46 protein-coding genes (1 of these 46 running past the window's edge) are annotated in these 57,671 nt (G+C 71.5%); 12 read left to right on the forward strand and 34 right to left on the reverse strand.

Going from position 1 to position 57,671, the window contains the following annotated elements:
• Window positions 1–551: 551 nt before the first annotated feature.
• From AB0N80_RS00005 to AB0N80_RS00015, 3 genes are read right to left on the reverse strand one after another with little or no spacing between them, the layout of a single operon-like run.
• Window positions 552–1,886: a glycosyltransferase gene (locus AB0N80_RS00005; protein WP_363576779.1), complete on the reverse strand. Its 1,335-nt coding sequence runs from the start codon at window positions 1,884–1,886 to the stop codon at window positions 552–554.
• Window positions 1,883–2,872: a hypothetical protein gene (locus tag AB0N80_RS00010; RefSeq protein WP_363576781.1), complete on the reverse strand. Its 990-nt coding sequence runs from the start codon at window positions 2,870–2,872 to the stop codon at window positions 1,883–1,885. The genes AB0N80_RS00005 and AB0N80_RS00010 overlap by 4 nt, the downstream gene beginning before the upstream one ends.
• A complete protein-coding gene (locus tag AB0N80_RS00015) occupies window positions 2,869–3,798 on the reverse strand; it encodes a WcbI family polysaccharide biosynthesis putative acetyltransferase (protein ID WP_363576783.1) in 930 nt (309 codons plus the stop codon). The genes AB0N80_RS00010 and AB0N80_RS00015 overlap by 4 nt, the downstream gene beginning before the upstream one ends.
• A gap of 79 nt (window positions 3,799–3,877) precedes the next feature.
• Here AB0N80_RS00015 and AB0N80_RS00020 point away from each other — a divergent pair, with 79 nt between their 5' ends.
• The 4 genes from AB0N80_RS00020 to AB0N80_RS00035 are packed head-to-tail and all read left to right on the forward strand — an operon-like array spanning window position 3,878 to window position 7,963.
• Complete coding sequence (locus AB0N80_RS00020; protein ID WP_363576785.1) at window positions 3,878–5,017, forward strand: glycosyltransferase; 1,140 nt, start codon at window positions 3,878–3,880, stop codon at window positions 5,015–5,017.
• Window positions 5,017–6,150: a glycosyltransferase gene (locus AB0N80_RS00025; protein ID WP_363389437.1), complete on the forward strand. Its 1,134-nt coding sequence runs from the start codon at window positions 5,017–5,019 to the stop codon at window positions 6,148–6,150. Before AB0N80_RS00020 ends, AB0N80_RS00025 begins: the two co-directional genes overlap by 1 nt.
• Window positions 6,147–7,151, forward strand: a complete 1,005-nt coding sequence (locus AB0N80_RS00030) for a hypothetical protein (protein WP_363576787.1) — start codon at window positions 6,147–6,149, stop codon at window positions 7,149–7,151. Before AB0N80_RS00025 ends, AB0N80_RS00030 begins: the two co-directional genes overlap by 4 nt.
• Window positions 7,148–7,963 (forward strand): galactosyltransferase-related protein, encoded by an 816-nt coding sequence (locus AB0N80_RS00035; RefSeq protein ID WP_363576789.1) that lies wholly within the window; start codon window positions 7,148–7,150, stop codon window positions 7,961–7,963. The genes AB0N80_RS00030 and AB0N80_RS00035 overlap by 4 nt, the downstream gene beginning before the upstream one ends.
• Before the next feature lie 67 nt (window positions 7,964–8,030).
• Here AB0N80_RS00035 and AB0N80_RS00040 read toward each other — a convergent pair whose 3' ends face one another.
• The 5 genes from AB0N80_RS00040 to AB0N80_RS00060 are packed head-to-tail and all read right to left on the reverse strand — an operon-like array spanning window position 8,031 to window position 13,318.
• Window positions 8,031–9,188 carry a serine hydrolase domain-containing protein gene (locus AB0N80_RS00040; RefSeq protein WP_363576791.1) on the reverse strand — a complete coding sequence of 386 codons (1,158 nt, stop codon included), beginning with the start codon at window positions 9,186–9,188 and terminating at the stop codon, window positions 8,031–8,033.
• Window positions 9,185–10,144, reverse strand: a complete 960-nt coding sequence (locus tag AB0N80_RS00045; RefSeq protein ID WP_363576793.1) for a glycosyl hydrolase family 32 — start codon at window positions 10,142–10,144, stop codon at window positions 9,185–9,187. Before AB0N80_RS00045 ends, AB0N80_RS00040 begins: the two co-directional genes overlap by 4 nt.
• A 29-nt stretch (window positions 10,145–10,173) precedes the next feature.
• Complete coding sequence (locus AB0N80_RS00050) at window positions 10,174–10,998, reverse strand: carbohydrate ABC transporter permease (RefSeq protein WP_315994559.1); 825 nt, start codon at window positions 10,996–10,998, stop codon at window positions 10,174–10,176.
• Complete coding sequence (locus tag AB0N80_RS00055; protein ID WP_315994558.1) at window positions 10,995–11,966, reverse strand: sugar ABC transporter permease; 972 nt, start codon at window positions 11,964–11,966, stop codon at window positions 10,995–10,997. The genes AB0N80_RS00050 and AB0N80_RS00055 overlap by 4 nt, the downstream gene beginning before the upstream one ends.
• The gene (locus tag AB0N80_RS00060; protein WP_363576796.1) at window positions 11,966–13,318 is read right to left on the reverse strand and encodes an ABC transporter substrate-binding protein; all 1,353 of its coding nucleotides are present in this window, start codon (window positions 13,316–13,318) and stop codon (window positions 11,966–11,968) included. Before AB0N80_RS00060 ends, AB0N80_RS00055 begins: the two co-directional genes overlap by 1 nt.
• Before the next feature lie 178 nt (window positions 13,319–13,496).
• Between AB0N80_RS00060 and AB0N80_RS00065 the strand changes: the two genes are divergently transcribed.
• Window positions 13,497–14,519, forward strand: a complete 1,023-nt coding sequence (locus AB0N80_RS00065; protein ID WP_315994556.1) for a LacI family DNA-binding transcriptional regulator — start codon at window positions 13,497–13,499, stop codon at window positions 14,517–14,519.
• Window positions 14,520–14,668: 149 nt separating this feature from the next.
• On the opposite strand, the gene AB0N80_RS00070 is transcribed toward AB0N80_RS00065, so the two are convergent.
• From AB0N80_RS00070 to AB0N80_RS00085, 4 genes are read right to left on the reverse strand one after another with little or no spacing between them, the layout of a single operon-like run.
• Window positions 14,669–16,351 carry a glycoside hydrolase family 13 protein gene (locus tag AB0N80_RS00070; protein WP_363576798.1) on the reverse strand — a complete coding sequence of 561 codons (1,683 nt, stop codon included), beginning with the start codon at window positions 16,349–16,351 and terminating at the stop codon, window positions 14,669–14,671.
• Window positions 16,352–16,382: 31 nt separating this feature from the next.
• A complete protein-coding gene (locus AB0N80_RS00075; protein ID WP_363576800.1) occupies window positions 16,383–17,318 on the reverse strand; it encodes a carbohydrate ABC transporter permease in 936 nt (311 codons plus the stop codon).
• The gene (locus AB0N80_RS00080) at window positions 17,315–18,232 is read right to left on the reverse strand and encodes a sugar ABC transporter permease (RefSeq protein WP_363576802.1); all 918 of its coding nucleotides are present in this window, start codon (window positions 18,230–18,232) and stop codon (window positions 17,315–17,317) included. The genes AB0N80_RS00075 and AB0N80_RS00080 overlap by 4 nt, the downstream gene beginning before the upstream one ends.
• Entirely contained in the window at window positions 18,229–19,548 is a 1,320-nt protein-coding gene (locus tag AB0N80_RS00085; RefSeq protein ID WP_315994552.1) for an extracellular solute-binding protein, read from the reverse strand. The genes AB0N80_RS00080 and AB0N80_RS00085 overlap by 4 nt, the downstream gene beginning before the upstream one ends.
• A 105-nt stretch (window positions 19,549–19,653) precedes the next feature.
• On the opposite strand from AB0N80_RS00085, the gene AB0N80_RS00090 reads away from it, so the two are divergent.
• Together AB0N80_RS00090 and AB0N80_RS00095 are read left to right on the forward strand one after the other, a co-directional pair.
• Window positions 19,654–20,883: an ROK family protein gene (locus AB0N80_RS00090; protein WP_315994551.1), complete on the forward strand. Its 1,230-nt coding sequence runs from the start codon at window positions 19,654–19,656 to the stop codon at window positions 20,881–20,883.
• Window positions 20,884–20,949: 66 nt separating this feature from the next.
• Window positions 20,950–22,233, forward strand: a complete 1,284-nt coding sequence (locus tag AB0N80_RS00095; RefSeq protein ID WP_363576805.1) for an alpha-amylase family glycosyl hydrolase — start codon at window positions 20,950–20,952, stop codon at window positions 22,231–22,233.
• 114 nt (window positions 22,234–22,347) lie between these two features.
• On the opposite strand, the gene AB0N80_RS00100 is transcribed toward AB0N80_RS00095, so the two are convergent.
• Both AB0N80_RS00100 and AB0N80_RS00105 read right to left on the reverse strand, forming a co-directional pair.
• Window positions 22,348–22,998: a response regulator gene (locus AB0N80_RS00100; RefSeq protein WP_315994549.1), complete on the reverse strand. Its 651-nt coding sequence runs from the start codon at window positions 22,996–22,998 to the stop codon at window positions 22,348–22,350.
• Window positions 22,995–24,689, reverse strand: a complete 1,695-nt coding sequence (locus AB0N80_RS00105) for a sensor histidine kinase (protein WP_363576807.1) — start codon at window positions 24,687–24,689, stop codon at window positions 22,995–22,997. Before AB0N80_RS00105 ends, AB0N80_RS00100 begins: the two co-directional genes overlap by 4 nt.
• 115 nt (window positions 24,690–24,804) lie before the next feature.
• Here AB0N80_RS00105 and AB0N80_RS00110 point away from each other — a divergent pair, with 115 nt between their 5' ends.
• The gene (locus AB0N80_RS00110; RefSeq protein WP_363576809.1) at window positions 24,805–26,331 is read left to right on the forward strand and encodes a CitMHS family transporter; all 1,527 of its coding nucleotides are present in this window, start codon (window positions 24,805–24,807) and stop codon (window positions 26,329–26,331) included.
• 354 nt (window positions 26,332–26,685) lie between these two features.
• Here AB0N80_RS00110 and AB0N80_RS00115 read toward each other — a convergent pair whose 3' ends face one another.
• From AB0N80_RS00115 to AB0N80_RS00145, 7 genes are all read right to left on the reverse strand, one after another.
• On the reverse strand, window positions 26,686–29,976 hold the full coding sequence (locus AB0N80_RS00115; protein ID WP_363576811.1) for a LamG-like jellyroll fold domain-containing protein: 3,291 nt from the start codon (window positions 29,974–29,976) through the stop codon (window positions 26,686–26,688).
• Between the two features lie 140 nt (window positions 29,977–30,116).
• A complete protein-coding gene (locus AB0N80_RS00120) occupies window positions 30,117–31,130 on the reverse strand; it encodes a LacI family DNA-binding transcriptional regulator (protein ID WP_363576813.1) in 1,014 nt (337 codons plus the stop codon).
• Complete coding sequence (locus tag AB0N80_RS00125) at window positions 31,123–32,655, reverse strand: sugar ABC transporter ATP-binding protein (protein WP_315994544.1); 1,533 nt, start codon at window positions 32,653–32,655, stop codon at window positions 31,123–31,125. The genes AB0N80_RS00120 and AB0N80_RS00125 overlap by 8 nt, the downstream gene beginning before the upstream one ends.
• Before the next feature lie 52 nt (window positions 32,656–32,707).
• The gene (locus AB0N80_RS00130) at window positions 32,708–33,727 is read right to left on the reverse strand and encodes a sugar ABC transporter permease YjfF (protein ID WP_315994543.1); all 1,020 of its coding nucleotides are present in this window, start codon (window positions 33,725–33,727) and stop codon (window positions 32,708–32,710) included.
• A complete protein-coding gene (locus AB0N80_RS00135; protein ID WP_363576816.1) occupies window positions 33,727–34,770 on the reverse strand; it encodes an ABC transporter permease in 1,044 nt (347 codons plus the stop codon). The genes AB0N80_RS00130 and AB0N80_RS00135 overlap by 1 nt, the downstream gene beginning before the upstream one ends.
• A complete protein-coding gene (locus AB0N80_RS00140; RefSeq protein ID WP_315994541.1) occupies window positions 34,767–36,341 on the reverse strand; it encodes a sugar ABC transporter ATP-binding protein in 1,575 nt (524 codons plus the stop codon). The genes AB0N80_RS00135 and AB0N80_RS00140 overlap by 4 nt, the downstream gene beginning before the upstream one ends.
• A 121-nt stretch (window positions 36,342–36,462) precedes the next feature.
• Window positions 36,463–37,440 carry an ABC transporter substrate-binding protein gene (locus AB0N80_RS00145; RefSeq protein ID WP_363576818.1) on the reverse strand — a complete coding sequence of 326 codons (978 nt, stop codon included), beginning with the start codon at window positions 37,438–37,440 and terminating at the stop codon, window positions 36,463–36,465.
• A 248-nt stretch (window positions 37,441–37,688) separates the two neighbouring features.
• On the opposite strand from AB0N80_RS00145, the gene AB0N80_RS00150 reads away from it, so the two are divergent.
• Window positions 37,689–38,249, forward strand: a complete 561-nt coding sequence (locus AB0N80_RS00150; RefSeq protein WP_315994539.1) for a flavin reductase family protein — start codon at window positions 37,689–37,691, stop codon at window positions 38,247–38,249.
• 145 nt (window positions 38,250–38,394) lie between these two features.
• Here AB0N80_RS00150 and AB0N80_RS00155 read toward each other — a convergent pair whose 3' ends face one another.
• The 12 genes from AB0N80_RS00155 to AB0N80_RS00210 all read right to left on the reverse strand — a co-directional run bounded on the left by AB0N80_RS00155 (window position 38,395) and on the right by AB0N80_RS00210 (window position 53,724).
• The gene (locus tag AB0N80_RS00155; protein WP_363576820.1) at window positions 38,395–39,201 is read right to left on the reverse strand and encodes a MaoC family dehydratase N-terminal domain-containing protein; all 807 of its coding nucleotides are present in this window, start codon (window positions 39,199–39,201) and stop codon (window positions 38,395–38,397) included.
• The gene (locus tag AB0N80_RS00160) at window positions 39,198–40,427 is read right to left on the reverse strand and encodes a CoA transferase (protein WP_363576822.1); all 1,230 of its coding nucleotides are present in this window, start codon (window positions 40,425–40,427) and stop codon (window positions 39,198–39,200) included. The genes AB0N80_RS00155 and AB0N80_RS00160 overlap by 4 nt, the downstream gene beginning before the upstream one ends.
• The gene (locus AB0N80_RS00165; RefSeq protein WP_363576824.1) at window positions 40,424–41,392 is read right to left on the reverse strand and encodes a hydroxymethylglutaryl-CoA lyase; all 969 of its coding nucleotides are present in this window, start codon (window positions 41,390–41,392) and stop codon (window positions 40,424–40,426) included. Before AB0N80_RS00165 ends, AB0N80_RS00160 begins: the two co-directional genes overlap by 4 nt.
• Window positions 41,389–42,663 (reverse strand): hydroxymethylglutaryl-CoA reductase, degradative, encoded by a 1,275-nt coding sequence (locus AB0N80_RS00170; RefSeq protein WP_363576826.1) that lies wholly within the window; start codon window positions 42,661–42,663, stop codon window positions 41,389–41,391. The genes AB0N80_RS00165 and AB0N80_RS00170 overlap by 4 nt, the downstream gene beginning before the upstream one ends.
• 121 nt (window positions 42,664–42,784) lie before the next feature.
• The gene (locus AB0N80_RS00175; RefSeq protein WP_363576829.1) at window positions 42,785–44,587 is read right to left on the reverse strand and encodes a GAF domain-containing protein; all 1,803 of its coding nucleotides are present in this window, start codon (window positions 44,585–44,587) and stop codon (window positions 42,785–42,787) included.
• 7 nt (window positions 44,588–44,594) lie between these two features.
• Window positions 44,595–45,782, reverse strand: coding sequence for a M20 family metallopeptidase (locus AB0N80_RS00180; protein WP_363576831.1), 1,188 nt, complete (start codon window positions 45,780–45,782; stop codon window positions 44,595–44,597).
• Window positions 45,779–46,549, reverse strand: coding sequence for an ABC transporter ATP-binding protein (locus AB0N80_RS00185; protein WP_315994532.1), 771 nt, complete (start codon window positions 46,547–46,549; stop codon window positions 45,779–45,781). The genes AB0N80_RS00180 and AB0N80_RS00185 overlap by 4 nt, the downstream gene beginning before the upstream one ends.
• A complete protein-coding gene (locus AB0N80_RS00190; RefSeq protein ID WP_363576833.1) occupies window positions 46,546–48,315 on the reverse strand; it encodes a dipeptide/oligopeptide/nickel ABC transporter permease/ATP-binding protein in 1,770 nt (589 codons plus the stop codon). Before AB0N80_RS00190 ends, AB0N80_RS00185 begins: the two co-directional genes overlap by 4 nt.
• Window positions 48,316–48,318: 3 nt before the next feature.
• Window positions 48,319–49,362 carry an ABC transporter permease gene (locus tag AB0N80_RS00195; protein ID WP_315994530.1) on the reverse strand — a complete coding sequence of 348 codons (1,044 nt, stop codon included), beginning with the start codon at window positions 49,360–49,362 and terminating at the stop codon, window positions 48,319–48,321.
• Window position 49,363: 1 nt separating this feature from the next.
• On the reverse strand, window positions 49,364–50,950 hold the full coding sequence (locus AB0N80_RS00200; protein ID WP_363576835.1) for an ABC transporter substrate-binding protein: 1,587 nt from the start codon (window positions 50,948–50,950) through the stop codon (window positions 49,364–49,366).
• A gap of 84 nt (window positions 50,951–51,034) precedes the next feature.
• On the reverse strand, window positions 51,035–52,615 hold the full coding sequence (locus AB0N80_RS00205) for a hydantoinase/oxoprolinase family protein (RefSeq protein WP_363576837.1): 1,581 nt from the start codon (window positions 52,613–52,615) through the stop codon (window positions 51,035–51,037).
• Window positions 52,612–53,724 carry a DUF917 domain-containing protein gene (locus AB0N80_RS00210; protein WP_315994527.1) on the reverse strand — a complete coding sequence of 371 codons (1,113 nt, stop codon included), beginning with the start codon at window positions 53,722–53,724 and terminating at the stop codon, window positions 52,612–52,614. Before AB0N80_RS00210 ends, AB0N80_RS00205 begins: the two co-directional genes overlap by 4 nt.
• A 73-nt stretch (window positions 53,725–53,797) precedes the next feature.
• On the opposite strand from AB0N80_RS00210, the gene AB0N80_RS00215 reads away from it, so the two are divergent.
• The 3 genes from AB0N80_RS00215 (at window position 53,798) to AB0N80_RS00225 (ending at window position 56,958) form a co-directional block, all read left to right on the forward strand.
• Entirely contained in the window at window positions 53,798–55,282 is a 1,485-nt protein-coding gene (locus AB0N80_RS00215) for a helix-turn-helix domain-containing protein (RefSeq protein WP_363576839.1), read from the forward strand.
• 100 nt (window positions 55,283–55,382) lie between these two features.
• Window positions 55,383–56,009, forward strand: coding sequence for an MSMEG_1061 family FMN-dependent PPOX-type flavoprotein (locus tag AB0N80_RS00220; RefSeq protein ID WP_363576841.1), 627 nt, complete (start codon window positions 55,383–55,385; stop codon window positions 56,007–56,009).
• Between the two features lie 22 nt (window positions 56,010–56,031).
• On the forward strand, window positions 56,032–56,958 hold the full coding sequence (locus tag AB0N80_RS00225) for a PDR/VanB family oxidoreductase (protein ID WP_363576843.1): 927 nt from the start codon (window positions 56,032–56,034) through the stop codon (window positions 56,956–56,958).
• Window positions 56,959–57,314: 356 nt separating this feature from the next.
• Here AB0N80_RS00225 and AB0N80_RS00230 read toward each other — a convergent pair whose 3' ends face one another.
• Window positions 57,315–57,671: the final stretch of an amidohydrolase family protein gene (locus AB0N80_RS00230; protein WP_363576845.1), read on the reverse strand. It continues 1,110 nt past the right edge of the window; the window shows 357 of its 1,467 coding nt (coding positions 1,111–1,467); its start codon lies off the right edge, out of view; the stop codon is at window positions 57,315–57,317.

Consider the following 57,671-nt stretch of genomic DNA (forward strand, 5'->3'; position numbering starts at 1 on the left):
ACTCTCCGTAAAAAAGAAATGCACACAACACCGGGAAAACGATGCTGCAGCGAGTTTGAAACTGACCAAAGAGAAACATCATTACTGACGTATCCATATGCCAACCCCCGAAGAGGCTGGTCTTTGATCCAAAGGAATTTCTCGCAATCCGAAGATCAACGAGGAATAAATTGGCATTTGACAAGTGCACGCTGTTGAGTTCTCAAGGAACGGACGCACCCACAGAAACAGTCACCTAGACCTACCCGTGAGGCAGTTCACTACCTTCACACCATCCACACACAACAAGACCACCTCAAACGAAGCAGACCTCAGGAAATGTGCCGAACGGCAGAACCCCAACTGTAAACCAGAGAACCGAAACTCTCAAGAACAGATGTTGGGGGTGGTTCGCTACTTGAGGGGCTGCGGGGCCTTCCGGCCGCTCCGCTCTCCCCTGTGGGGCGAACAAGTAATAAGCTACGCCCGAACGACCACCCCGTCGAATCGAGCACACACCCCGGGCGTGTCGCGACCGCATCCCGGCCTCGAGAGTCGCCGTGCGGCGGGCCTCACACGAACCGTCCGACGCTCCCCCATCCCCCGACCCACGCCTCCACGTGGGGCTGTGGACGGAGGACGTGCACCCCGTCCACCGTGACGGTCCGTCGGGCGAGCCCTTCGTCGTGGGCCCACCGCGCGACACGGCGACGAGCGCGTCTGCTGCGCGCACGGCCCACCGTCGCACCGTCCGTCGTCCTCAGGATGACGGTGCCGACGTCGCTTCCGCTGAGTGACGCCAAGGCGACGACGAGTTCGGCGTCGTCGACAATGACGAGGGGGACATCGAGCTCGAGGACGACGCGGGCGTCGAGCGGAGTACGGTCGGCCCGCACGCGCGGGTCGTTCGAGAGCGCGCTCCCCGGGGGGACGGCATCCATCGTCACCGTCGCCCGCGGGAAGGCGGACAGGATCGAGTCGGCGCAGACGAAAGCGGCCGCCGCGGTCAGGTCGCCGCGGACGCGCACCTCGAGGTCGGGTGTGCGGGGAAGAAGACCACGGCCGGCGGATCCGTCGATGGGGATCAGCTGGGCGAGCTGAAGGCTCTGTCGGTTGCCCTCCTCCGCGCGGTCGCGGTCGTCGCGTCCGGCCCAGTCGGGTCCGTCGTGCCAGGCGACGGCGCTCGGGACATGGGCGAGTACCGCGCCGGCCTGCCAGGCGCGATGCGCCCACTCCCAGTCCTCTCCCCCGTAGGCGGAGAAGGCTTCATCGAACCCTCCGACGTCGTCGAAGAGCGCACGGGAGCAGGCGAGCACCGCGCTGATCACGTATCGGTATGAACGGTCGTCGGCACGGAGCAGATCACCGCTGTCCGCGTAGGCCTCGCGCAGCCAGGCGGGCTCGTCCAGTTCGACGGCGGGCGCGACCTCGGCGATCGGCGCATCGACCGCCACGCCGGAGAGATCGGCGTGACGGCGACGTCCGACCGTCACCGCCTCGGGCAGCAGAGCCGGCAAGCGGGTAAGTGTGCGCACGTACGCGGGCTCGGGCGTCGTGTCGGCGTCGAGGAAGCAGAGCACGTCGCCGGTGGCGACCGAGGCCCCCAGATTCCGCGCCGCCGCCGCGCGGAAGCCGCGGTCGTCCTGACGGACGAGCCGGACGCCGTCGGGGACGACGGGCGGTTCGGGGGACCCGTCGTCGGCGACGACGATTTCGAGGCGATCGGCCGGGTGGTCCTGACGGGCGAGCGCGGTGAGCGTGCGCGCGAGCTCCCGGGGCTGCGCGTAATGGGTGACGACCACGGTGACCCGCGGAGGCTCCGGCTCGCGGTGGGACACCAAGTCCCATCGGTTGCCCGGGACCCATGGCATCCGGTCGTTCCATCCCTCGGGGATGTCGGCGGTCACGGCGCAAGCCCTCCCCACCACCGCAGGTAGGCGCGGGCGGCGTCGGCGCGGCCGAAGGGCAACGGGGCGACGCCGTGCCAGGTCGACGAGGCGTCGGCGCGGGCCGCGGCGATGGCCCCGGCGAGCGCCTCGGACTCGACGACGGCGAGGGTGCCGGGGCGCAGCTGCGCCATCTCGTCGACGTAGCGGTTGCGCACGGCGAGGGGACGACGACCCCATCCGATCCACGAGGTCAGCGAGCCCGACGCCGACACGTGGCGGTGGGCGATCACCGGCACCGCGACGCGGGCCACGCGCGCGGCCATGTCGGCGTCGTCGAGCCATCCGGTCACCTCGACGGAGACGCCGGCGGCATCCGCGCGGCGGACGAACGCGTCGAGGTCGGCCGCGTGCCCCTCCGAGGCGCGACCGAGCACGGTGAGCCGGGGGACGCCCGCCGCGACGGCGGCCGCGAGCGCTTCGTCGTGACCCTTGCCGGGGTAGAAGTAGCCGAGCACGCCGACGCCGTCGTCGGAGGAGGCGACGGACGCGGGACGCTCGTCGACCGGGAGCGGCACGACGGCGATGTCGCCGTGCCACACGTCCTCCTCGCGGAGGAGCTCGCGTTCGTGTGCGCTGTTGACCGCGACGGCGCGTGCCGCCTCGGTGACCGCGCGGTAGAAGGCGCGGCGACGGGGACGATTGCGTTCGCCGTCGGACTCCTGCGACACGTCGTGCAACGTGACGGTGAGCGGATGCCGAGCGGCCAGCGCCACGACGGTGCGCGTCGCCTCCTCGGGCGAGGCACCCCAGAGACGGTCGGTGACGTGGGCGTGCACGGGCGAACCCGGAGCGAGCGCGGCGAGCGCGTCGGGCGTGGCGATGCGGGCCCCGGGCGACAGGCGGACCACCTCGGCGGCGATCTCCCGGGCGTACACCGCGACCCCGTGCGGCCCGGGGTGGACCAGGAGCACCGGGGGCGCGGCATCCGGGGTCTGCAGGCTCATGCGGCGGCCGCCCAGGTGGCGAGCAACGGTGCCATGCGGTCGACGACGGCGGCCAGGAGGGCGGGACGCTCGCGGTAGAAGGCGAGGTGGGCCTCGCGGACGACGTCGGCCGGAAGCGTCTCTCCGGCGACGATCCAGTCGGGCCGGGGCGCGGCATCCAGGTTCCAGGTGTCGACCACCCAGTCCTCGAGCGGCGCGCGCACGGAGGCGAGGATCGGGCGCCCGGGATCGACGGCCCCTCCAGGCGCGCCGAGGGCGGCGACGATCCGCTCGCCGAGCGGGAGGAACAGGGCGTTGCCGGGATGATTCACCGTGCGCGCCAGATCCTCGACGACGGGGGCGAACAGATCGGATGCCACGACGTCGAGCCCCCGCGCCTCGCGGCGACGCAGTTCGGCACGGGAGCCCTCGGCGATCTCGCGCACCGCGGGGGGTTCGAGGGCGGCGGGGATGTCGATGCGCGCCGCCTCGGCGACGGTTCGCACGTCGTGGTAGGCCACGAGCGGTGGATCTTCGGGGAAGTCGGGGAGCCGCAGCACCGCCTGGAACGGGTGGAGGCCCGCGAACCGGACGGCCGGGACGGTGACGACACGGGCTGACGGCGCGAGGGACGCCCGGAGCTGCGCCGTTCCCAGCGCGAGCCCCCGGTAGTCGTCGCGGATCGGCTGGGTGACGAGGAACGACGCGCCGCGGAGGAGGTCGTGCACCCTCGCGGTGTCGTCGGCCGACAGCTCGTGGACCGCGGGCATGCGTACCGTCGGGAGGGCGTCGGAGGAGATCACCAGGCGCAGGGACTCGGCCTGACAGTTGCCCACGACGAGGCCGTAGCCGGAGGGCAGCGGAGCGTCTCCGTAGAACCCGGCGTAGTGGGCCCGGCGCGCTATCACCGCTTCGCCGTGGTCCGCAAGGCTTCCCAGCCGCGCCATGTCGCCACCCATGATGTGAACGTATCCGTCGGTGTCATCGTCGTCCCAACCGCCCCGTTGCATTGCGATGTGCCTGGCGATGCGGTACACGCACCGTCACGCATGCCTGCACGAGGAGGAAGAGAAGATCGTCACCAGCACCGTCCCCCCGGTCCGGGTCGCCGCCGTCCCCTCGGCGCACCCCTACGTCACCGCCGTCGCGGATCCCGCGCACGTGCTCCTGCTCGCCGATCCGCCTCCCCCGGGCGCCCCGGCCGGACAGTGGTGGCCGCCGCAGATCCTCCTGCCGGGTTGGCTGCGGGCGAATGCGGCGGACTTCGACCTGGTCCACGTGCATTTCGGCATCGAGTCGTACACGCCCGAGGAACTCTCCGAGACCGTCGCCACGCTGCGTGCCCTGGGGCGGCCCCTGGTCTACACGGTGCACGACCTCGAGAACCCCCAACTGCTGTCGCAGGAGGCCCACCGCGCCTCGCTCGCCGTGCTGGCCGAGGCGGCCGACGAGCTCATCACCCTGACCGGGACGGCCGCCGACGAGGTCTTCGCGCTCACCCGTCGTCGCCCGACGGTGATCGCCCACCCGACCCTGCTCGCCGAGACGGACCGCCCCTCCGGCGCGGCGCACGCCGCGACGCGCGTCGGCGTGCACCTGCGCGATCTGCGCCCGAACATCGACGGGGTGGGCACCACCGCGACGCTGGTGCGCGCCGTGGCCGATCTGCGGGCCCAGGGCGCGCGGGTCGAGGCGGTCGTGCGGATGAACGAGAACGTCCGCGACGCCGAGGCGGCGGCATCCATCGACCTGCTCGCCCGCGATGCCGAGGGCGTCACCGTCGAGCGCGGTGCCCGCCTCGATGACCAGGCGCTCTCGCACTGGCTCGCGGACCTCGACGCGTGCCTGCTGCCCTACCGGCACGGCACCCAGTCGGGGTGGGCGGAGCTCTGCTACGACCTCGCCGTGCCCGTCATCGGCACGCGCGTCGGGCACATCGCCGCCCAGCACCCCGGCGACTTCCACAGCTTCGACGTCGGAGAGCCCGTGTCGCTCGCACGGGCGATCGTGGATGCCACCAACGCTGCGTGGTCGACACCCGGCTCGCCGAAACGGGCGGCGGAGATCGGACGTCGGCGCACCGAGCGCCTCGGCGAACGGGATGCCGTGCGCGCCGCGCATCTCGCGCTGTACCGACGCGCGATGGCGACGGAGGAGGCGGCGTGATGCGGATCGGGAAGGCCCTGCGGGTCCTGGTGGTGGCACCCTCGCGCTACGCCCTGCGCCAGCCGCACGCCGGCGGCCTCGAAGCGTGCGTGTGGGATCGCGTGCGATGGCTGCGCGAACGGGGCCACGAGGTGACGCTGTGCGCCGCGGACGGTTCGGACTTCCTCGGCGACGTGCCCGAGTTCCGGCTGCCGACCCCGGAGTGGAACCGCCCCGAGGAGTCGTCCGACACCGAGTACCCCGCGGGGTACGTCGACGCGGTCGAGGCCGCCTACGACGCGGCGCGGGAGCGCCTCATCGCGGATCGCCACCTCTACGACGTGGTCGACAATCACAGCCTGCACCCGGCACCCATCCGCTGGAGCCGGGAAGCCGGCATCCCGGTCGTGACCACGCTGCACACCCCGCCCTTGGAGCCCATGCTCGAGGCGGCCGCGGACGTGCGCGACAGCCCACACCGCTTCGTCGCGGTGAGCCAGGCGACGGCGCGCGCGTGGTCGGTCGAGGGCGTGGACGCGTTCGTCTTCCCGAACGGCGTCGACACCGACCAGTGGACCCGCGGAACCGGCGGCTCCTCGTGGGTCTGGTCGGGGCGCGTGGTACCGGAGAAGGCCCCGCATCTCGCGATCGAGGCGGCACGGGAGGCGGGAGCGCACATCGTGCTGGCCGGGCGCATCGGCGACGTCGATTACTTCGAACAGGAGATCGCCCCGCGCCTCGGCGCCCACGCCCGCTACGTCGGTCCCCTGCGTCAGCCCGACCTGTGCCGACTCGTGGGGTCGTCGGCCGTCGCCCTGGTGACACCCATGTGGGAGGAGCCCTTCGGTCTCGTCATCGCGGAGGCGCTGGCCACGGGCACGCCCGTCGCCGCGTTCGACATCGGCGGCGTGTCGGAGGTTCTCAGCGGGATGCCGGGGTCGGCGACGGTCATGCCGGGCGACGTCGTCGCCCTCGCGAAGGCCGCCTCCCGCCTGGCGGCGGAGGGAGCGCAGGAGCCGCTCACCCGCGTGTGGACCCGCCGCGCGGCGGTGCGGCAGCACTCGCTGGCCCAGCGCTATCGCGAGGTGGAGCGCGTGCTCGCCCACACCGCGCAGCCGGTCCCGGTGCGGCGCGCGCCGGCGGTGGCGTGGTGATCGGCTGGTACGTCCACCATCACGGCTACGGCCACGTCGCGCGCTTCCTGGCGGTGCAGCCGCACCTGCGCTCGCCCGTCGTGGCGTTCTCGTCGATGCCGCGGCCCACGACGCTGCCCGCCGAGGTGGAATGGGTGGAGCTGCCCCCCGACGCCGATGAGTTCGAGGGCGCGGACGGGTCTTTCCACGACCCGCGCGACGCCGAGCCGACCGTCCGCGGACACCTGCACTGGGCCCCGCACGGCCATCCCGGTCACCGCGCCCGCCTCGCGACGATCGCCGCGGCATCCGTCACCCGGGATCTGCAGGCCTTCGTCGTCGACGTGAGCGCCGAAGTGGTCGCTTTCGCGCGCCTGCTGGGCCTGCGCACCGTCGCGGTGACCCAGCCGGGTGCCCGCACCGACGCCCCGCACGCGCTCGCGTACGCCCTGGCCGACCGCATCGTGGCCCCGTGGGCGCACGGCGCCGTGCCCACCGCGGGCCTGTCGGCGCACGGTGACCGAGTCGTGTGGACGGGCGGGATCTCGCGGTACGACGGGCGCTCCCCGGAGGGCGCCCGCGCCGAGCGCGCGGTTCTCGTGCTCGGTCGCGTGCTCGACGACGCCGTGCGGGCGGAGGCCACCGCCCGCCTGCGGGAGCGCGGGTGGGACGTCTCGGCCGTCGGCCACGACGCGACCTCGCGCGTGGACGATCCGTGGCCGCTGCTCTCGCGCAGCACCGTGGTGATCAGCGCCGCCGGGCAGAACAGCGTCGCCGACCTCGCGACCGCGGGTGCGCGCGCCGTGGTCGTCGCGCAGGAGCGCCCCTTCGACGAACAGGTCCACACCGCCGACGCCCTCGACCGCTGGGGACTGGCTCATCGGGCCGACGCCACCGTCACGGCGGCCGAACTCGTCGCCCTCGTCGAGGCCGCGGCCGACGGCGAACCGGACTGGTCGCGCTGGCAGGTCGCCGGGGGAGCCGAGCGCATGGCCGCCGCCGTCGAGGCGGTGCTGCCGTGAAGACCGCGGTGATCACGGTCGCGTCGAGGGCGCGCGCCGAGCACCTCGAGCGACAGCGCCGCGTGCTGGCCGAGGTGGCGACCGACATCGTGCGCGTGGAGGCGTGGCTCGACGCGTCGCCGCCGGACGGCACCCCGGATGCCGACACCCTCACGCTGCACGTGCCCCCGGGGCCCCACGGCATGTGCGTGGGCGAGGGCCGTAATCGGGCCGCCGCCGCGGCCGTCTCGGCCGGCGCCGAGCTGCTCGTCTTCCTCGACGTCGACTGCCTCCCGGGCGCGGACCTGCTGCCCGCCTACCGCGACGCGGCCCGCGCGCACCCGGATGCGATCCTCGCCGGAGCGGTCACCTACCTCGCGAGCGTGCAGCGCCCCGGATCCGCCTCCGACCTGCCGTTCCTCGTGCGCCCGCACCGCGCGCGCCCCGCGCTCGAGCCGGGCGCGACGCGCACGGCATCCCGCGAGGAGTACGACCTGTTCTGGTCGCTGTCGTTCGCCGTCACCCCCGCGACGTGGGACAGGATCGGCGGTTTCCACCCCGGCTACGAGGGCTACGGCGCCGAGGACACCGATCTCGCGTGGACGGCGCGCGCCGCCGACGTCGAGATGCGCTGGGTGGGCGGGGCGGATGCCTTCCACCAGTGGCATCCGGTGTCGTCTCCCCCGTGGCAGCATCTCGACGACATCCTCCGCAACGGCGCGACCTTCCACGCGCGGTGGGGGTCATGGCCGATGGGCGGATGGCTCGAGGCTTTCGCCGCGGCCGGCGCGATCGAGCAGCGCGACGACGCCTGGGTCCGCTCCCGCGCGTGAGGTGCCGGGATTTGTCGCTCCGGGATGCCCGGAAGCGACAAATCTCGGCACCTCGCGCAGGGAGGGGTCAGACCAGCGCGCGGAGGGCGTCGACGATCCTCGTGGCGCGGGAGTCGTCGGCCTCCATCCAGTTCGTGACGAAGGCGAAGCCGACGCGGGCTGCGCGATCGGCGAACGCCACCTGACCGCCTGCCCCGTCGTGGCCGAAGCTCGTCGGGCCGAGGTAGCGGCGCGCGTCGGAGTCCAGCTGGAAGCCCGCCGCCCAGCGCGGCCACGGGGCGGGCGCGGCGAACACGGGTGCGCCTGCCGTGCGCTCTCGCGTGACCTCGTCGAGCGTGTCGTCACGGAGCAGACGGATGCCGTCGGTCTCGACGACCGTGGCCGACCACATCGCCGCGACCGCCCGGGCGGTGGCGACGGCGCCCGCCCCCGGGATCACGGCGGCCCGCACGTCGTCGGCGTTGAATCCGTCGTCGTCGGTCACGAGCGTGGCCGGCAGTGCGCCGCCGAGCGTCATCGCCCGGTCCAACCAGTCGACGACGCCGGGGTCCCGCTCGGCCGCCTGCCGCGCGACGAGGGCGTCGAGCGTCGGCCCGACGCGCAGGTGAGCAGCGGATGCCGCGACCTCGGCCGGCATCCCGAGCCACGCTCCGCCGCCCACCGCCTCCGCCATCGCCGCGAACGCCTCGCCGGGGGCGACGCCGCCGGCCCGGCGCACGATCTCGCCCGACAGCCAGCCGTGGGCGAGAGCGTGATACGCCCAGCCGACGCCGGGCTCCCACAGCGGTTCCTGCGCGGCGACGATCCGGGTCATCGCGTCGAAATCGAGCAGCTGCGCGCGCGTGACGTCGACCCGCGGGGCCGAGACGCCCGCCCGATGCGCGAGGGCGTCGCCCACGCTCACCCGGTCTTTGCCGTGCACCGCGAACTCGGGCCAGAGCTCGGCCAACGGACGGTCGAGGTCGAGCATCCCGTCTTCGACGAGCCGCGCGGCGAGGATCGACATCAGACCCTTCGTGCACGAGAACACCACGGAGGGCGTGTCGCTCTCCCACGGCCGACCGTCGCGGCTGTCGGCCGTGCCGCCCCAGACGTCGACGACCGTGCGTCCGTCGACGCGGATCGCGAGGGCCGCGCCCATCTCGGGCAGCCCCGCGAATGCGGCGGCGAAGGCCTCCCCCACCGGCTCGAATCCCGGGGCCACGACGCCCTGCACCGCGGTCACCGGACGACCTCCGCGACGATGAGACGGTCGCCGTCCCAGCGCAGCGGGAGCGGGTCGGACAGGGTGCCGACGAACGCGCCGTCGGTCGTGACGTTCTCGAAGGCCAGCATCACGGCCCGGCCGTCGGCGTCGTCGGCGACGACGCGACCGCTGTAGAGCCGCTCGTCGGCGACCAGCGTCGCACGCTCGACGGGGTACGGACCCCGCGGGTCGTCGAGGGCCACGGCCCAGATGCCTCCCGCCTGACCGACGCGGTCACCGGCCAGATGAGTCGCGTCGCAGGAGAAGACCAGAGCCCACCGCCCCGCGATCCGCACCACCTGCGGCACCTCGAGGTGCGCGAAACCGGCGCCCGGCGTGCTGCGCGGGGGGCGCACCTCCCACTGGTGCAGGTCGCGCGACCAGGCGTGCCCGATGACCCCGCGGTCGCGGCCGCGGCCGTCCCGGGCGCGGGCGGTGACGAGCATGTGCCATCCCTCGCCGTCGGGATCGGCGAACACCCACGGATCGCGCCAGGCCTCCTCGTGCCAGGTGCCCGCGTCGAGCGTCTCGTACCAGCGCGCGTCGGCGGCCACGACCACCTCGGGATCCTTCACCCACGTCGCCAGATCGGTCGAGGATGCCGCGAGCACCGTCTCGACGTTCGTGATCTCGCCCTCGCGCAGGAACCGCGAGCCGGTGTAGAACATGCGCCAGTCGGCATCCGCCCCGACGATGCTGCCGGTCCAGGTGGCCGTGGCATCCGGAGCATCTCCCCCGGAGGGCTCCAGCACCGTTCCGTGGACGGTCCACGAGCGCAGGTCGTCGCTCGTGGCGTAGCCGACGCTGGCGTTGCGGTGACGCAGGTCGGGGTCGCCCAGGCTCGTCGGCGCCTGGAGGAACATCATGTGGTGGGTGTCGCCGTCGCGGGCGAGCCAGAAATCCCAGACCCAGTGGTCGGGCAGCGTGAACGTCATGAGGTCCGTTTCGGGGAAGAAGGGGGTGATCAGCCCTTGACCGCGCCCTGCACGAGGGCGCGGATGAACTGGCGCTGGAACACGAGGAACAGCAGGACGGCGGGCGTGATGATGATCAGCGCTCCCGCGTTGAGCAGCGGGATGCTGAGCGAGTACTGGCCCTGGAAGAAGGTCAGGGCGCCCGCGACCGTGCGCTGCAGGGGGTCGGCGATGAGGACGACCGGGAGCAGGAACTGGTTCCACGTCCAGATGAACAGCAGGATCGCCAGGGCCGAGAGCGCGGGAGCGGCGAGCGGGAGCTGGATGCTGCGGAACTCCCGCCAGATCGAGGCACCGTCGACCCGGGCCGCCTCGGACAGCTCGCGGGGCACGTTGATGAAGTGCGCGCGCATCCAGAAGACGCCGAACGGCATGTAGAGCCCGATCAGCGGGAAGATCACCGCCCAGGGGGTGTTCACGGTGCCCATCGACTGCGCCTGGTAGTAGAGCGGGATGATGAGCGCCTCGAACGGGATGGTCAGGCCCAGGACGAAGAACACAAGGATGCCGCGGCCGAAGCGCACCTGGAGCGAGCCCAGCGCGAAGCCCGCCAGGGTGGCGGCGACGAGGCTCAGGGGGACGACTCCGAGGACGATCACCAGGCTCGACCCCATGAGCTGCCACACGTGGCCGGTCTCGAAGGCGGTGGCGAAGTTGCCCCACTGCGGATCGGTCGGCCAGGTGAGACCGGTCGGATTCTGGTCGGCGGGCTGGAGTGCCGCGGAGAACATGCTGATCAGCGGCAGGAGCGTCACGATCGCGGCGACGCTGAGCAGGAGGATGCCGAGCACGCGCTCGGTACGGCTGGCGATCACGAGTCGCTCGCTCTCGAGAGGCGTTGGATGGGGAGCACCACGATCAGCACCAGCACCATGAGCACGATGCCGAAGGCCGAGGCCAGGCCCACATCGCTCTGGGTGAAGCCGATGCGGAAGATCGACAGGCCGGGCACGAGGGTCGCGCGGCCGGGACCGCCCTGGGTCGAGGTGTAGATGATGTCGAAGCTCGACAGGGCGGCGATGACGGTGACGGTGACGAGCACCGCGATCTCCTGACGCAGGCCGGGGAGGGTGATGGTGAAGAACTCGCGCCACCACCCGGCACCGTCGAGGCGGATCGCCTCGTACAGCGAGACGTCGATCTTGCCGAGACCGGTGAGCAGCAGCACGGTGCACAGACCGGTGAGCACCCACGATCCGATCAGGCCCACGGCCGGCAGCGCCGTGCCGTAATCGGCGAGCCACGGGCGGGTGATCCAGCCGAGCCCGACCCAGCCGAGGATCTGGTTCACCGCACCGGTCTGGGCGTACATCCACGACCAGGCGATACCGGCGGCGGCGAGCGGGATGATCTGCGGCAGGAACAGCACCGTCTGCGCCGTAGCGGCGAAGGCCTTGTACCGGATGCCGCGGATGAGGGTCGCGAGGACGAGCCCGAGCCCCACCGGGATGAACGTGAAGAACGCGATCAGGATGAACGCGTTGCGGATCGCGCCGAGCAGGTCGGGGTCGGTGAACACCGTGAGGTAGTTCTCGAAGCCGACCCAGCGGGCGAGACCGATGCCGTTCCAGTCGTAGAACGAGTACTGCACCCCCTGGAGCAGGGGCCAGATGACGAATCCGACGTAGAACGCGAGGGCGGGCACGAGGAGCACCCAGCCGACGAGGGTCGCCCGCCGGGCCACTGCGCGTGCAGCGGCCCGGCGAACGGGTGCGGTCGCCGTCGCCGAGGAGGCGTCGCCGTGTCGAGGGGCCGCCGCGACGGCGACCGCACGGTCGGTCATTACTTCCCGACCTCGCTCTCGTAGAACTTCTGCACGCGGTCGACGAACTCCTGGCCGGTGATCTGGCTGGTCACCAGCAGCTGCGACTCGGGGATGATCGAGCCCGCGTAGATGCCCGCGGTGGTGTTGGCCATGAAGTCGACCTGGCCGTTCTCAGCGCCGATCTGCGCGGACATCTTCAGCGCGTTCTCGATCAGCGAGCCGGACTCGACGCTCGGCAGCTCCTGGGCGGGGTCGCCGCCGGGCGACGCACCGGTGACGTCGACGATGATCTGGCGCGCGGTCGGATCGGTGTGCACCCAGTTCAGGAAGTACGCGACTTCGTTGATGTGCGGCGACTTGGCTGCGACCGAGAACGAGTTCGCCGCTCCCATGGCCACGTGATCGGCTCCGGCCTCGGCCGGCGGCACGAGGAAGAACTCGACGTTGGAGCCGAGCGCCTTCTGGTAGTTCGCCGCCTCCCAGTTGCCGTTGAAGGTGAACAGACCCTCGCCCGCCGAGAAGCGGCTGGTGAAGGTGAAGTAGTCGATCGCGTTGATGTCGGACGGGAAGTACCCGGCATCCGCCCATTCACGCACGAGCTCGGCACCCTGGACGTTGCCGGACTCGTCGTAGCGCGCACCCGGCTCGTTGAACATCCACGACAGGAACTGGTCCTTGTCGACGTACTGGTTCATCGCGGCCTGGACCACGAAGTTGACGACGCCGTCCTTGTCGCCGGCCATGATCGGCAGGATGCCGGCGGCCTTCGCCTTCGCCATGTCGTCCTCGAGCTCGGACAGGGTCTGCGGCGGGGCGTCGATGCCGAGCTGGTCGGCGAGCGTGGTGTTCATGTAGATGCCGGTGATGCTGTAGCCCAGGCCCAGCTGGTAGAGCGACCCGGATCCGCGGACGCCCTCGTCGTTCATGCGCAGCGGCGCGAGCTGCGACGCCGGCCAGGCGTCCCACCCGTAGGCGTCGAAGTAGGGGTCGAGGTTGGCCACGAGCCCGTCGCGCACCGTGTCGCCGAGGGTGGGGAGGCGGATGAGGTCGGGCGGGGTGGAGCTGGCGAGAAGCTTGGGGGCGTTCGCGGTGAGGTTCTGGAACGTGTCGCGGTTGATCGTGAAGGTGACGTTCGGGTGCTGCTTGGTGAACTCCTCGGTCAGCTTGTCGGTGACCGGGAAGCCCGTCTCGTCGGCGATCGTGAGCTGGACGGGGTCGCTGGTGAGCTCGGTGCTCACCTCGACGTCGTTCTGCGCGGCCGGGGCCGCGCTTCCGGGCGCGCACCCGGTCAGGGCGGCGCCGGTGAGGCCGGCGATGGCGAGCAGGGCGAGGGATGCCCCTCGGCGCCGGCGCGGGATGCGGGTGTTCATGTCGACTCCTTCGTCTGTGCTGCGTGCCCGCGCTCGGGCTGTTCCGGCGGCGGACTGCTGGTGCGCTAACCTGTGCTGAAAGGATTTAGCAGCATCATTTACGCAGACGCACGGAGCGCTGTCAAGATCACTGCGAAGATCGTGACCGCGGCGCCGATGCCGCAGAACGGGAGCACCGATGGGCAAGAGGGTCACACTGGCCGACGTCGCCCGGCGAGCCGGCCTATCCCCCGCGGCGGCCTCCATGATCTTGAACGGTCGTCCCGACACCCGCCTCTCGAAGGACGCCCACGAGCGCGTGCACGCCGCTGCCGCGGAGCTCGGCTACCGCCCCAACATGTCGGCGCGGGCGCTGCGCACCGACACGTCGCACACCGTCGGTTTCGTCTCGGACCTCGTCGCGACCACCCGCTTCGCGAGCGGGCTCATCAAGGGCGCGCTCGGCGCGGCGGAGGCCGCCGGCCAGGTCGTGCTCGTCGCGGAGACCGGAGGTGAGCCCGAACGCGAGGCCGAGGCGGTCTCGGCCCTGCTCGACCGTCAGGTCGACGGCATCATCTTCGCGTCGATGCGCGCGCGGGAGACGTTCGTCCCCCGCCTGCCGACGGGACTGCGCACGGTCATGCTGAACGCCACCAACGAGCTGCACCGATGCAGCGTGCTGCCCGACGAGGAGACGGGAGGTCGACGGGCGGTCGAGCTCCTCCTCGATGCGGGGATCCGCGACGGCATCCTGCTCCTCGGATACGACGCGGAGGCGGAACGCGATCTGTTCCGCTCGGCCACGGTGGCGGCGCGCGTGCGCGGGATCTCCGCGGCCATGGCCGACGCGGGGGCGAGATTCCTGCACGAGGAGTCGATCTGGCTGTGGGAGCCCGCCCCCGGCTACGAGTTCACCGCGCGGCTGCTCGCCCAGGGGATGCGCCCGCGGGCCATCGTCTGCCTCAACGACCGGCTGGCCTTCGGCGCCCTCCAGGCCCTGGGGGATGCCGGGCTGCGGGTGCCCGACGACGTGTCGCTGGTGTCGTTCGACAACGACGAGCTCGCCGCCTACCTGCGTCCGGGGCTGACGACGATCGGTCTTCCGCACGAGGACATGGGCCGCCGCGCCGTCGAGCTCCTGCTCACGCCGGACGGCCCACCCGAGGGGCAGCACCTCGTCGAGATGCCGGTGGTGATCCGCGACTCGATCCGCCGCCCCTGAGCGCACGCGGGAAGGATTCCTCCCGTCGAGTGTCCAGGACATGCCGCGCGCGGCCGGCGAGCCCGGCGTGTTCTGGACGCTCGACGGGGTCGAGGCCTCCCCGCACGGAAGCCCCGGCGCACGAGGGCGCCGGGGCTTCCGTGCGGGGGTCAGGCGCGTCGCATCCAGACCGTCGTCTCACCCGGCAGGACGTCTCCCGCGAGCGGGCCGCTCGACAGCAGTACCTCACCCGCGGGGAGCGCGGCGGGCTCGGTGCCGAAGTTCGTCACGACGGTCCACCCGCCGGGGCGGGAGAACGAGACCACGTCGGCGCGGTCGGTGTCCATCCACTCCAGCCGCTCGTCGGTCTGCAATCCGTGCCGCAGGGCGAGGGCCCGGCGGTACAGCGACAGCGTCGATGCGGGATCGCCGTCCTGCACATCGGCGGCGTAGGTCTCGAACCACTCCGGCTGCGGCAGGTGCGCGCCGCCCCGGCCGAATCCGAACGCCGACCCCGACGAGGTCCAGGGCAGGGGCACGCGGCATCCGTCACGGCCCATGTCGACCCCGGGGCTGCGGAAGAACGTCGGGTCCTGGCGCTCGGCATCCGGGATGTCGGCCACCTCGTGCAGCCCGAGCTCCTCGCCCTGGTACAGGTACGCGGACCCCGGCAGGCCCAGCACGAACAGCGCCGCCGCTCGTGCGCGACGCTCGCCGCGCTCGGCGTCGAGGGTCGGCGACTGCCCGCCCGACAGCAGCCACTCGTTGCCGTGCTTGAGCGTCGGGCGTCCGTCGGTGCCGCGCTCGGCGTCGGGCAGGCCGTACCGCGTGGCGTGGCGCACGACGTCGTGGTTGGACAGCACCCACGTGGTCGAGGACCCCGATCGAGCGGCGAGGGCGAGGTTGTCGGCCACGATCCGACGGAACTGCCCGGCGTCGAAGTCGGCCTCCAGCAGGTCGAAGTTGAACGCCTGTCCGAGGCTCTCGGCGCTGGCGTAGAGCGGGACCCGCGAGGGGTGGACCCAGGCCTCGGCCACCGCGGTACGCGGCGGGTCGTACGAGTTGAACACGGCACGCCACTCGGCATAGACCTCGTGCACGTCGTCGCGGTCGAGCAGCGGGTGCGTACCGTCGATCGGCATCGCCTCGAGTTCCGCCCGCGAGGGCAGCGGCTCCGTGAGGTCCTTCGTGAGCATATGGGCCACGTCGATGCGGAAGCCGTCGACGCCGCGATCGCTCCAGAAGCGCAGGGTCTTCACGAAGTCGGCGCGCACCTCGGGGTTCGACCAGTTCAGATCGGGCTGCGAGACGTCGAAGTTGTGGAAGTACCACTGGCCGTCGGCGACGCGCTCCCACCCGAGGCCGCCGAACACCGAGACCCAGTCGGTCGGCGGCTCGGAGCCGTCGGGACCGGTGCCCTCGCGGAAGATGTAGCGCTCCCGCGCGGCCGAGCCGCGACCGGCGGCCACCGCCTCCTGGAACCAGACGTGCTTGTCGGAGGTGTGATTGGGGACGATGTCGACGACGACGCGGATGCCGTGGGCGTGCAGCTGCGCGATCAGCTCGTCCATGTCGGCCAGGGTCCCCAGCCGCGGGTCGACGTCGCGGTAATCGGCGACGTCGTAACCGCCGTCGGCGAGGTCGGACGGGTAGAAGGGGCTGAGCCAGATGGCATCCACCCCCAGCTCGGCCAGGTACGCAACGCGAGAGGTGACGCCGGGGATGTCTCCCAGGCCGTCGCCGTTCGTGTCGGCGAAGCTGCGGGGATAGACCTGGTACACCACGGCCTGACGCCACCAGTCGGGGGTGTCGGAGAGCGCGCGGGCGTGCACGGAAGGTGCGGCAATTGTCACGAAGGGTCCTTTCGGGGAGGGGATGGTCTGCTCAGCCCTTGACGGCGCCCTGCGTGACGCCGGCCATCACCCATCGCTGGGTGAAGAGGTAGGCGACGATCGCGGGGGCCATGGCCATGAGGTAGGAGGCGAAGGCGACGTTGTAGTTGTTGCTGAACTGCGTCTGGAACAGGTTCTGGCGCACCGGCAGCGTCTGAAGGGCCGGGTCGCTGATGATGAGCGACGGCATCATGAAGTCGTTCCACGCGTAGAGGAACGCGAAGATGCCGACCGTGGCGCTCATCGGTGCGAGCAGCGGGAAGATGAGACGCCAGAACGTCTGCCAGGTGGTGGCGCCGTCGATGCGCGCGCTCTCCTCGAGTTCGAGCGGGATGGAGCGCAGGAAGGCGGTGAACAACAGCACGCTGAAGCTCAGCTGGAACATCGTGGCGAGGATGATGACGCCGAGCGGGTTGTCGAGGCCGAGGCGCCCGGTCAGCTGGATCTGCGGGAGCGCGATGACCGGGAACGGGATGAACATCGCCGCGAGCAGGTAGAAGAACGAGTAGCGGAAGAGCTTCCGGTCCCAGTTGCGCGCGATGGCGTACGACGCGAACGCGGCGAGGATGATGGTCGCCACGACCGTGCCCGCGGTGACCAGCAGCGAGATCGCGAGGCCCACCGGGAACTTCGTGAGCGTCCACGCCTGGACGAAGCCGTCGAAGCTGATCGGTGAGGGGATCGAGAACGCGTTGCCGTCGACCACCTGCGTGCCGTTCTTGAGCGCCATCGAGACGGTGACGTACAGCGGCAGCAGCACCGTCAACGAGCACAGCACGAGGATGGTCGTCGTCGACCAGCTGATGCGCTCGGCGCCGACGCGGCGGAAGCGGGAGCGCCGGGGGCCGGAGCCCGCGGGGCTCTGGCGCTCGGGGACGGCGAGCTCGGCCTGCTCGAAGGCGAGGGCGGGCTGGTTGAGAGCGGTCATGACAGGGTGTTCCTTCCCCGCGTCAGCGAGAGCTGCAGGAGCGAGATGACGACGGCGACGACGAAGAAAAGCGCGGCGTTGGCCATCTGATAGGCGTAGTCGCCGCCGTTGAAGCCCAGGATGATCGACATCGCGACGCTGCGCGTCGCCGTCCCCGGGCCGCCGCCGGTGAGACCGACGATGATGTCGTACGCGTTCAAGAACCCCTTGAAGCCGAGGATCACGTTGATGACGACGTAGCCGGCCACGAGCGGGAGCGTGATGCGCAGCAGCTGCTGCGTCTTGCTGGCCCCGTCGAGTCCGGCCGCCTCGTACACGTCGCCCGGGACCGAGAGCAGTCCCGCGATGTAGATGAGCAGCGTCCCGGGGATCGCCTGCCACGCGGTGACGATGACGATCGCGACCCACGCCAGATCGGGGTTGGCGAGCAGGCTCGTCTGCAGCCACGGGATGCCGAGGGCTTCGCCCGCCGACGGCACGGAGTTGCTGAAGAGGAAGTTGAAGACGTAGGCGATGATGATGCCCGAGATCACCATCGGGATGACGAAGACCGTCCGCAACGCCTTCGTGAAGCGGATCCGCGCGGTCAGGCCCACCGCGAGCAGGAAGGCCGCGACGTTGACGACGATGACCGTGGCGATCGAGAACCCGAAGGTGAAGAGGTAGGCCTGCAGGATCGCGGGGTCGCTGAAGATCGCGATGTAGTTCGTCAGCCCCGTGAAGTTCCACTCCCCGAGACCGATCGAGTCGGTGAAGCTGAAGAAGATGCCGATCAGACCCGGGATCGTGATCGCGAGCGTGAACAGCACGAGGGTCGGCAGCAGGAACAGGTAGTAGATGGGCTCGATACGGCGCGAGCTACGGCGAGCCGTCGCCTTCCCACCCGTGACGATCGTGGTGGTGGTGGTGGTCATCGCGCGGCCTCCTCGCCAGCGGCATCCGTCGTCGAGGCGGGCGGCTGGCGGAATGCGAGCCGCGACCAGTCCTCGTCCATCGTGCGCAGGGTGGCCTCGGGCGAGGCGCCGAAGATCATCGCCTGCGCGTAGTTGAAGGTGGGGATCGTCTTGGGCACGAGCACCGAGGCGCCCTGGTAGATGCGACCCTGCTCGTAGTACGGGACCATGCCGGCGACCCGCGGGTCGCTGGGGGAGGGCGCGTCCGTGGTCGGCGCGAACCCGAGCTGCGACTCGTTGTAGGCCTCGATGATCTCGGGCTGGTAGAGGTACTCGAGGAAGTCGCGGGCGGCATCCTGGTGGCGGGAGGCCTCGGGGATGATCGCGGCCAGGTCCATGTTCACCCGCACCTTGAGGTCGGCGGGATCGTCGGTCATCGGCAGCGGGAAGGTGCCCACGGAGAGGTCCGGCGCGGTCTTCGCGATCTCGCCGAGCGCCCAGGGACCCTGCAGGTACATCGCCGCCTGGCCCTGCGCGAACGCGAGGTTGCCGTCACCGTAAGCGCGGCTCTCGGCATCCTCGTTCGTGTAGGCCTGCGCGAGCTGGAGCATGCGGTCCATCGGCTCGGTGAAGTCCTTCGCGAACGAGACCGTCGAATCGGCCCCGACCTGATCGCCCTCGGCGGCGAGGCCGTCGAAGAAGTCGATCACGTCGAGCGAGCCACCGACGGAGTAGTCGTACCAGCCCTGCGCCACGGTCCAGTCGTCTTTGAAGGTGCCGTAGAAGGGGGTCACGCCGTTCTGCTTCAGAGTGTCGGACACCTGGATGAGCTCGTCCCACGTGGTGGGAACCTCGAGGCCCAGCTGCTCGAAGATCTGCCTGTTGTAGATGACCGAGGCGGCCATGACCGAGTAGGGCAGCGCACTGGTGCGCCCCTCGCACGAGCCGTACTGGTCCATGAGCGGCTGCAGATCCTCGCGGACCGCGCCCGCGGCGGTCGTGCCGGAGAGGTCGCTGAGCGCGCAGCGCTGCACGAAGCGGGCGACCTCGTAGTTGTAGTTGGCGAGCATGATGTCGGGCGGGTTGCCGCGGACGAAGCTCGCCGAGACGACGTCGACGCCCGAGCTGTCCATCTCGACGCGGACCTCGTCTTGCGAGGCGTTGTACTGCGCGACGACGTCGTTCATGAACGACAGCGCCTCGCGCTTGCTGAAGGTGAAGCGGATGGTCTCGCGCCCGTCGGCCGTGCAGCCGGCGAGCAGACTCGCCCCGAGCACCCCCACCGCGGCCGCGGCGAGCCACCGCCGCCCCGCTCTCGTCTTCGTCGACACCTGCATCCTCCTCGCTGCACTGCGAATTTGTTGTGTCGCCGAGTAAATTTACTCGCCAAATCAACTTGATGAGGGCAGTATTGCATCGGACGCGAAAGGGGTCAAGATCTGATGTCGGATGCCACATCGGCGGCGGCCTCGTTGCGCAGACGCAGCCTCGACGCCGTGCTCGCCCACGCCTGGGACGCCGAGGCCTTCACCGCCAGCGACGTCATGGCGGCGGTCGGCCTGACGCGGTCGACGACCATCGACGTGCTCGACGAGCTCGTCGAGCGGGGCCTGCTCGCCGAGATGCCGAACGCCCGCACCGTCGGGGAGTACTCGAAGGGGCGCCCGGCGCGCCGCTTCGCGTTCCGTCCCGACTCGGCCGTGGTGGTCGGCGTCGACGCCGGCCGCGGGCACGTCACCGCCACCGTCGCCGATCTGCGCGGACGGGCGCTCGCGACCTCGCGCCTCGCGGTCGACCCCGAGCGGGATTCTCCGGAACGCCGTCGACGAGCCGCCGAGGCGACGGTGGACGCGACCCTCACCCGGGCGCACCGCGACCGGTCCGACATCGCCGCCCTCTGCGTCGGCGTCCCCGCGCCCGTCGATCGATCGGGTCGCTCCCCCGTTCATCACGACCGATTCTGGGAGCGCATGAACCCGGGCTTCGTCGACACGTTCGCCGAGTGGGCTCCGGTGGTGCGCGTCGAGAACGATGCCTCCCTCGCGGCCGTCGCCGAGCGTGCGCACGGCGCCGCGGTCGGCGTCGACGACTTCATCGCCCTCCTCGCCGGCGAACGTTTCGGTGCGGGGATCTGGGTCGACGGGCGTCTGCTGCGCGGTGCTCACGGCGGCGCCGGCGAGACCGTCGCGTTCGATCGGGTCACCGGCGTGGGCGGCGCCGAGGGCCTCGCGCCGCGGTGCGTCGACGCGGCCCGCGACGCCCGTGCCACCGGGCGCCTTCCCGCCGGATCGGCTCTGGCGACGATCGACCCCGCCGCGCTCGACGCCAAGACCGTCCTCGACCTTGCCGGCGCGGGCGATGCCGGGGCGCTCGCCGTCGCGCAGGAGGTCGGCGGTGCGCTCTCGATCGTCGCCGCGACCCTGGGCAGCCTCTTCGACGTACGAAGGGTCGTGGTCTCGGGCGCGATCGCCGCGGGCGCCGAGCCGATCATCGCCGCGGCACGAGCCGCTCTCCCCCGCGCTCTGGACCTTCCGGCGCCCGAGATCGTGGCATCCCCCCTCGGCGCGGACATCGTCTCGATCGGCGCGGTCGCCGCGGCCGTCGACGCCGCGCGGTCCCATGCGCTCGACCTCCTCGCCTTCGCCGCGCCCGACGCTCGCGCGCGGGCCTGAACGCGCCCCTCGGCGACCGCCGCAACCCCGCCTCGCGATCCGCGCGACCTCGGTAGCGTCGGTCGCATGCCCGAATGGCCCGAACACGTCCTCTGGTGGCACCTCTACCCGCTGGGGTTCGTCGGTGCGCCGATCCGCGACGGCGTGGACCCGGATGCCGAGCCCGTGCATCGCCTGGACCGTCTCGAACCGTGGCTCGACCATGTCATCGAGCTCGGGCTGAACGGTCTGCTGCTGGGGCCGGTCTTCGCGTCCGAGACCCACGGCTACGACGCCGTCGATCACTTCCGCATCGACCCGCGGCTCGGAGACGACGCCGATGTCGACCGTCTCGTGGGTGCGGCGCGGGAGCGGGGCATCCGGATCCTGCTCGACGGCGTCTTCAACCACGTGGGGCGCGGGCACCCTGCTTTCCGCGAGCAGACGGAGGACGCACCGCAGTTGTTCCGCGGGCGGTGGATCGACGGCCGGTTCGAGGCGGACGTCTTCGAGGGGCACGACGCGCTCGTCGCCCTCGATCATTCCTCCCCCGCCGTGGCCGACCTGGTGGTCGAGGTGATGTGCCACTGGCTCGAACGGGGCGTCGACGGATGGCGATTGGACGCGGCGTACGCGGTGCCCTCGACCTTCTGGGCCGAGGTGCTGCCGCGCGTGCGGGAGCGCTTCCCCGACGCGTGGTTCCTCGGTGAGGTGATCCACGGCGACGCGGCGCGGATCGTGCAGGAATCGAGCATGGACTCCCTGACGCAGTACGAGCTGTGGCAGGGCATCTGGCACGGCATCGCCGACGGGAACCTCTTCGAGCTCGGTCACGCGATCGAACGGCACGACGAGCTGCTGCGCGTGTTCGTCCCTCAGACGTTCGTGGGAAACCACGACGTCACGCGCATCGCCTCGGCGGTGGGCGCCGACCTCGTGCCGCACGCCCTCGCGGTGCTGTTCACCGTCGCCGGGACCCCATCGGTCTACGCGGGCGACGAATTCGGCTGGACCGCGGTGAAGGAGGAGCGCCTCGGCGGCGACGACGCGGTGCGGCCGGAGTTCCCCGCCTCACCCGACGCGGTGGACGGCGACGCGCGGGTCCTCGAGGCGCACCGGGCGCTCATCGCCCTGCGGCGCCGCAAGCCGTGGCTCTGGCGTGCGCACACCGACGTGGTCGAGCTCGCCAACACCAGCATCGTGCTGCGGACGGCGACCGCCGACGACGCGGTCGTGGTGACGCTGAACATCGGCGACGAACCGGTGTCGCTTCCGTCCGCCGACGCCCGCACGGTCGTCACCGGCGACGGGACGCTCGTCGGCGACCGGGTCGAGCTGGGCCCGCGGGGCTGGGCGGTGCTGGAGGCCTGAGCGCCAGGCCACTCCCGCACCCAGGTCCCTGCGTCGCACCCAGGTCCCCGAGCCGCACCCAGGTCCCTGAGCCTGTCGAAGGGACCGAGCCCACCGCAGACCGGGTGCCGCGCCTCACCCGCCCGCGCGGAACCGGTGCTCGGGGCGACCCGTCGACCCGTAGCGCAGGCTCACCTGTACGAGCCCCCGCTCCGCGAGCGCGGTGAGGTGTCGCTGCGCCGTGGCGCGCGAGACCCCGATGCGCTCGGCCACCTCCGACGCCGAGGCCTCGTCTCCGGCGAGCGCCCCCAGCACCGTCTGCTCGGTCGCCGACCGTGCGAGCGAGGCCCCCTCGCGCTCGCCGCGCATGAGGGATGCCGCGCGGTCGATGTCGTCCTGCGAGAGCGGTCGGACGCTCGTCAGCAGATTGCGATACCGGGCGTAGCGCTCGAGGCGCTCGGCCAGCACACGGGTGTCGAACGGCTTCACGAGGTACGCGAGGGCACCGGCCGAGAATGCGCGGCGCACCGTCGCGGCATCCGTCGCCGCCGACAGCACGAACGCATCGACGTCGAGGGTGCGCACCAGGTCGATCCCGTCGCCGTCGGGCAGGTAGACGTCGGCCAGCACGAGATCGGGGGCGTGCGCCGCGATCGCGATGCGCGCCTCGCCGATCGTGCGCGCCGGCTCCAGCGCGACGAACCCCGGCCGCGCGGCGACCGCCTCGCGATGGAGCCCCGCCACGCGGAAGTCGTCGTCGACCACCAGAACCCGGATGCCGCTCACGCGTCGCCTCTCTCTCGTTCCACGTCGTCGCGGCTCCGGCGTACGCCGGGCAGGCGCGCCGCCACAATGGCGCCGTTCTCCTCGTCACCCGCGTCGACGACCCACACGTCCCCGCCCCGGCGCCGGGCGAACTCGCGCGACAGGGGCAGCCCGATCCCGAGACCGTGCACCCTGTCGGTGTCGACGTCGGTTCCCCGCTCGCGCTGCGCGAAAATCCCGTCGACGTCGGCGATCCCGCCCCCGCTGTCGGACACCGTCATCACCACCGCGTCGCGATCGTCGAGCACGCTCACCTCGACCTCGCGGGGTGCGGGGGCAGCCGCAGCGGCCGTCACGGCGTTGTCGATGAGGTTGCCGAGCACCGCCACCACGTCTTCGACGTCGTCGATCGTCTCCCTCGAGAAGGTGTCGTCGGCGACGCGCAACGCCACACCGCGTTCCCGGGCGGCGAGGGCCTTCGCGCCGAGGAAGGACTGCAGCATGGCGTCCCCCACGAGCTCGATCCCCGGCACGGCCCAATCGACCGAGCCCCGATCGACGAGGTCGGCGAGGAACCCCCGCGCCTCCTCGACCCGGCCTGCGTCGAGGAGCCCCACGGCGGCGTGCAGCCGGTTGGCATTCTCGTGCCGCTGCACGCGCAGAGCGTCGCCCATGGCGCGCACGCTGTCGAGGCGGCCCGAGAGGGCCATCACGTCGGTCCGGTCGCGGAGAACGGCCACCCGGCCGAGGGCGCGCGCTCCGCGTCGCACGGGCCGCACGTCGACGAAGACGACGCGGTCGCCCAGCGGCAGCCCGGTCGCGGCCCCGGCGCCCGACAGCGCGGCCGAGACGGCCGGCGCGAGACCGAGATCGGCGATCGGTCGCCCCACGGCGCCGGTCACACCCAGCAGGCGTTCGGCGGTGGCCGTGCACACCCGCACCACACCGGCTTCGTCGAGGGCGACGACGCCCTCATCGGCTCCCTCGAGCACGGCGGTCTGGGTCTGCACGAGCGCGACGAGCTCCTCCGGCTGCACGCCCAGGGTCAGCCGCTCGAGCCGGCGTCGCATCAGCAGGGCCACGAGCGCGCCGATGGCCACGGCGAGCGCGACGGCCACGGCGATACCGGCGATCAGCGCGGGGAGGTCGTCGAAGACGCTGGCCCGTTCGAAGCCCACGCTCACCTCGCCGACCGGCGCCCCTCCGCCGGGCGGATAGATCGGCACCTTCGCCCGCGCCGATTCGCCGAGCGTGCCGGTCTCCCAGGTCACCACCTCGCGACCGGCGAGTGCGTCGGCGAAGCTCGTGCTCACGACCTCCCCCAGCCGGTCGGGGTCGGGGTGCGCCAGACGGATGCCGTGATCGTCGGTGATGACGACGAACAGCCCCTGCGTGCGCCCGGTGACGTCGGCGGCGTAATGCTGCAGCGTCCCGTCGCGCAGCTGGGCGGCATCGGGGGTTCCGGGGTCGGCGGAGAACGCGGTCACGAGCGAGCGCACGTCGGGCGCCTCGGCGACCGAGCGGGCGATGTTGAGGGCCGACGAATCGGCCTCCGCCTTGAGCTGCTGCACCCCGAGCCACGCGAACACGGCCGTGCACACCGCCACGACGACGAGTTGGGTGGCGACCTGCACCACGAGCATCCGGGTGGCGAATCGCATGCGCACCTCCCGGTCGGCGACGTCGTCATGCGCGAAATGCGCAGAAGACACGGTACGCGCATAACGACGCTCAATGCGAGCAAACGCGCGCCCGAGGACCCGGTATCCGTACGGTCGGCAGATCGATGGCGCACCGGGCGCCCGCATCCACGACGAAGGAGTCGCGATGACCCCCCTGATCCTTGCGGCCGAGGCCGAAGAGTACGCGGTGGCCTACACGCCCGCCGACGGCGTGCTCGTCGCCCTCGGTTTCCTCATGGTGCTGTCGTTCATGGCGTTGATCATGACGCGGCGCATGACCCCCATGGTCGCCCTCATCATCGTGCCGACCGTGTTCGGCCTCATCGCCGGCGCCGGTTTCGGCCTCGGCGACATGGTGATCGACGCGATCGGCAAGATGGCACCGACCGCCGCCCTGCTGCTGTTCGCCATCATGTACTTCGGCATCATGATCGACGTCGGCCTGTTCGATCCCCTGATCCGCGTGATCACGCGCTTCCTGGGCGACGACCCGGCCAAGATCGTGCTCGGCACGGCGATCCTCGCCGGCGCGGTGTCGCTCGACGGCGACGGCTCGACCACCTTCATCATCACCACCTCGGCGATGCTGCCGCTGTACCTGCGCCTGGGCATGAGCCCCGTGGTGCTGACCTGCGTCGCGGGTCTGATGAACGGCACCCTGAACATCGTGCCGTGGGGCGGCCCCACCGTGCGCGCCGCGACGGCGCTGGGCCTGCAGCCCACCGACGTCTTCGTGCCGATGATCCCCTCGCTCCTCGCGGGCCTGGTCGTCGCCCTCGCCTTCGCCTGGTTCCTCGGCCTGTCCGAGCGCAAGCGCCTCGCGGGTTCGGTCGACACCTCGAAGATCGACGGCCCCGGCGGCTTCGGTCGTCTGGGCGCCCCGAAGATGTTCCGCGGCGCGGAGCACAAGCCCGGCGCGCTCGCCTCGCTGCGCACGGGCAACATCGTGACCGTCCGCGGGGGTCGCGACGCGATCGCCGCCCCGCAGCTGGTCGAGGCCGCCGACACCGCGATGGCCGACACCATGCTCGACCCGAACCGCGCGACGCTCCGGCCGAAGCTCATCTGGTTCAACCTCGTGCTCACCGTCGCCGTCATGGTGCTGTTGGTGATGGACATCTTCCCGCTCGCCTTCGTGTTCATGGTCGGTGCCGCGATCGCCCTCATCGTCAACTTCCCCAAGCTGCGCGGGCAGGCCGACGAGATCGTCGCCCACGCGCCCAGCATCGTCGGCGTCGTGTCGATGGTGCTGGCCGCGGGTGTCCTGGTCGGCGTGCTGAACGGCACCGGAATGGTCACCGCCATGGCCGACTGGATCACCCAGGTGATCCCCTCGTCGATGGGTCCGTTCCTCGCCGTCATCACGGGCGTGCTGTCGATCCCGTTCACGTTCTTCATGTCGAACGACGCGTTCTACTTCGGCATCCTCCCGGTGCTCGCCGAGAGCGCCGCGAACTACGGCATCGCGCCCGTCGAGATGGCCCGCGCCTCGATCACGGGTCAGCCCGTGCACCTGCAGAGCCCGCTCGTGCCGGCCATCCTGCTGCTCGTCTCGCTCGCCGGCGTCAACCTCGGCGACCACCACAAGAAGGTGCTGTGGCGCGCGACGATCGTCTCGTTGGTGATGCTCGCCGTCGGCGTTCTCGTCGGTGCGGTTCCGCTGCTCGGCTGATCCTCTCGCTCCATGAGGGCCCCGGATGCCACGGCATCCGGGGCCCTTCCTCTGTCCCGCGCGCCGCGCCGTGCGGGGCCGCGCCGTGCCGGGCCGCGCCGTGTTCCACCCCACGCATAAACGCGATCCGCGCGCAGAAACGCGTGCTCACCGCGTTTATGGTCGTGGATCGCGTTTATGCGTGAAGCAGGCCGCGCCGGCGGCCGTCTCGGCACCGCGCTCACGCATCCGTCCCGGCAGCGCGCCCTCCCCCGCGCGGACGGCCCGGGGCGGGCACGGCGGGCGGCCCGCGCACCGTGCACGAGGAAGACCCCGGATGCCAGGGCATCCGGGGTCTTCCTTCCGTTCAGCGGATCAGGCGTCGGTGCGGCGCGGGCGACGCATCGTCCACACCACGCCACCGGCGACCACCAGGAACGCGGCGAGCAGACCCGCGCCCAGGGGCGCCTGCGCGCCGGTCGCGGCGAGCTGCCCCGCGGCCACCACGATGATCGGAACGCTCCGGATCACCGAGCCGTCGGCCCCGTAGAAGACGATGGTGTGGCTGCCCGCGGCGAGGCCGCCGGGGATCTGCACATCGAATGCCACGCGGCCGCTCGCATCGGCGGCGGGGATGCCGGCGATGCGGATCGGGTCGCTGCGCAGCTCCGCGGTGACCTGCTCACCCGCGGCGAGACCCGTCACCGTCACGCGCACGATCCCTCCGCGCTCGACCGTGGTGGTCGAGACGGACACCGAGGGGGTGGCATCCGGGGTGCTCGTGGGCGACGCGGTCGGGGTGGCCGTGGGGTCGCTCGTCGGCTCCGGCGTGGCCGTCGGCTCCGGCGTCGCGGTCGGAGCCGGCGTCGCGGTCGGAGCCGGCGTCGAGGTCGGCTCCGGCGTCGAGGTCGGCTCCGGCGTCACCGCAGGTGTCGGCGTCGACGTGGGCGTCGGGGTCGGGGTCGGGGTCAGGGTCGGGGTCACCGTAGGTGTCGGCGTAGCGGTCGGCGTCGACGTGGGCGTCGGGGTCGGGGTCGGCGTCGGATTCAGCCCGGCGATCTCGGATGCCGACAGCGCGCGGTTGTACAGCGCGAACTCGCGCACCTGCCCCTTCAACAGGTTGTCATTCGTGTAGACCGACTTGCCGATGTAGTTGGCCAGCGTGCTGCCACCTCCGATGTCACCGGGGCGAACCGTGACGTTGGTGTTCACTGCGACCTGCTGCCCGTCGAGGTACAGCCGGGCCGTCGACCCGCTCAGCGTGTACGTCAGTGTGACCCAGCGGTCACGCGGCAGCGCCGCGGACGACTTGGCCTCCTGCTCGCCGCTCCAATTGCCGGTGGACACAGCGGCGCGGTAGACGCTGTTACCCGTGGCGAACAGGTAGCCGTTGCCGGCGCCGTCGCCACCGGTGTTGCCGAACCCGTACAGGAAGTAGGGGTTGCGCTGCGCCGAGTCCACCCGCGCCTGCATAGTGACGGAGAAGTCGCCGACACCCGCAAGCACGTTGTCGGGCAGGTCGACGTAGTCGTCCACGCCGTCGAGCGTCAGCGCGCCGTTGCTCCACGCGGCTCCGCCCGCGATCTGCGCGTCACGACCCGCACCCGAGCGATCGTGCAGGGTGCTGCCCGAACCGTCGGTGAAGTCGTAGCTGAGCAGCTGACCCTGGGCGTTGGCCTCGAGGGGCTGGGGCAGGTTCGCTCGGAGGGCGGCCAGTTCGCTGGCCGTCACGGGCATGACCGTGCCGTGGCGCGGGCTGGCAGGCAGGCGGTAGCTGGCCGGCACCTTCCAGTCGGGGTGGGCGATGTCGGCCGTAGCCAGCGGGATGTAGCCGCGCCCGCCGTACTCGTCGACGAAGAGGTAGTACGTGTCGCCGTTGACGTCGCCCGGGTTGGACCTGAAGATGCTCGGCCCCTCGACGGCACCCGTGCCGGCGTTCTTGCCGATGCAGGTGGTGACGGGCGACCACTGGTCCAGCGGAGCGGTCAGCACCGTCGAGCTCTCCTGGATGATGTCGGTGCAGCCCGTGGCGCCGCCCTCGTCCTTCGTGAAGCGCTGGTAGACGCCGTCGGCCTTGATCACCGTCGAGTCGATCCGCGACGTGCCGCCCTGCCAGACCTTCGTGTCGCTGAAGGTGACGAAGTCGCGCGTGGTGGCGTACATCATGCTGTTCGCGACGTTCGAGGTGTGGTTCGGGTCGTCGGCCGGGTAGATCTTCGACGCCCAGAAGACGACGTACTCACCCAGCGCGTCGTCCCAGTACGCCTCCGGCGCCCACGTGTTGCCCGCGGTGTCGGGAGAGACCTTCACGTGACGCTGCGCGCTCCAGGTGACCAGGTCGTGCGACTCCCACACCTCGATGTACTTCGAGCCCTGACGCTGCGAGCGATCCCAGTCGCCGTTCCGGCCGATCGAGAGGTCGGTGGCGATGAGGTAGAACGTGTCCCCCTCGGGGGAGCGGATGAGGAACGGGTCGCGCAGCCCCTTCTCCCCGAACGTGGAGGTCAGCGTGGCCCGACCGTTGTTCAGCTCGGTCCACGACAGGGCGTTGTTGCCGTTGCTGGCCGCGAAGAAGATGTTCTCGCCCGCGACGGAGTTGCCCGTGAAGTACGCGAACGTGTACCCCGCGAACGGTCCGATGTTCGCGGCCTTGCGGACGGCGGCCGAGAACGTGCGAGTGAGGGTGACGGCGCCCTTCGTGACGGATGCTGTGAGCGCGACAGTCGTGTCGGCATCCGGCCGCGTCACGATGCCTCCGTCGGTGATGACGTCGGCGTCGGCCGACGACCACGTGACGTCGAGCCCCCGCGAGGAGGAAGGCAGCGTCAGATTGCCGCGCACGTCGTCGATGTTGGTCACCATGAGCGCGTCGAGCGCCGCCTGCGCGGCCGCGGTGTCTTCCGGCGTTCTCACGAGTCCCTTGACCTCGTCGGCGGACAGCGCGCGGTCGTACATGCGGAAGTCGCGGAGGCTGCCGGCGAGGCGCTTGTCGGGGGTGTAATTCGAGCGCCCCAGGTAGTTGGCCGTCGTCGTGCCGCCGCCGATCGAGCCGGGGGTGGTGGTCGTGTTCGTGTTCTCGGCGATCTGGGCGCCGTCGAGGTACAGGCGGGAGGTTTTACTGCCGGCGTCGAGGGTGTAGGTCAGGGTCTTCCAGACGCCGCGCTCGAGGTTGCTCGACCCGCGGGTCTCCTGCTCGGTCGACCAGTTGCCGCTCGCGATACCGGTACGCGCGGGGTTGCCCGTGGCGAACAGGTAGCCGTTGCCGAACCAGGAGGTGGTGTTGCCGAGGCCCCAGATGAAGTAATTGCCCGACTGCTCCGGTCGCACGATCACGTCGGTGCTGATCGTGACGGAGGTGAGTCCCTTGAGAACGTCGTTGGGAAGGCTCACGTAGTCGTCGTCGCCGTCGAGGCGGACGCCGTCGGCGCCGCCCAGCGTCGGCCCCCCGACGTATGCGGCGTCACGACCGTTGCCCGACGTATCGTGCGCGACCGTGCCCGACGTCTCGTCGAGGGGATAGGAGACGATCAGCCCCGCGGACGGAACCTCCGCGTGGGCGATCAGTGGTGCGGTGATCGGCGCCGCGACGAGGGCGGCGACGGTCGGGACGGCCAGCGTCCAGGACGGGAGACGACGCGGGAGCGCCGTCCGAGGGAGAGTGGGCACGGGGGTGGGGGTCCTCTCGTGAATGCGACATTGCATGCACCGTCGTCGACGACGGATGCCAGAATGTTAGCGCTCACACCCCTGTTGACGTCAACATCCGATGCCGGATTTCATCCGCCGGACGACGACTGCACCGGGCGTCAGGAACGCGTCGGGGCGGAGTCCCGCACGACGAGCCGCGTGGGTAGAGGCGTGCTCTCGCTGACGGTGTCGGGCTCCTCGACCATGAGCAGGACCTTCTGCATGAGGATCTCCCCGAGAGCGGCGAAGTCCTGTCGAACCGTCGTCAGCGAGGGGTAGACGAACGACGCTTCGGGGATGTCGTCGAACCCGACGACGCCGACGTCGTCGGGAACGCGCAGCCCCCTCTCGCGCAACGCCGACAGCACGCCGATCGACATCTGGTCGTTCGCGACGAAGATGCCCTCGCCGGGGGCGAGGTCGGTCTCGGAGGCGATGCGATAGCCGCTCGCAGCGGTCCAATCCCCGTGGAGGGGCGGCGTCGATTGCGCGCGCGCCGAGGCGATCTCCTCGCGCCAGCCCCGCAGCCGTTCGATCGCATCGGGGTTCCGCGCCGGCCCGGCGATGTGCCGCACCGTCGTGTAGCCCGACTCCAGGAGATGCCGGACGGCGGCTCGCGCACCGCGGTACTGATCGATGGCCACGAGCCGCGGGTGCGGTCGCGGGGTCGCGGCCGCCGCGACGACGGGCACGTCGAGCTCGAGCGCCTGGATCGCGGCGAGCACCTCGGCGTCGATGACGATGAGGACGATGGCATCCACCCGCTGCTTCAACAGGCCGTCGATGGCGACCCGCACTTCGGCGGCGTCGGTCTGGGCGGAGCTGATGGCATCCACGTTGTACCGGGCGGCACGGGCGGCGAAGTTGAAGTTCATCGCGATGGACGAGGGACCGTAGTCGACCGTGCCCGGGGTGACGAGACCGATCGTGCGCGTGCGGCGCGTCACGAGGGCGCGCGCGGCGGGCGAGGGGCTGTACCGCAACTGCGCGATGGCCTGCTCGACGCGCGCCCGGGTCGCGGGGCGCACGTTCGGCATGTCGTTGAGCACACGCGACACCGTCTGGTGCGAGACGCCGGCGAGTCGGGCGACGTCGAAGATGTTGGCGGTGCGCGAGGCCTTGTCGTCAGCCACCGGCGCCGCCTTCCGAGGTCGTGTGACCTGCGACGAGGGCGAGGAGCGCGTCGGAGGTCAGTCCCGTGGCGGGGACGATCTGCGCGAGCACGCCGTCGCGCATGACGGCGACGAGATGCGCCACGCGCAGCACCTCGTCGAGCTCGGCCGAGATGTACACGATCGACAGGCCGTTGTCGCTGAGCTCACCGACCAACCGCTGGATCTCGGCCTTCGCTCCGACGTCGATACCGCGGGTCGGTTCGTCGAGGACGATCAGCCGCGGGGACAGCGCGAGCAGCCGCGCCAGGAGGACCTTCTGCTGGTTGCCACCCGACAGCGTCGAGACGGGCCGGTCGATGTCGGCGGGTCGGATGTGCAACGCCTCGACCCAGCTCACCGCGAGCTCGCGGCGACGCGCCGTGCTCAGACGGTGGAAGATCCCCCGCTGCGCCTGCAGGGCGAGCGTGATGTTGTCGAGCACGCTGAGGTCGCCGATGATGCCCTCGGTGCGCCTGTTCTCCGACGAGTACGCCACCCGGCGGCGGATCGCCTCGCGAGGGGTGTCGAGGCGCGCGACCTCGCCGTCGATCGCGACCTCTCCGGTGTCGGGGCGATCGACGCCCGTGATCGACCGCGCCAGCTCGGTGCGCCCCGAACCGAGGAGCCCCGCGACGCCGATGACCTCCCCCTCGCCGATGTCGAGGTCGGCCTCGCGCAGGCGCGTTCCGGATGCCAGTCCCCGCGCGCTCAGCACGCTCGGCCCCTCCGCGGGCTCGACGGGCCGCTGCCCGAGCGGGGCGAGGGCGTCGGCGGCGGCGCCGAGCATCTTCTCGACGAGGTCGATGCGCAGCAGTTCTCGCGTCGCGTACTCGCCGACCAGGCGCCCCCCACGAAGGACGGTCACCCGGTCGCAGATCTCGTAGACCTGGTCGAGGAAGTGCGAGACGAAGACGATCGCGATCCCCTGCGTCTTGAGGTCGCGGATGACGCGGAACAACTCGGCGACCTCGTCGGCATCCAGGCTCGAGGTGGGCTCGTCGAGCACGAGCACCTTCACCTCGGTCGAGACGGCGCGGGCGATGGCGACGAGCTGCTGCACCGCCAGCGGGTGCGACGACAGCACCGATGCGGGATCGACATCGACGCCGAGGGCACGGAGCGCCCTCTCGGCGCGCGCGCGCATCTCGCGGTGGTCGATGACGCCGAAACGGCGCGGCTCCCGCCCGAGCGAGATGTTCTCGGCGACGGTGAGGTTGGGCAGCAGGTCGATCTCCTGGTAGACGGTCGAGATGCCCCGCGACTGCGCGTCGGCGGGCGAGGAGAATCGCATCCGCTGCCCCTCGAGCAGGATGTCGCCCTTGTCGAGTCGCAGGGCTCCGGTGATCGCCTTGATCAGCGTCGACTTGCCCGCGCCGTTCTCGCCCATGAGCGAGTGCACCTCGCCCGGCCGCAGCCGGAAGTCCACGTCGGCGAGGGCGCTCTCGACGCCGAAACGCACCGTCGCTCCGCGCACCTCGAGGAGGGGCGGAGCGACGGTGGACATGGGCTCCATCATGCCCGCGCCCGAGCGGGAGTGCGAACGCGTCGCGAGCGTGTCACCGCCGCAGTGCCGAGCGCGAGACGATCACGCGCTGGACGACCACGAACAGCAGCAGCAGCGCGCCCACGGTGATGCGCGTCCACGACTGCTCGGCGCCGGAGAACGAGATGATCGTGCGGATGAGACCGTAGACGAACACCCCGATCATGGAGCCGATCACGAACCCGCTGCCGCCCGTGAGCAGCGTGCCGCCGATGACGACCGCGGCGATCGTGTCGAGCTCGGTCCCCACGCCGTTGAGGGGGTAGCCCGCGCCGGAATAGGCCGTCAGCACGATGCCGGCGAGACCGGCGCACACCCCGCTGATGACGTAGACCGACAGCTTGGCGCGCACGACCGGGAGTCCCATCAGTCGCGCCGACTGCTCGTTGCCGCCGACGGCGTACACCGTCCGCCCGAAGCGGGCGTAGCGCAGCACGAAGGCGGCGAGCGCCACGGTGAGCAGCGCGATGACGCCCGTCGGCGTGATGTACCAGCCCGCGAACGAGAAGCGGGTGGACTGCAGCCACAGCAGTCCCTCGTTGTCGACTTTGATCGACTCCAGGCTCACCACGAATGCCAGACCGCGGGCGAGGAACATGCCGATCAACGAGGCGATGAACGGCTGGACGTCGAAGAACTGCACGAGGACGCCGATGAGCAGTCCGATCGCCGCGCCGATGAGGATCATCGCGGGCAGGGCCACCGCCACCGGGACGCCGTCGGACAGCATCTTCGCGCACAGGATGCCGGTGAACGCCATGACGGCGCCGACCGAGAGGTCGATTCCGCCGGTCAGGATGACGAAGGTCATCCCCACCGCGAGCACGAGCAGATAGGCGTTGTCGAGGAGGATCGACGACAGGATGCGCGGCAGCTGGAAGTTGGGGAACCACCACATCGCGCCGGCGATCATGACGACGAGGATGACGACGGCCGCGAACACCGGGACCCACGAGACGTGGCGGCTGAGGAAGCGGCGGTAGGGGCTCGCGGGCACGGTGGCCACGCGGCGCTCTTCGGTGAGAGTGGCCATCAGGACAGCACCTTCGCATCGGGACGACGGGACAGGGGGCGGACGGCACCGCGGCCGGCCGTGTGGAAGAACGCGCGGAAGCGCCGCGACTGCAGCAGGACGACGACCAGCACGGCCGCCGCCATGAACACCGGACTGACCGCGGGCGGGACGCCGAGGAAGGTGATGGTGCTCTTGAGCGTCTGGATGGTGAAGACGCCGACCACCGTGCCCGCGATGCTGAACGTGCCGCCCGCGAGCGAGGTACCGCCCAGGACGACGGCGAGGATGGCATCCAGTTCGATGTACAGCCCGGCCGCGTTCGCATCGGCCGCCATGATGTTGGAGCTGTACAGGATGCCGGCCATCCCGGCGAGCGCGCCGCTGGCGATGTAGGCGCCCCAGATGATGCCGCGCGAGCGCACACCCGCCAGGCGACTGGCCTCGGGGTTGATGCCCACCGCCTCGGTCAGCATGCCCAGCGCCGTGCGCCGCTCGAGGACGCCCACCACGACGACCGCGGCGAGTGCCACGAAGAACGCGAACGGGAGGCCGAGGACGTAGCCGCCCGCGATGAACTTGTAGGGGTCGCTGTTGATGGTGGTGATGAACCCGCCCGTGATGAGCAGGGCGACGCCACGACCCGCGAGCATGAGCACGAGGGTGGCGATGATCGGTTGGATGCCGAGCACCGACACGAGGAAGCCGTTCCAGACCCCGAGCAGCAGGGCGACGCCGACGGCGGCGGCGATCGCGGTGAAGACGACGCCGAGGTTGCCCGAGTCGGGGGCGGCCTCGATGATCGTCAGCGCCACCGCTCCGGACACGGCCATGATGGCGCCCACCGAGAGGTCGATGGCCCGGGTGGCGATGACGAGCGTCATGCCGAGGGCCACGAGCATCAGCGGTGCGCTGTTGCGCAGGATGTCGATGAGCGAGCCGTAGAACTGCCCGTTCTGCACGGTGACGCTGAGGAAGGACGGCCGCGAGATCGTGTTGATCGCGATGAGGGCGACCAACGCCGCGATCGGCCAGACGAGGCGGTGAGTGAGGAATCTCTTCATGCGATCTTCTCCCGATCGGACGACGGTGTCTCGGGGACGGTGACGGGAAGCCCCTCGGGCTGCCCGTCGGCGATGTAGGCCACCAGGCCGTCGAGGTCGACGTCGCGGGTGGTGAGCTCGCCGATCTTACGACGGTCGCGCAGCACGGCCACGCGCTGCGCGATGCGCAGCACCTCCTCGAGTTCCGAGGAGATGAAGACGACGGCGAGCCCCTTCTCGGCCAATTCGGCGACCTTGCGCTGGATGTCGGCCTTGGCGCCGACATCGATGCCACGGGTCGGCTCGTCGAGCACCAGCAGCTTGGGGGCCGTGGCCAGCCAGCGGGCGAGCAGCACCTTCTGCTGATTGCCGCCGGAGAGGTTGCGGATGAGGGCGTCGGGGTTCGCCGGGCGCACCCCGAGGGCGGTGATGTACTCGTCGACGATGGCCTGCTTCTCGGCCGCCCCCATCCGGCGCAGCGGCCCGCGCCGGGCTTGGACGCCGAGGATGATGTTCTCCGCCACCGTGAGATCGCCCACGATCCCCTCGGCGCGGCGGTCCTCCGACGAGAACGCGATGCCCCTGTCGAGGGCATGACGGGGCGAGCCGGTCCGCGCGGGCGTCCCGTCGACCTCGATCGTGCCCTCGTCGGCGCGGTCGGCGCCCGACAGGAGGCGCGCCAGCTCCGTCCGGCCGGAGCCCAGCAGTCCCGCGAGTCCGACGATCTCGCCCCCGAACACGTCGAGGTCGACGGGCTCGAGCGCATTCTTGCGTCCGAGTCCGCTCGCGCGGAGCACGGGGACGCCCGCTCGGTCGATCGGGCGTTCGGCGCTGGCCGAGATGGCATCCAACTCGCCGAGCTCGCGGCCGATCATCTTGGCCACCAGTTGCTCGCGCCCGAGCTCGCCCACGGGGTACTCCCCCACCAACGTGCCGTTGCGCAGCACCGTGAGCCGGTCGGAGATCTCGTAGATCTGGTCGAGGAAGTGGGACACGAACAGGATCGCGACCCCTCGGCCGCGCAGGTCTCGGATGACGCCGAACAGCTGCTCGACCTCACCCCTGTCGAGGCTGGAGGTGGGCTCGTCGAGCACGAGCACCTTGGTGTCGACCACCATGGCGCGACTGATCGCGACGAGCTGTTGGACGGCGATGGAGTGGCTGGCCAGGATCGAGCGGGTGTCGATGTGCACCCCGAGCTCGGCCAGGTGCGTCGCGGCGGCCGCGTGGGTGGCCCGCCAGTCGACGACCCCGGCCCGGCGCACCTCCTCGCCGAGCATCACGTTCTCGCCGACGGTGAGGTTCTGGCAGAGGTTGACCTCCTGGTAGACGGTCGCGATCCCCGCGGCCTGCGCGTCGGCGGTCGAACGGAACAGCCGCTCGTCGCCGTCGACGCGGATGGATCCCTCGTCGATGTTGTAGACCCCCGTCAGGGCCTTGATGAGGGTGGACTTCCCGGCACCGTTCTCTCCCATGAGGGAGTGCACCTCCCCCGGATAGAGGGTGAAGTCGACGCCGTCGAGCGCCTTCACCCCGGGGAATCGGATGCTGATGCCGCGCATGGCCACGACGGCGGCACGTTCGCTTGTCATGCTCGATCGCTTTCTGAAGAGCCGTGGGGCGTGCGAGGCCGGTTGCCGGCCCCGCACGCGGGGAGGGGACTGCGACGGAGGACCCGGGCCGCCGAGGGGAGTCGACGACCCGGAGCCGCGATCAGTAGGGACGGCTGTCGAGCACCTTCTTGGCCTGCTCCTGGTCGAAGGCCTGGTCCTCGACGATGTAGCTCTTGTCGACGGACTCGCCCGCGACGACCTTCTTGACGACCTCGGCGGTCTTCTCGCCCAGGAGCGGGTTGCACTCGACGATGTAGTTGAACTCCCCGTTGGAGAGGGCGGTCATCCCGTCTTTCACCGCGTCGATCGTGACGATCTTGATGTCGGTGCCGGGGGTCATGCCCGCGGCCTTGATGGCCTCGAGCGCACCCAGACCCATGTCGTCGTTGTGCGCGAACAGCAGGTTGATCTGGGAGCCGTACTTCTGCAGGAAGCCCTCCATGACGGTCTTGCCGTCGGCGCGCGTGAAGTTGCCGGTCTGCGAGTCGAGGACCTTGATGTCGGTCCCCTCGATGGCCGCGTCGAACCCGGCGGCGCGGTCGGTGGCCGCCGACGAACCGGTCGTCCCCTCGAGCACGACCATGTTGGTGGGCGTCGAGCCGAAGTTGTCGGCGACCCACTTGCCGGCGGTCTCGCCCTCCTTCTTGAAGTCGAGGCCGATCCAGCTCGCGTAGAGATCTTCGGATGCCGAGACCGTACGGTCTTCGAGGATGACGGGGATGTTGGCATCCTTCGCCTCCTTCAGCACGTCGTCCCAGCCGTCGGTGACGATGGGGGCGAGCACGATGGCGTCGACGCCCTGGTTGATGAAGCTGCGGACCGCGGCGATCTGCGCCTCGGGCTTGTTGTCGGCGGCGTTGAAGATGAGGTTGAAGCCGTTGGCCTCGCTGAACGCCTCCTTCATCGACTCGGTGTTGGCGCTGCGCCAGCCGCTCTCGGAGCCGGTCTGCGCGAAACCGACCGTGATGACGCCGTCCCCACCGCCGCCGCCCGCCCCGCCGCCGCCGGCGCAACCGGTCGCCGTGAATGCGATCGCCCCGACCAGCGCGATACCCGTGATGATCTTCTTCGCCTTCATGATGAAACCTCCTCGTTTCGCCGGCTCCGATGCCGGTTCATGTGATGCAGCCCCTCGGGTGAGCCGTGAGGGAATGTTAGCGCTCACACAACGGCCCCTGTCAAGCGATGCGGGGCGCGGACAGGTCACGGATCGGTAAATGTGAAGCCTCACAAAGGCGTCATCGACCCGTTCGACGCCGCCGGACGCGTTTCCCCGTGTTGCGCGCGATGGCGCCGGTCCCCGCGCGAGCGCCTACCGTCGTAGGTATGACTTCGCTTCCGCACAGCACCCCGGAGAGCACGCCCGCCATCGGCACGTCGGTCTCGGCGGACGACTTCAAGCGCGCGTTCCGCGGCCACCCGGGCGGCATCGCGGTCATCACCGCCTACGGCGAGAACGGCCCGGTCGCCCTCACCGCTTCGAGCGTGTCGTCGGTCAGTGCCGACCCGCCGCTGCTCATCTTCTCGGTCTCGGCCCTGTCGTCGGCGACGCCGACCATCATCGCCGCCGACACGATCGTGGTGCACCTGCTCGACGCGGAGGACATCGGCCTCGCCCGCACCGCCGCCACCAGCGGGCTCGACCGTTTCGCCGACACGTCGACCTGGTCGCGCCTCGCGACGGGCGAGCCGGTGTACCACGGCGTGCGTGCGTGGCTGCGCTGCAAGATCGTCAGCCGCATGGATGCCGGGGGCTCCACCGTGATCGCCGCCCAGGCCCTGCAGGTCGACGTGGAGCGCGACCTCGAGCCGGGCGAGCCGGGAGCCGCGCTGGTCTACCACAACCGCACGTGGCACCGCCTGGGCGAGCACTCGCGGTTGGACTGAGCGGTACGCCGTCGCGGTTCCGGCCTGCCGCAGCTCGACCGCGGTATCCCGCCGAGATCGAGGTTGGGACGACCGCGGCGCGACCGACGAGACTCCGGGCACTCGCGCGGATCAGCGGATCCGGCGGGCGCGGCCGCGACGGACCTCAGGCGAAGGTGATCTCGGCCGTCGCCAGGATGACGTCACCCTGCCCCACGGCCACGACGCGTGCGGCGTCGGCTGTGCCGCACAGGCGGATCGGCTGATCGACGAACGCCGGCGAGGTCACGCGCACCCGTAGGGCGGCGATACGCCGACCGGGGGCGTGCCGACGGGCGGCATCCACGAGCAAGATGCGCAGCAACGGCCCGTGCACCAGCAGGTCGGGCAGCCCCTCGATCTCGTGCGCCCACCGGCGGTCATAGTGCACGAGGTGCGTGTTGAAGGTCAGGGCCGAGAAGCGGAACAGGCGGCGCGCGTCGAGGGTCGCCGTCTCGATCCAGGCGGCCTCCGCGGCGGCGGCGGGGTCTGTGCGCGGAGCGCGAGCGGGGGTCGAGGGCGCGCCGAGGAACACGTCATGCCACGTGCTGCGCACCACGACCGCGCCGTCGACGGCGTAGGTGCGCTCGATGTCGGCGAAGACGAGGCGCCCGCTCGCGCCGGTCTTCTGAATGACGGACCCCGCGGTCGCCGTCTGCGTCACCTCGTCGCCGAGACGAAGCTCCCCCTCGAACACCGTGTCTTCGCCCGCGTACATCCGACGCGGCAGGTCGATCTCGGGCAGGATGCCGTCGCGAGCGGGCGTGCCGTCGGCGCGCAGGTCGTCGAACGACACCGCGAACGGGAAGTACACGCCCTCCCACCCCGGCGGGAGTTCGTCGCCGGGGGAACGCGCCGGATCGGCCGCGGCGAAGGTCCCGCGATAGGCCTCGGCGGGAGCGGCATCCAGGATCCCCGTGCGGACGACGCTCACGACAGAGCACCCGATGCCCGCAGGGCGCCGAGGCGCTCGGCGTCGTAACCGGCGAGCGCGGTGAGGACGACGTCGGAGTGCTCCGCGAAGCGGTTGGCGACCCGTCCCGGCGTCGCCGGCGTCGCGCTGAGCTTGATGGGCTGACCGAACATGCGCAGGGTTCCCAGCGAGCCGTAGTCGGCCTCGACGATCATGTCGCGCTCGGCGGTTCCAGCATCATCGACCACCTCGCCGATCGTCTTGACGGCGGTGAGCGGGATGACGTCGCCCGCCATCTCCTCGAGCTCCGCCTTGGTATACGGGGCCAGCCACGCCGAGACGAGCGGTTTGACGCGCCGCGCGTAGACCTCGGGGTCGAACCTCTTGCGCATCGTGTCGATCTCGGGGTCGTCGGCGACCTCGGGCGAGCCAAACAGCACGCAGCTCGCGCGCCACAGCTTGTCGGTGTACGCGCCGAAGAACACCTGGCCGTCGGCGCAGTCGAACAGCTCGTACGGGCGCACCCAGGCGTGCTCGTTGCCCGCGGGGGCAGCCTCGACGCCGCGCACCGTGTAGTCGACGACCGCGGTCTCGGTGAGCGCGAGAACGCTGTCGACCTGCGCGACATCGACGAGCTGCCCCTCCCCCGTTCGCTCCGCGTGCCGAAGGGCCGCGAGCGCCCCCACGACGGCGAACAGCGTCGCCGACAAGTCGCCGATCGTGACTCCCACACGCACCGGCGGCTGGTCGGGGTACCCGTTCATCGACCACAGACCGCCCGCCGCCTGCGCGGTGTTGTCGAACGCAGGCCGACGGCTACGCGACCCCGTCTGCCCGTACCCCGACACCGCGACGTACACAAGCCGGGGGTTCGCCTCGCGCAGCACGTCGTAGCCGACGCCGAGCTTGTCCATCGTGCCGGGGCGGAAGTTCTCGACGAGGATGTCGGCCCGCCGGACGAGGTCGATGAGTGTCTCGACGCCGCCGGGGGCGGCGAGGTCGAGCCCCACGCCGAGCTTGCCGCGGTTGTACTGGGCGTAATATCCGCTGAACTCCTCGTCGCCGTCGGTGAGGTACGGGGGGAAGCCGCGCGAGACGTCGGGGTCACGCGGGTTCTCGATCTTGACGACCGTCGCGCCGAGGTCAGCGAGCATCTGCGCCGCATAGGGGCCTGCGAGCACGCGGGACAGATCGAGCACGACGACACCGCCGAGCGCGCCGGGGCCGGGGACGAGGGAGTCGATCATGCGGGGTCCTCCGGAAGAGTGGGCGTCGTCAGAGCAGCGGCGACGCGTGACGCGTGCGGTCGGCCGCGCACACCGGCCAGCCAGGCGCTGATCCGGGCAAGTGCGACGATGTCGAGACCGGTGCGGATGCCGAGGCCCTCCAGCATCCAGACGAGCTCCTCGGTCGCGAGGTTGCCCGTTGCTCCGGGGGCGTACGGGCATCGGCCCAGCCCGCCCACGGACGCGTCGAACTCGGTCACCCCGGCCCGGAGGCCCGCGAGCACATTAGCGAGCGCCTGACCGTATGTGTCGTGCAGGTGCAGGGCGAGGGCGGGGCGGGGGATCCTGGCATCCGCCACCGCTTCGACGACCCGCTCGATGTGCCCCGCCGTGGCCACGCCGATGGTGTCGCCGAGCGCGATCGTGCGGCATCCGGCGGAGTGCAGCGCCAGCGCGGCGTCGACGACGGCGGCCGTGTCGACGTCACCCTCCCATGGGTCGCCGAACGCCATCGAGACGTACCCTCGCACGGGAATACCCGCCGAGCGCGCGTCGTCGACGACGGCGACCGCCCGGGCGACAGTCCCCGCGCGGTCGGTGTTCAGGTTCGCGCGGGCGAAGGACTCGGTCGCGCTCACCACGACCGCCACCTCGCGCACCCCCGCGGCGCGAGCGTCGTCGAGACCCCGACGGTTGGGCACGAGGGCTACCGCGCGGGCACCTTCAGGCGGATGGACGGACGCCGCGACGTCGCGCGCGTCGGCGAGCTGGGGGATCCACGTCCGCGGCACGAAGCTGGTGACCTCGAGCGCGCGCGACCCTGCGGCGTACAGGCGCGAGCACAGCTCGGACTTCACCGCGGTGGGGATGACGTCGGTCTCGGCCTGGAGCCCGTCGCGGGGACCCACCTCATAGACGGTGACCTCGGCGGGCAGCCCTTCCGCCGCCTCCTGCCGCGGGCGCCGCCGCGGGGCGGGGGCGCTCACGAGGACCGCCCGCGCAGCTCGGCGAGCACCTCGGCGGCGTACTCGACCCGGATGCGGCCATCGGCGACGATCCGGGCGGCGACCTCGGCGATCTCGCCCACCTCCGCGCCCGCGCTCGCCGCGATCGTCCGAGCGTGCAGGGTCATGTGCCCGCGCTGGATCCCCTCCGCGGCCAGCGCCCGGCACGCCGCGAGGTTCTGCGCGAGGCCCACCGCGGCGATCGTCGCGGCGAGCTCGCGCGCCGTCGTGATCCCCAGCAGCTGCACCGCGGCACGTGCCGTGGGGTGGGCGCGGGTGGCCCCGCCGACCAGTCCCACCGCGAGCGGCACCTCGAGCGTGCCGACGAGATCGCCGTCGGCGTTGCGCTCGAATCGCGAGAGCGCGCGATAGGCCCCCTCCCGCGCGGCGTGCGAATGGCATCCGGCCTCCACGGCCCGGGTGTCGTTGCCGGTGGCCAGGACGACGGCGGTGATGCCGTTCATGATGCCCTTGTTGTGGGTGGCTGCGCGGTACGCGTCGGCCTCGGCGAACGCGCTCGCCGCCTCGATGTCGGCGACGACCTGCGCACCGCCGAGCAGGTCGGCGGGGAACACGGCGCGGGCGCGGGTGAGGCGCCGATCGGCTTTGTTCGTCAGGATACGCAGGAGGGTGCGGGCACCCGCGATCTCGGCGATGCGCGGTGCCAGCGCCTCGGCCATCGTGTTCACGGCGTTCGCGCCCATGGCATCCCGCACGTCGACATGCAGGTGCAGGATCACCTGCGTGCCCGTGCGCGTGGCGAGGGTGCGTACCGAGATGTCGATCGCGCCGCCGCCGAGGGACACCAGCATCGGGTCCTGCGCATCGGCGAGGGCGAGCAGCTCGTCGCGCGCCTCAAGGAGACGCAGGCGCGTGCCCTCGGGGTCGACCGCGTCGAGCAGCTGAACCTGGGCGATCATCACGTCGCCCGTCGACGAGGTGGAAAAACCCCCGGTCGCCCGGGCCATGCGCGCGGCGTTCGACGCCGCGGCCACGACCGAAGGCTCCTCGGTCGCCATCGGAACGAGTCGGTCGACCCCGTCGATGCGGAAGTTCGTGGCGATGCCGACGGGGATGCCGAGGAGACCGATGACGTTCTCCACCAGGTGATCCGCGTGCGAGAGCGACAGCCCCTCGGCGGGGTCGAGCGCGACCAGGTGCGCGGGGTCGAGGCCCGCGGCCTCTGCGACGAGGCGGCGTCGCTCGAGCGGGGTGTGGTCGCGCAGACCGGGAAGTCGGCTGGAGGGGGTCACGCGGGCTCCTTCGCGGGCGGGAGGGTGCCGCGTCGACGGCGGCGTCCCCTCGACGCTAGGTCGGCGTCGACCCGCGGGGTACGTGCCCCCGACACATCGGTCGACCGCGGGAGTGGGTGTCTCACCCATCGCCATCGCGCTCCAGACGCTCGCGCAGGTCGTCGAGGCGCACCGCGATCGACAGGCGGAAGAAGCGTTCGTCGTCGCGCCAGCCCTTACCGAGCAGAGCGTCGAGCTTCTCTAGTCGCTGCAGGATCGTGTTGGTGTGGAACGTCAAGGCCCGGGCCGTGCGGGTGGGGCTCGCGCCGTGATGGATGAACGCTCGCAGGGTCGCGAGGAGGTCGCTGCCCCGCGCGGCGTCGTGGCGCCGCACGGCCCCCAGGGCGGAGTCGAGGAACGCGTCGAGGGCGCGCCGGTCAGCGCCGATCGCAGCGGCATACGGCAGGAGCTCGTCGGCACCCACGAGCGCGTCGCGCAGTCCGAGGGCTCGCGCCAGGGCGACCGCCGAGCGCACGTCGCGGGCGGCGGCGGCGATGCCGTCGGGTGCGGCGACGGTCGTCACGGCGAGCACGTCGAGACCCATCGCGTCACGCAGCTGCCGGAACGACTTCGCGTCGATGGGTGCGGCGTGCGCCGCGACCACGAGTCCGTCGAGCTCGCCGACCAGCGCCGTCTGTCCGAGGTGGTGCGCGAGGGCGCGAGCGGCCGCGCCGCGGCGCTCCCCGGTCACGGCCAGCGCCGTCACGGCGCCGAGCAGCTGTTCATCGATGCCCGAACGGCGCAGCGCGGTGACGACGTCGGCGCGGCGCTGTGCGGAAGCGGTGACGAGGTCGACAAGCAGGTCGGAACGCTGGCGGTGATCGGTCTCCGCGACCGCCTCCTCGGAGAGGGCGAGGAGGGCGGCGACCTGACCGGCCCGCTCGATGGTGCGTCGATCGACGTCGTCGAGCGCTCGCGCGGACGGACCCACGACGATCGCCCCGAGGCCGCGTCCGCCGGCGGCGATCGGGCTGATCACCGAGACACCGGCATCCGTGTCGTCACCGCTGCGGGCCGCGTCGATGAGCGCGTCGGAGGCGTCGCCATGCATCGCGCGCACCCTGCCGGGGGCGTCCACGATCGCCACCGGTGCCTGCAGCGCGACCGAGAGCGCGGTCGCCACCGGCGCGAGCCCACCCCCGGCCAGCACCGCATCCACGAGCTCGCGATGCACCCGGTTCGCGCGGTCGCGCGCGGCGACGTGCGCCGTGAGTTCGGCGGCCGCCGCGCGGGCACGCTCGGCCTGCCGGTGGGCGTCGGCGAGGGCGGCGGCGGTCTGCAGGACGACCGAGGCGTGGTCGGCCAAGGCGGCTAGCAGAGCAGTATCGTCGGGTCCGAATGCGCGCTCGCGGCGTTCGGCGACGAAGAGCACGCCGAGCACGCGATCCTCGGAGAGCAGCGGCACCCCGAGCATCGAGACGATCCCCTCCCCCGCGACCGCCGCGTCGATGCCCGCCGTGTGCCGGTCATGATCCACCGCGTCGTAGCGGCGCACCGCGTGCGGCATCCGCGACTCGGCGATGGCGCCGACGAGCCCGCGACCGGGCGGAACGACGAGGCCGCGCAACGCAGAGGTCACCGTTCCGCGCGTGGCACGGACCCGCAAGGTCGCGTCGGTCTCATCGAACTCCGAGAGATACGCGACGTCGGCTGCGAGCAGCTCGTGCGCCCGGTCGACGAGGCGTTCGAGCACCGCGTCCGCGTCACGCATCGCCGCGAGCTCCCGCGCACTGGCGTAGAGCGCCGCCAGCTCACCGGTGCGACGGCGCAGCGCCGCGACGTCGGCGGCGGTGGGCGGTGGCGGGTCCGATGCGGCGGCCGAGGCGGGCGCGGCAGGGTCCGGCAGCGGGGTCTCGGGGCCGGACTCTGCGGCGGAGTGGAGCATGTCGACCTCAGCGCCCGCGCCGGTGCACCCGGTCCCACGCCAGGCCGGCGAGCGTCGCCGCGTGCAGGCCGAGCTGCCCGTCGTCGAAAACCGCGCGATCGGAGTGCAGAGGCGCGCGCCCGGCGGCCGGCGCGACGCCGAGGAAGACGAGCACGCCCGGTACACGTTCGAGCACGTACGCGAAATCCTCGGATGCCGGCGACGGGGCCTCGAGCACCCGCACCCGCTCCGGACCGTGCGCGGAACGCAGCGCATCGAGCACGACGGCGGTCTCATCGGGGTCGTTCACCGTCACGGGGTACGAATCGACCCAATCGATCTCGAGGCTGCACCCGTACGCGTTCGCGATCCCCGTGAGGAGCGCCGGCAGGTCGTCGCGCACGCGGGCGCGGGTGCCGTCCGAAAACGTCCGCACGTTCAGCACCAGCGTCACCGTCTCACTGAGCACGTTCCCGGCCGCCGAGTCGCTGCGGATGCCGGTCACCGACAGCACCGCGGGGTCTGTCGCGGGGAGACGACGGGCACCGAACGTCTGCACAGCGAGCACCAGTTCCGCGGCGACGGGCACCGGGTCGACTCCCTGGTGCGGCATCGCCGCATGCCCGCCCGTGCCGCGGAGGGTGAGGGTCGCCGCGCTCACGCTCGCCATCATCGGGCCGGGGCGGGTGACGAACGTCCCCGCGTCGGTCATCGTGTCGACGTGCAGTGCGTAGGCGGCTACGGGCGTGTCGCCCGCGGCATCCAGCACGCCCTCCTCGATCATCAGGCGCGCGCCGCCGTACCCCTCCTCGCCCGGCTGGAACATGAAGACCACCGCACCCGGGAGCTCCCCGCGGCGGGCGGCGAGAAGGCGGGCCGCACCGAGCAGCCCCGCCATGTGCAGGTCGTGGCCGCACGCGTGCATCGTCGCGTACGGTGACGCGAACGGCAGTCCCGTCGCCTCTGCCACGGGAAGGGCGTCCATGTCGGCTCGCAACAGCACCACGGGCCCGGGTCGCGCCCCGCGGAGCACCGCGGTGACCGACGACAGCCCCGCGCCGACGGAGACCTCGAGCCCGAGGCCGTCGAGCTCGCGGAGCAGCAACGCCTGCGTCTCGGGCAGGTGCAGGCCGATCTCGGCGACGGCGTGGAGCTCGCGCCGGACGGCGACCAGCTCGGAGACGAGCGCCGACGCCGAGTCGGCGAAGCCGTTCATCCGGCCGCCATCCGCACCCCGAGCACGGGCACGGCGTCGAGCAGATCGAGCGTGTACCGCTCGGTGGGCGCGGCCAGCAGCTGCTCGGTGGGTCCCGACTCGACGATACGGCCGTGACGCATGACGGCGATCTCGTCGCTGATGTAGCGGACGACGGCGAGGTTGTGGGAGATGAAGAGCATCGAGAGCCCGAGATTCTCCTGGAGTTCCCTCAGGAGGTTGAGTATCGCGCCCTGCACGGACACGTCGAGAGCGCTCGTGACCTCGTCCGCGATGAGTACGCGGGGCTCACCGGCGAGCGCCCGGGCGATCGTCACCCGCTGGCGCTGGCCGCCCGAGAACGCGGCCGGTGTGTCACCGGCGCGGTCGGGGTCGAGGTGCACGAGCGTCAGCAGCTCCCGCACGCGCTCCACGCGGGCGTCGCGCGAGAAGGTCCGACCGCTCGCCCGGAGGGCCTCGGCGATGGAGTCGCCGATGCTCATGCGGGGGTCGAGGGCGGAGAACGGGTCCTGGAAGACGAGTTGGAGACGCCGGCGCGCGGCGCGCGCCGCCGCTCCTCGACCGGATGCCACGACCCCGTCGGCGCGCACTTCGCCCGTCGCGGGCGGCACGAGGCCCACCGCGGCGGCCGCGATCGTGCTCTTGCCCGACCCGGATTCCCCGACGAGCCCGAGCGTCCGACCGGCGGGGACGACCAGGGATACGTCGTCGACGACGGTGACGCGGCCGTACCGCACGGACAGGTGATCGATCTCGAGGGCGTTCACACCCCCACCTCCTCGGCGAGGGCGGATGCCGCGACATTCGGCGGGATCACCGGAAGCGGGCGGGTGCGGTCGGACGTCATGTCGGGCAGGCACGCGATGAGCGCGCGGGAGTAGGGGTGGGTCGCGTCCTCGCGGATGCGTTGTGCGTCGAGCTCCTCCACGACGACACCGTCCTTCATGACGAGCACCCGGTCGCAGAAGGCCGAGACCAGCGCGATGTCGTGCGAGATGAACACGATCGCCGCTCCCGTGTCGGTCTGCGCGCGCCGGAGCACGCCCATCACCTGGCGCTGCACCGTGACGTCGAGCGCCGTCGTCGGCTCGTCGGCGATGATGAGCTTCGGTCGGCCGGTCAGGGCCTGCCCGATCATGGCGCGCTGGCGCATGCCGCCGCTGAACTGGTGCGGGTACTGCGACAGTCGCCGCGGGGCATCCGCGATGCCGACCGCCTCGAGGGCGGCGGCGGCATGCGCGCGCGCATCGGTTCGCGACATCTTCAGGTGCACCTCGGGGACCTCGGTGAGCTGCCGGCCGATGGTCAGCGCCGGGTTGAGCGAGGTCAGCGGGTCTTGGAACACCATCCCCAGCTCCACGCCCAGCGTCGAACGATCCACCGGGCTCAGCGGCCGGGTCATGTCGATGCCGTCGAAGGTGTGCGCGGTCGTGGCGATACGTGCGTCCGGGCCGAGCAGCCCCGCAAGCGCCATCGCCGTGAGCGATTTGCCCGATCCCGACTCGCCGACGATGCCGACGACCTCGCCGGGGAGGATCCGCAGGCTCACGCCCTTCACGCGTTCCACCTCGCCCCCGTCGGCCGTGGCGAAGGCCACGCGGAGGTCGGCGATCTCGGCGACCGGTTCGCCGACCGCGAGAGGCTGACGCGGTGTCGCGGCCATTCCCGCGCGGCGGGTGGGAGCGACCGCTCCCAGCGCCCGCCGGGCCACGGCACCCCGGCCGCCTCCGCGGGTGTCCGACAGCGCCTCGCTCACGAAGGTGAAGACCAGGCCCGCGAGGACGACAGCGATGCCCGGGCCGACGGCGGCGAGCGGGTTGACGTAGATGCGCGTGATGCCGTCCTGCAGCAGACGCCCCCAGTCGTACTCGGGGGCCTGCACACCGAGCCCGAGGAACGACAGACCCGCGAACGACAGCAGGGTGACGCTCGCGGTGGCCGCGGCGTTCACGAAGAGCGGGTTGGCGATGTTGGGCAGGATGTGCCGGGCCAGGATGCCGATCGGGCCGACGCCCACGACCCGCGCCGCGCGCACGTAGTCGCGGCCCGACACCGAGGAGGCGAGGTTGTAGACCAGACGGGCCATGAAGGGGATGCCGGAGATGCCGATCGCGAACATCGCGCTCATCGCGCTCGCGCCCCAGATCACGGTGAAGAAGAGCACCATGAGCAACCACGGGAACGCCAGCAGGATGTCGAGCAGTCCCGTCGCCAGGCGTCGCACGTGGCGGGGCAGGATGACGGCGATGAGCCCGTAGGCGATGCCGCCGATGGTCGACACCACGGTCGCCCCGAGGGTGAGCAGGATCGACACGCGGGCGGCGACGAGCACCCGCGAGAAGATGTCTCGGCCCAGGTCGTCGGTGCCGAACGGGTGCGCGAGGCTGGGCGCGAGCAGGCGATCGGGCACGTTCGAGGTCTCGGCCGCGGCGAGGAAGAGCACCGGCCCCGCGATCGTGAGGAAGAGGAAGAGCAGCACGCCGATGACGGCGGCGATGCCCGAGGGGGACAGAAGACGGGAGCGCCAGGTCACGGCTCAGCCCTCCGTGATCGAGGACCGCGGGTCGACGGTCACGAGGATGAGATCGACGAGAAGGTTCACGCCGAGGATGATGAGGGCGTACACGATGACGAGCCCCTGCACGATCGGGTAGTCCTTGGCCCCGACCGCGGGCACCATGACCCCGCCCATGCCGGGGATCGCGAAGACGGTCTCGATGAGGACCGTGCCGGCGATCATCCCGCTCAGCAGCAGACCGCTCACAGTGAGCGAGGCGGTGATGATGTTCGGCAGCGCGTGACGCAGGTAAACGAGGTGGCCGGGCAGGCGCTTCGCACGGGCGGTGGTCATGTATGTGGCACCGAGCACGCCCGACATCTCCACCTGCACGATGCGGGCCAGGTACGCCATGGGGCCGAGAGCGAGCGCCAGCACGGGGAGAACGGCATCCTGGGGCGTACCCCACCCGGCCGCGGGCAGCCATCTCAGCTGCACCGCGAAGAGGGCGATCAGCCCGACGGCCAGCAGGAAGCCGGGGACCGCGATGAGCATGCCGAGGACTCCCGAGACCGCGGCGTCGGCCACCTTCCGGCCGGGACGCTGGAGAGCGACGGCCGCGCCGATGCCGAGCGGCACCGCGGCGAACAGGGCGACGAGGAAGCTCAGCACGCCGAGGGTGACGGTCGCCGGGAAACGCTGCCCGATCGTCTCGGCGACCGAGCGACCGGTGCGGATCGACTCGCCGAAGTCGCCGCGCAGGAGGTTCGCCACGTAGTCGAGGAACTGCACCGGGATCGGCTTGTCGAGACCGAGCTCGGCGCGGGTCGCGGCGACGAGCTCGGGCGAGGCTTGGATGCCGAGGGCCGCCCGCACGGGGTCGCCCGGCACGAGATGCACGAGGAAGAACGAGGCGACGACCACCACGACGAGCGAGACGAGGAGGCGGCCGAGACGGCGCAGGAGAAAGGTCACCCGGGGCGACAGCCGCGGGGCGGGCGCGCGCCCCTCCGCCCGCACCGCGAGGGCCGCGGTGGGGGCGCCGGCCAGGTCGGCGACGGCGGGCGGAGGGGTCGCGGTCATGTCAGCCCTGCATCCGGATCGAGGTCGGGTTGAGGAAGTTCGGCTGCTCGAAGGTCGCGCCGCTCATGTAGTTCGGCAGGATGTTGTCGATCACCGGGAAGGTGTCGAACCGGTCGATCAGCTTCTTCTCGGCCTGCTGCCAGAGTCCGCACGCGGCATCCGGCGTCGCGGTCTTCGCCTGAGCGGCGAGGGCGTTGTACTCCGGGTTGTCGACGAACATGAAGTTCAGCCCGCCCTGGTCGGGAGTCGCTCCGCCGAAGAACAGGTCGAGCACGACGGGGCTGCCCGGGGCGATCTGCACCCAGCCCGTGTCCCAGTCGAAGCTCGTGTAGAGCTGGTCCGACCAGGCTGCGGCGTCGTTCGCCGACAGTTCGGTGACGACGCCGAGCTTGTCCCAGGTCTCCTTGACGAGCTCGGCGGCGGGGGCGTGCGAAGCGGTCGGCGCGTCGTAGATGAACTTCACCGTCAACGGCTGGCCGTTCTTCTGGCGGATGCCGTCGGATCCGAGGGTCCAGCCGGCCTGGTCGAGCAGTTCCCCGGCGCGGTCGAGATCGGTGGCCGGCAGAGACCAGCCGGGCGGGTCCTGCACGCACAGGAGGGGCGTCTTCATGACGAGGCCGCTGGAGGGCAGGCCCGTCGCCCCGGCGATGACCGGTCCGACCTCGTCGCGGTTGATCGCGGTCGACAGCGCCTCGCGCACGAGCGGGTCGGAGAACGGTCGTCCCTCCCGCTCGTTGAAGAGGATCTGTCCGACGGGGTTGCGCACACCCGTGTACTCGATCCCCGCCCCCTCGAGACGGTCCTGGTCGGGACCGGTGACCACACCGGTGTTCAGCTCCCCGGAGAGCAGGAGGTTGGTGACGGTGCTCTGGTCGGACACGATGCGGGTCTCGATCGTGTCGGGCAGGCCCTCCGTGTCGCCGGTGACCCCGTAAGGTCCCCAGGTGTAGCCGTCGCGCTTGGTGAAGACGTAGGCGTCGCCCGGACGCGCTTCGCTGAGCTGGAACAGACCGGTGCCGTCCGTGGTGTCGGACAGCGAGGCGATGTCGGCGAGGCCCGCGTCGCAGACCATCATGATCGAGCCGAGGTTGACCGCCAGGAACGGGTCGTTGACGGTGCTGGCGACCGTGACGACGTTGCCCTCGGCGGTCGCGGAGACGGCCTCGGTGATGACGGTGCCGTACGAGAAGGTCGCGTTGGCCGGGTCGGCGTTGTAGTTGAGGTTGTCGGCCACGGTCTGCGCGGTGAACGGCGAGCCGTCGGCACAGGTGATGCCGTCTTTCAGGGTGAAGGTGGCGGAGGTGCCCTCGTCGGTCCAGCTCTCGGCCAGCCACGGCTCGTACCCGCCGTCGGGCGTGACGTAGATGAGCGACTCGTACGCGATCGTGACCACGTCGAAGGTGTCGGGAGAGACCGTCTTCATGGGGTCGAGGTCGCCCGGGTCGTCGCTGATCGCTTTGACGAACGTGCCGCCCGAGACGACCGAGCCCCCACCTCCCCCGTTGTCGGACGGCGCGGCGCACGACGCCAGTGTCAGTGCGAGGAGGGCGGCCCCGGCGGCCGCCGGGACGAGGGTGCTGCATTTCATGGCCTTGCTCCTTGATTCGGGTGAAGCGTCAGTGGTGCCAGACGTGGTGCTCGAGGGGTGGTGCGGGCGGGTGGTGCGGGCGTGTCAGCGCGCGGGGATGGGCGCGGCGAGGTGGCTCAGGGGGCCGGCGGCTTTCACCGACACCTTGAGAGTGGGACGGGCCGTGTACGACAGCGACGTCTCGAGGACGTCGACGATCTCGACCGCGAGGGGATCGGCCCCCGCCTGGATGGCCTTAGCGATCGCCGCTTCCGAGGCGGCCGCGATCGCAGCATCCCGGTCGTCGGCGTCGGAGATCTGCTCGGCACGGCCTCCCGCGAGGGAGATAGCCGCACCGACCGCGTTGGCGACGTCGGCCCGGTCGGGACGCAGGACGTCGCCGGCACCCGGCAAGTCGTCGGGGACGAGGAGGGCGCCACCGCCCACGACGACGAGGGGGAGGTCGACCCGGCCGAGCGACAGGCGCTCGACGGCCTCCTCGATGCGCTCGTGAGCGTGGGCGAGGGCGCGGCTCAGCAGGTCGCGCTGCCCCGACGACAGCGTCGGCAGCGAGCGGCCTGGGATGCCGTGGCCGGCCGCTGCGGCGGCATCGGTCAGTGTGGCGGTGGAGCCGCCGAAGAGCAGCCCCTCCTCGGCGATGCGGTAGCCGACCGAGCGGGGGCCGACGGCACCGGTGCGCGGGTCGATGACCGTGCCGCCGCCGATACCGAGGCTGAGGATGTCGGGCATGCGGAAGTTCGTGCGCACGCCGCCGATGTCGCGGGGGAGCGTGGACTCCCGAGGGAAGCCGTCGACGAGCACGCCGAGGTCGCTCGTGGTGCCGCCGACGTCGACCACGATGGCGTTCTGCGCGCCGGAGAGGAACGCCGCGCCTCGGATCGAGTTCGCCGGTCCGGAGCCGATGGTCAGCACGGGGTAGCGCACGGCGTAGCCGAGCGACATGAGTGTGCCGTCGTTCTGCGCGAAGAACGTCGCGACGTCGAGGCCCTCCTCCGCGACGACGTCGACGAGCGCGCGTGTGACGTCGCTCGCCACGCCGCGCAGGGCAGCGTTCAGCACGGTGGCGTTCTCTCGCTCGAGGAGTCCGTCGGGACCGATGTCCTGGCTGAGGAACACCGGGACCGCCTCGCCGAGGTGGTCGTGCACGAGCTGCTCGACCTCACGCTCCTGCTCGGGGGAGGACGGGCTGAAGATGCCGCAGACGGCGACGCTGTCGAAACCGCCGCCCAGACCGTCGAGGAAGCGACGGATGCCGTCGCGATCGAGCGGGGAGATGGGCGTGCCGTCGACCATGTGCCCGCCGCCGAGCATGGCCGCACCGGCCAGGACCTGGTCGCTGAGGTCGTCGGGCCATCCCGTGAGCGGCGGCCACTCGGTCGCGGCCGGCGCGCCGAGGCGCACGAGCGCGACCCGGTCGAGTCCGCGTCGCGCGACGATCGCGTTGGTGGCGTGGGTCGTGCCGAGCATCACGCGCGACACGCGGTCGCGGTCGTCGCCGAGCTGCGAGAGCACCGCGGCGATCCCCGCCCGGATGCCGCCGATGACGTCGGCCGTCGTGGGCTGCTTGGTCCAGGCGATGACCGAGCCGGTGGCATCCACCACGACCGCGTCGGTGTTCGTGCCACCGACGTCCACGCCGATGGACAGGTCGCGAACGGCGCTCATCGCGCATCCTTCCGCTCGAAGGGGACGTAGGGCAGGTCGTAGCCGAAGGCGCGGGGGCCGGCGAGCTCGAGGCCCCGCTCGGTGCGCCACAGCGGGTCGCACGCCCACGCGAGCACCGACACGCGCTGGCCGTACCGAAGCATCTCGGTGGAGATCGCGTGGCCCGTCTCGAGGTCGACGACGGTGATGAGATCGGGCACCGTGGCCAGCACTTCGCCGTCTTCCAGGACGACGAGGTTCTCGTTGCGCAGCTCGACGCGCTGCAGACGCCCGCGGTCGTCGCCGATGCCGGCGATCGTGATGGAGCCGCGGACGAAGCCGCCCTCGGTGCGCCGGGAGACGTCGACGATCTTGCCGGTGATCAACACGTCGGCGTCGAGCTCCGCGGCGACCGCCGTCACCGGGTCGGTGGCCTCGAGGAGCGCGTGACCGACGCGGATCGCGGTGCTGATCGTGCCCGGGATGACGGCCCCCGGGGCCGTCTCGGCGGTGAGCAGGTAGTGCGCGCCGAGGCAGATGCCGCCGGCGGCGACGGTGACCGCGCGGGCGTGCCGCTCGAGCCAACCCAGGTCGACGGTGCGCAGCGTGACGACGTTTCCGACGACGTCGCTCAGCACGGCGAAGTCGCACGGCACTCCGGCGACATTCGTGGAGATCATGGTCGCCTCGGGAAACGCGCGGCCCATGCCATCGGCATCCAAAAGTGCAACGCCGAGGCGGGCGGCCCAGCCGGCCGGGGAGACGCCGTTGCTGCCGCCGATTTCAGCGGGCATGATCGCGGTGATCCTGCGCCCCGCGACGCGCTCGGCCTCGTGCAGGAGCGTCTCGATCTGCTGCACCGACGAGAGCATCTCGATTCCGACGGTGGGAGCGCCGATGCCGCTCATCATGATGACCGCGTCGTCCGGCCCGAGGTCGTCGACCGAGAGCAGCCGCACCGGGCCGTGCTCGCGGATCGCGCGTTCGGTGGTGAGCTGCGAGGTGTAGACCGCCCCTCCGCCGCCGGTGCCGAAGATCGCGGCCCCCGCGGCGAGGGCGGCGATGTCGTCGGCGGTGACGTGCTCGGGGGCGCGGACCGCGGTCGGCGGGACGAGGGACGGGGATGCCATGACACGACCCTAGGCAGCACTCGGGCGACCGACAATGTGGTGGCGCGACAGGGAATCGGCGTACATTGTGCTTGTGGCACAGCTCACCACCTCGGACCTCCTCTCCCAGGCTGAACGTCTCGGCGTCGCTCTCGCCGCGGGCCCCCGCGGCGGCGCCGTGATCGAGCGCGTCGACGTCGCCGCGCTGTCGGAGCTGCCCTCCCTCCCGGCGGGGACGCTCGCCGTCGTCGCGGGAGACGATCCGCCCGCCTCGTACCTCGTCGACGTGGCCCTCCGGCAGGCGAGCGCGCGGGGTCTCGCCGGCCTGGTGATGCCGGCCGGCTTCGCGCCCGCCGAGACCGCGAGCGTGCTCGCCGAACGCGGGGGCGTGCCCGTGCTCGTGTCGCTCGCGGCGCGAGCCCCCGACCTCGCGGTCACGATCGACCGCGTCATCAGCGGCGGCGCCGCGGAGTCGATGACGCGCGCGGCGTTCGCGGTCGAGAAGGCGACGGCCGCCGCGTCCGCCGGCGCATCCGACGCCGTGGCCGCGATCCTCGATGCCGCCGGCACCGCGCTCGGCGTGCGGGTGCGCCTGCAGGACGACCCCTCGACGTCGTGGACCGACGCCGACGCCGTCTTCGCCGGCGAGGTGCCCATCGGACGGCTCGTCGCGGAGACCTCGGACCCCGCGGCGACGGTGGCCCTCCCCGTCGTCGCCTCCCTCGTGTCGCGGGCCATGCAGCGGCACCTGCAGGATCGCTTCGCCCCCAACCAGTCCCGCGCCGACCTCATCGTCGAGCTGATCCTCGCCGAGGCCGGTCGTGTCGACGGCTTCGTCGCGCCCGCCGCGCGCCTCGGCCTGCCCTTGCAGTTGTCGCACGCGGTGGCCTGGATGCGGCCGCAGCACCGCGTCGACACGGGGCTGCGCGCGCCGCGCTTCGTGGAGGCGGCCCTGGAGCTGTTCACGCTGCAGCTCATCGAGGACCGCGACGAGCTCTGGCACATCGCGTTCCTCCAGGACGACGTCATCCTCGTCAGCAGCGAGGACCACGGCGCCGGCGATCATCAACGACGCCTCCGCGACGTCATCGTGCGCGTGCAGGAGCAGGCGCGCCGGCTGGCGGGCGACGACTGGACGTACACGGTGGGCCTCGGAACGCCTCAGACGGGTGCCGCAGGGCTCCGGCAGACGGCCGCCGAGGCGCGCGTCGCCGCCGACTCGGCGATCGCGGCCGGACGACTGGATGCCATCGAGCTCACCGACGTGACGGGGCTGCGGCGTCTGCTGCTCGACTTCTACGCCTCCCCGGTCAGCCGCAACCTGCTCGACGACCTGCTGCATCCGCTCGACGCGCTCGGCGCGGAGCGATCGGCCACCGCCGTGCGCACCCTGCTGTCGTACCTCGGCAACCGCAACTCGCTGGCCCAGGCCGGACGCGAGTTGAACCTCCATCCGAACGCCGTGGGCTACCGCATCCGCCGCGTGCGCGAACTACTCGACGTCGACCTCGACGACCCCGACACCCGCTTCGCCGTCGAACTGGCGTGCCGTGTGCGGCTCATCGGGTCAGGACGCTGACGTCCTCGCACGCGAGGTGTGCCCGGGGCACAGATCGACCCCTCGATCCTGTGCCCTGGAGACGATGAGCCGGGATCGGGCTCCGGGTAGCGTCGAAGGCATGCTCTCCACCGATTTCCGTGCGCTCGGACTCGAGGAGATCCGCGGCACGCTGGGCGAACCCGAGGGGCCCTCGCTGCAGAAGATCACCGATCGCCTCGACGAGAACTGCCTGCGCTTCCTCGCCCACTCCCCCTTCGCCACGCTCGCCACGGCTGACCGCGACGGACGGTGCGACAACTCGCCGCGGGGCGACTACCCGGGCTTCGTGCGGGCGATCGACGACCGGACGGTCGCGATCCCCGATCGCCTCGGCAACAAGATCGCCGACTCGATGCGCAACATCGTCGACAACGGCCACGCGGCTCTGCTGTGCTTCGTGCCCGGCATGAGCGAGACGCTGCGCATCAACGGCACCGCGATCGTCACCGACGACCCGACGCTGCTGCGCACGCTCGAGCAGGACCACACCGTGCCGGACCTCGCGATCGTGCTGCGCATCGAGCAGGTGTACCTGCACTGCGGTCGCGCGCTGCTGCGCGGCGGTCTATGGGACGCCGACATGCAGGACCTTGCGACCCAGGTACCGAGCTCGGGCCAGATCTGGGCGAGTACCTCGGGCTGGGATGCCGCGGTCGGCGACGTCATCGACGACGCCATGACCGGCGCCTACCAGGCGCTGTACTGACGTGCGCACCCGAGAGGGGCTGATGCCCCTGGTGGTCCGGGAGATCACCCGCGAGACGCCCGACATCGTCAGCATCCGGATGCAGAACGCCGACGGCTCCCCCCTGCCGGCGTGGCAGCCGGGAGCGCACGTCGACGTGCAGCTCATCACCCGGCACGAGCGCCAGTACTCGCTGTGCGGCGACCCGGCGGACACCGCGTCGTACCGCATCGCCGTGCGCCGCGAGGAGCTCTCCCGGGGCGGCTCGCACTACATCCATGCGTTCCTCCGCGACGGCAGCACGGTCTGGGTGCGGCCGCCGCGCAACCTCTTCGAGCTCGGCGAGGCCCCGGCGTACCTTCTGCTGGCCGCCGGGATCGGGGTGACGCCGATCCTCGCGATGGGGCGGCACCTGGCATCCACCGGTGCGGACTGGCGCATGGTCGTGGCCGTCCGCGAACGCGACGGGGTCGCGTTCGCCGACGAGATCGCCGCCCTGGGCGAACGCGCGCGCGTGCACGTCAGCGGCGAGCACGGCCGCCTCGACCTCGCCGCGGTCCTCGGCGCGATCGCCCCCGGCACCGACGTGTACGCCTGTGGTCCCGCGGGGTTCACCGACGCGTTGCTCGCCCTCGCCCCGACGCTGCCCGAGGGATCCGGCATCCACCTCGAACGGTTCGAGCCGCGGAAACGGGAGTTCGGCCCGAGCAAGCCCTTCACCGCGACCGCCGCCCGCTCGGGCGTCACCGTCGAGGTGCCCGCGACCCGGTCGCTGCGCGAGACGTTGCAGGGGGCGGGGGTCGCGGTGAGCGGGTCGTGCCTGCGCGGCGTGTGCGGGTCGTGCGCGATCCCGGTGCTCGACGGCGCGGTGGAGCACCGCGACTCGCTCACCGTCGACGACGACGCCCGCGTGATCTACACGTGCGTGTCGCGTGCGCGGGCGGGCTCGTCGCTGGTGCTCGACGTCTGAGGGCGACGCGTTCCGCCCTGCCCGGCCTCGCCCCCCGCGCTGTTCGCGCCGAGCCGTCCGCGCCGCACCGTGAGCGCCTCGCCGAGCGCCGATAAACGCCGTTCCTGCCGAGACACGCCGCGACACCGCGTGTCTCCGCCCAGACGGCGTTTATCGCCCCCATCCCGTCGCACCCCCGCGCCACCGCCGCGCCGCCCCGCCGCGACGCCCGCGGCCGCCCCGCTCAGCGCCGATAAACGCCGTTCCTGCCGAGACACGCCGCGACACCGCGTGTCTCGACAGCGGGAGCGTTTCTCGCCGCCGCCGCGCCGCGCACCTTTGCCCCGCCGCCGCGCCCTCCCCGCGCGGACGCCGCCTCACACCGCCCGGTGCGTGAACCGCCCGCCGAGCAGGGTCGCAGCGACCGGCATGCTGCGCAGAGCATCGCGATCGCAGGAATAGGGGTCCGCGTCGACCACGACCAGGTCGGCCGGCTGCCCCACCGCCGTCTTCGTCCGACTGCTCGCGGCGAGCGCGACGTCGAGCGGCAGGCGTTGTTCGGGATGCCATGCGTCGCGGTCCCCGCGACTGCGCGCCGTCGCCGCGGCGATCGCGTGCCACGGGTCGAGAGGGGCGACGGGGGCGTCGGAGCCGAGGCGCAACTCGGCTCCCGAACGATGGAGCGATCCGAACGCGAAAGCCCGCCCCGTGCGACCGGCCCAGTGCAGGTCGGC

It is taken from the genome of Microbacterium sp. NPDC089188 (assembly GCF_040685155.1).
Lineage (GTDB): Bacteria > Actinomycetota > Actinomycetes > Actinomycetales > Microbacteriaceae > Microbacterium > Microbacterium galbum.

Coding starts and splice junctions, on each gene's coding strand:
- AB0N80_RS00210 (WP_315994527.1), bottom strand. CDS start 53,724: ATGGCATCCCCGTCCCTCGTCCCGCCGACCGCGGTCCGCGCCCCCGAG.
- AB0N80_RS00160 (WP_363576822.1), bottom strand. CDS start 40,427: ATGATCGACTCCCTCGTCCCCGGCCCCGGCGCGCTCGGCGGTGTCGTC.
- AB0N80_RS00135 (WP_363576816.1), bottom strand. CDS start 34,770: ATGAAGAGATTCCTCACTCACCGCCTCGTCTGGCCGATCGCGGCGTTG.
- AB0N80_RS00140 (WP_315994541.1), bottom strand. CDS start 36,341: ATGACAAGCGAACGTGCCGCCGTCGTGGCCATGCGCGGCATCAGCATC.
- AB0N80_RS00015 (WP_363576783.1), bottom strand. CDS start 3,798: ATGGCGCGGCTGGGAAGCCTTGCGGACCACGGCGAAGCGGTGATAGCG.
- AB0N80_RS00130 (WP_315994543.1), bottom strand. CDS start 33,727: ATGGCCACTCTCACCGAAGAGCGCCGCGTGGCCACCGTGCCCGCGAGC.
- AB0N80_RS00220 (WP_363576841.1), top strand. CDS start 55,383: ATGCTCTCCACCGATTTCCGTGCGCTCGGACTCGAGGAGATCCGCGGC.
- AB0N80_RS00090 (WP_315994551.1), top strand. CDS start 19,654: ATGTCGGATGCCACATCGGCGGCGGCCTCGTTGCGCAGACGCAGCCTC.
- AB0N80_RS00065 (WP_315994556.1), top strand. CDS start 13,497: ATGGGCAAGAGGGTCACACTGGCCGACGTCGCCCGGCGAGCCGGCCTA.
- AB0N80_RS00055 (WP_315994558.1), bottom strand. CDS start 11,966: ATGACCGACCGTGCGGTCGCCGTCGCGGCGGCCCCTCGACACGGCGAC.
- AB0N80_RS00145 (WP_363576818.1), bottom strand. CDS start 37,440: ATGAAGGCGAAGAAGATCATCACGGGTATCGCGCTGGTCGGGGCGATC.
- AB0N80_RS00075 (WP_363576800.1), bottom strand. CDS start 17,318: ATGACCGCTCTCAACCAGCCCGCCCTCGCCTTCGAGCAGGCCGAGCTC.
- AB0N80_RS00110 (WP_363576809.1), top strand. CDS start 24,805: ATGACCCCCCTGATCCTTGCGGCCGAGGCCGAAGAGTACGCGGTGGCC.
- AB0N80_RS00150 (WP_315994539.1), top strand. CDS start 37,689: ATGACTTCGCTTCCGCACAGCACCCCGGAGAGCACGCCCGCCATCGGC.
- AB0N80_RS00125 (WP_315994544.1), bottom strand. CDS start 32,655: ATGTCCACCGTCGCTCCGCCCCTCCTCGAGGTGCGCGGAGCGACGGTG.
- AB0N80_RS00195 (WP_315994530.1), bottom strand. CDS start 49,362: ATGACCGCGACCCCTCCGCCCGCCGTCGCCGACCTGGCCGGCGCCCCC.
- AB0N80_RS00045 (WP_363576793.1), bottom strand. CDS start 10,144: ATGACGTTCACGCTGCCCGACCACTGGGTCTGGGATTTCTGGCTCGCC.
- AB0N80_RS00060 (WP_363576796.1), bottom strand. CDS start 13,318: ATGAACACCCGCATCCCGCGCCGGCGCCGAGGGGCATCCCTCGCCCTG.
- AB0N80_RS00025 (WP_363389437.1), top strand. CDS start 5,017: ATGCGGATCGGGAAGGCCCTGCGGGTCCTGGTGGTGGCACCCTCGCGC.
- AB0N80_RS00225 (WP_363576843.1), top strand. CDS start 56,032: ATGCCCCTGGTGGTCCGGGAGATCACCCGCGAGACGCCCGACATCGTC.
- AB0N80_RS00080 (WP_363576802.1), bottom strand. CDS start 18,232: ATGACCACCACCACCACCACGATCGTCACGGGTGGGAAGGCGACGGCT.
- AB0N80_RS00010 (WP_363576781.1), bottom strand. CDS start 2,872: ATGAGCCTGCAGACCCCGGATGCCGCGCCCCCGGTGCTCCTGGTCCAC.
- AB0N80_RS00180 (WP_363576831.1), bottom strand. CDS start 45,782: ATGAACGGCTTCGCCGACTCGGCGTCGGCGCTCGTCTCCGAGCTGGTC.
- AB0N80_RS00020 (WP_363576785.1), top strand. CDS start 3,878: ATGCGGTACACGCACCGTCACGCATGCCTGCACGAGGAGGAAGAGAAG.
- AB0N80_RS00205 (WP_363576837.1), bottom strand. CDS start 52,615: ATGAGCGCCGTTCGCGACCTGTCCATCGGCGTGGACGTCGGTGGCACG.
- AB0N80_RS00175 (WP_363576829.1), bottom strand. CDS start 44,587: ATGCTCCACTCCGCCGCAGAGTCCGGCCCCGAGACCCCGCTGCCGGAC.
- AB0N80_RS00085 (WP_315994552.1), bottom strand. CDS start 19,548: ATGCAGGTGTCGACGAAGACGAGAGCGGGGCGGCGGTGGCTCGCCGCG.
- AB0N80_RS00200 (WP_363576835.1), bottom strand. CDS start 50,950: ATGAAATGCAGCACCCTCGTCCCGGCGGCCGCCGGGGCCGCCCTCCTC.
- AB0N80_RS00095 (WP_363576805.1), top strand. CDS start 20,950: ATGCCCGAATGGCCCGAACACGTCCTCTGGTGGCACCTCTACCCGCTG.